Here is a 57,671-nt window from a genome sequence, read left to right as displayed (position 1 = left end):
TATTGGCAACCGCCCAAAATGATACAACAGGAGCTATAACCGTTAAACCGATGAAGGCATGAAAGAGATAAAGAATTGTCCTTCTACATTGGCGATAGGATACGGTACATACAGTCCGACAGCACTGAAACGTGTTTTCAACAAACAAAAAGTTTCGCATATACTTCCTTATGAATCTATAGAGAAGAATGAAGATGATGCCAAACTCTTTATGGATAATAAGAAACGAATATCCATATCGGGAGTTCAAAGCAAATATTCGATGATTATTAATAAGGAGAAGTTAAATCTAACACCCGAAGGAGAACAAGGACATTATATTTTAAAACCCAAACCTGCGGAAATAAAAAATCCATTGGAGTGTTCTGCCAATGAAAATCTGACCATGCAGATAGCGGAACAGGTCTTTAAAATAGAAACTGCTCCCAATGCTTTGTGCTTTTTCCAAAGTGGGGAAACAGCATACATTACAAAACGCTTTGACATGGCGACTGATGGAAGCAAATACAGGGTTGAGGATTTTGCTTCGTTGGCAGGAATAACTTCTGAAAATGCAGGGGTTAATTTCAAGTATGATTACAGTTATGAGGAAGTCGCAGAACTGATAAAGAAATATCTTCCCGCATGGCAAGTGGAATTGCTGAAATTTTATCGACTGATTTTGTTCAACTTCCTTTTCTCAAATGGAGATGCTCACTTGAAGAACTTTTCCGTGATTGATATGGGAGGAAATGATTTTCGTCTTACTCCTGCATATGATTTGCTAAATACAAGAATTCATGTCGATGATACGGATTTTGCGTTGGATAAGGGATTATTCAAGACCGATAGACCTGAATTCTATAAGGGGGGGAAAGCAAACGGTGTATCTTTCAGGGAGTTTGGCTCGTTAATAGGATTACCTGAAAAAATGGTTGATAAAGAGTTATCGACTTTTACAGCCAAATATCCGTTGATTGATGAGCTAATAAACAATTCTTTTTTGTCGGATAAAATAAAACATCAATACCGAATGCTCTATCAAACCAAACGGAACAGGCTGGAAGATATGAAACGCTGATTTGGAAAGTATTTCTATTAAAATAATCTCATAAATTTCCAAATTATGACGATTCCTGGTGGCCCCCCCAAATAAAGCGTTCAAGACAATGATTTTAGGCGCTTTTCGCATGCTTTAGTATCTATTAATGGCAACCGGATTTATCGCCCATCCTATATCAGTTTGCACACGGCATTGTCGTTCTACGGGATGATACCGGAAGCAGTGGAGCAGATTACCAATGTGACGACACTGAAAATAGCATCATTCGTTAATACTTTGGCGAATCCTCATGTAAAAAATTAAAGATAATTGTTCATATCGGTTCATTCCCCAATAGAGAATAGCAGGAAACATCAAAACCCTATACAACGACAACAGATTCGGTACTGTGCAAATATTCATTCTTATATTCATAACTCCATCCGGAACGGTCCATAATAAAACTATCTCACAAACAGTTCATCAACAGCGGATTGCGAGAACTACATCCGACGTTGTATTTGTGTGATTTACGTGCGATAAGGAGCTCAAATATTAATGCCAAAGATACAGCAATAATTCGAGACCGGCCTTCACCGATCAGGAAATAATAACCATCTGTGACCGGAGCGTATCCCTTGCCGATATCTTCCCGATAGTTTTGACTGTTGATGGGAGCACACAAAGTTGCAATAAACGGCCTTGTTTTATTATAAAATTTCATAAGATTATTTTAGGGGACATCCAATATCTCCAAAATAAAATCATCTGTTCACTCCAACCAAAACACAGAAAGACTATCTTTGTCAAGTATTTCTTTTCTGTTTAGATGCCGGATCAGAAATATGATAGCAGATTACCCATATTTTCACTCAATGCCGATAAAATAAATAAGATAAAATCATTATGCAGAAATTAATAGCATATCCTCTTTCCATCATTTACTATCTCTTATTTGGAACTACGTTAGTCATCTTTGAAGTGATCCAATGGGTATGCTTCAACCTGTTTGGATATAGTGCACACAAGAAGAGTGTAGATGCACTTTGTTTCTTTCTTGTGCTAAACACCTACGTGTTAGGCACAAGATATAAGATTACGGGAAGAGAGAAACTTCCGGCGAACACCCCCCTGATCATCGCCTCCAACCACCAGAGCTGGTATGATATCACCACGATTGGATGGTTCTTACGAAAAATTCACCCCAAGTATGTCAGCAAGATTGAATTAGGAAGGGGAATTCCCAGCATATCCTACAACCTGAGGCATGGCGGATCGGCACTAATCGACCGGAAAGACGGCAAACAGGCATTAGATGCCATCCGGCAATTAGCGGAGTATATAGAAACGCACAAACGTTCCGCGGTTATATTTCCCGAAGGAACACGGAGCAAAACAGGCAAACCACGTCACTTTGCAGAGAACGGACTGAAAATCCTTTGCAAGTATGCCTCTTCTGCCTTCGTAGTTCCTATTACTATCAATAACACATGGAAAATGACCAGGTGGGGTTCTTTCCCGTTGGGTGTCGGGAATAAGATCGAGCTTACCATTCACGATCTTATTCCCGTAAAAGACACTCCATTTCCTCTGCTTTTTGAAAAAACAGAACAGGTAATTACCCAGACGATCCATTGAATGGATTTCTGCTCTCAACAACTATCGTTTCAACTCAATCCTCACATCATCGAAGCCATGACGATGTGATTTACCGTCTTCGGATACTCCTAAATTAGGTCCTGCTAAAAATCTAATTTGAGTTTCACTTGTTGCACCAGTCACCACAAAACTGCGTTGTGCAATTTCCGGAGCCAAGAAATCGTAGTTTTCACCGAACCAGAGCGCTCTACTTGGTCCATCAGTATTCGCCAAATTGCCTAATATAAACAAAGCACCTCCTGCGGTCAATTCTCCACTGCTTTCTTGTACACTCGACAATAGCTCTGCACCTTTTTCCGGCACGGCTTGTGAACCCACTTTTAGAATCTCCGTAATTGTACCCGGTCCAATCACCTCAACGTTAAGAATCTGCCCATCAATTGTTCCTCCTGCCGAAACATATACACAAGCGCCAAATGAGACTATTATATCTTGGGTACCATCAATCGCTTCGAGTTTTGGGGTAATCAAATCGCCATTTACACGGGTTTTCCCAAATTTAGCATATCCCAATCGGCTATATACCCATTGTGTAAGGCCAGTACCTTCGTCTGCAGTGATTGTACTTGTCCAACCATTATAGGTACCGTATGCAGTTCCCCAAGCATCAAATCTTTTTTCATTTGTTCCAGTATAAATGGGCTTAAATGCACCTTCACCAAGCCAATCAAAATTATCAAAGAAAATAAGTCCGGAATATTGCTCCACTATCACTGTTTGCCAAATATCATCAGGATATTCCACTGAATAAATAGTCAGCTCGGTCAAATTATTCTCTGAACTTTCATTAGGCCTTGCACTTAATTTGACACCCTCATTGGTTTTCTCTACTGTCAACCAATCCCCTTCATAACTATAATCCCACGCATCTATATTTGTATTGACTCCTACAAAGGCTTCTCCCCCACCGGATGGAAGAGCAACATAATCTGATTCAACTTCTAAAACAATACCACTTAGCTGTTCAATCTTGATTTCTTTGTCATACAATGGAAACTTTTCGGAAGTTATATACAAAATAGCCTCACGGGTTCGAGGGGTGTTATTGGCATTGACTTTTAACAGTAAACCCTCTTCATTCTTGACGACATCCATCCAAGAACCATTTTCTATTGTATATATCCAATCATCGATAGAGGTTTTAATTTTTACTACCACATCAGACTTATCACCTGAAAGACTTATCATATCTGTACTCATTTCCAAATAGGTGGAGCTTTGTATAATAGATATGGTTTTATTCACTTTAGGGTATTTTATTGAGCCTATCATAAACAGAGCATGTCTCTCTTCACCTTCATTTGGAGACACTTCAAATTTTAATTCCGAACCGGTTTTCTCAACTGAAATCCAATCTCCGTCCTCTATCTCCCAAATCAAATTATCTACATTGGTTGAAACAGAAGCTGTTACTGCTCCTCCATCATTATCTACCTGAATTAATTCATCAGGGGTGATGTTTAGATAAACATTGTCTTCTTTGTCCTCACAAGAAATAAAAAGTGAGGCGAAAAAAACAAACAATACACTTTTTTGTATTAAACTCATTCTCATAATAATTATCTCATATTAGTTATTAAATCTTTTGGGCGCGTCATTGTTTCAGTATAAGTTCTACCAAATCGGTCAACAACCTGTATATCAAGGCTTGAAGTAGCGCTCGAAGCCTTTACTTTAAACATATGTGATGTATTGGACGTTGTAAATGTTGCGGAAGGGGTTGCATTACGATTTAACCTGGCCACTTCATACGAAATTACATGAAGAGGGTCTTTTGCACTAACCCTGGTAACGGGCAAAGTCTTTCCACCTTCCTTTACCGTAATTTCCCATTCTTTATCATATCCCCATATATTAATGAGCACTTCGTTTTTATCACTTTTTTTTGCATAATCCCCTGCATATTCCGGCACTTGAGCAGCATAAGTAGCATTGGCATATGGAGCATATTTGTCGGCTGTTATTTCAATAGTATTCAAGTCGTAAGTTCTAAACTGATAATCATGATCATACCCCATACTTTTATAATGCCATTTTGCTGATTTATCGCTCATATCCCATACTCCATAACCACCCACAGAACCGTCTTTGCAAATATGATTACTTGCGTATCCGCTATAACCCGTCCACCACCAAGTGGCACAAACAGCTGCTGTGTTATGCTCCATTAATTTTTCCGAGTGCTCATAATTCCAATTGATATGTGTATGACCAGATACAATATGTACATTATCAAATTGCGATAAAAGATTGTGAAATTCAGCATTAGCAATCCGATAGTTAGAAACGTTATTTATATTTGGTTGGGAAAATACGGGAATATGCAAAGCAACTATTAATGGTGCGCTTTTATCTTCAACCTTCTCCAAATCTTTTCTTAACCAATTTATTTGTTCACTTGTAAATCCGGCATCATAGTTTCTTTGTCCCATCACACCGTCTGATCCACCATTATTATGATAAAGAATGTCATCAAGCACTACATAATGAACATTTCCGAGATTAAATGAATAGTAGTTCGGTCCAATTATATCGCAGTAATATTGTGCAGCACCCCAATCACCGGTAACATACGGATTATTATCATGATTGCCCATAGTATTAAAAACGGGAGTATTAATTTTATTCATATAAAGAACATAATCCTTTATAGTAAAATTGTTAGCGTACCAATATGTATCCCACGAAAGATCTCCAAGGGTTAAACCATATACTTTCTTTCCTGAAGACTCGTACTGAGCAATTGTTTCATTAATATCCTCTATAAACAACTCAAACTGAACAAGATCATCAACACGTTTTGCAAGATGAATGTCAGCCATGGTCAATACCACATGATCATTATTATCGACTGCTGTTAATTCAAAATCATGGCGCTCTACAACATCCACACCTTCTCTGATTTTCTTAAAAAACTGTGGAGCTCTTCCTTCATAAGGAACTTCATAGTTCCCGGGCACTGATATAAATACATATTTTTCCTGTTTCCCGGAAGCTAAATAATAAACGCCGTTCTCATCTGAAACGGTTACTTCATGTCCGTCGGATACAACAACACCAGGTATCCCTACACCCTCACAAGAAACCCATCCTTTCAGATTCATTCCCCGTTTATTAGGTAAAGTTCCCTCTTGCATTATTTCAATGACAAACGCATCAAATCCTTCTGCGGAAACTACGATGAACGCTTCACGAGCAGTAACGCCATTGTTTTTATCAACGGTTATTCGTAAATTACGTTTAGAGGCACTCAGGATTTCCGGCCTACACCATTCTTCATTAGATTCAGCAGTAAAAGTCACATTAGTTTTAACTTCCAGCAAACGAGACTCAGCGTCAAAATCAAATTCTTGTATTAACGATTCAGCGTCAATACTAAATACAGCGTCTATCCCGACTTGTAATACATCAATCTGAATACTTTCTGCCCCATCGCCAGATACAGTAATAGTAGCTGTCCTGCTATTTCTATCAGGATTTTCTGTTACACTTATTTTCAACTGACTACCCGATCGAGTAACTCTACACCAATCTTGAGAAGGAATAGCTTTAAAATCTATATTGCTACTTACAGAAACTGTTTCTTCTGAAGAAATAGAAAGAAAGGTAATGCTTGTTCTATCTACTTGTAAAAACAGCTCATCCTGTTCTGCCTTACAAAAAACAAATAAAATCAAACAACTAAAAGAAATCAATAATTTCCTCATATAAACTATATATATTTTAATTGGAAGTCAAAAATTTTGACTTCCAATTAGTTAAGTTAAATTTTAGTCATCTACGTATTGAAGTCTCAGCTCTTCTTTTATCTCTACAAAGTCATCCTCCCCCTCGGGTCTAAAAGAATATGCCAAGAAAAACACTTTAAACCTTCTGCCCCAGTCATCCTCTTCCGTCAAAAATATATTCGGAAAGTCAGGGTCTCCATCATTTTGAATCACCTCTATATCTTTATAGGCTGAAATCACAACAGAATTATCAGATTGCACTTCAACAAGAAGTGCATTTTTCGCAATATACTCTTCTTCAGCAAGAAAAGAGACATTACCAGGCATCATTCGTACTGTATTCTTATCAATAGGCTGCATTTCTTTTGAAGCTTGCATAACAGCGCCATCTCTATATCCACGCATAGTATAATACGTATATCCATCCGGTTGTTGTTGCGCATAAAAATTCTTAATTAATAAACGGTAAAGCATTGTGCTTTTTTCATAATTAACTTCATAAGCAGACATTGCTGAAATAGAAAGAGGTATAAAATATACCGAATCCGGAGAAAGTCCATCAGGCCTCACCTTAATATCAAGCCTACCGGTTCTTTCACCTTTCGGAATAACCACTTGATAATCTTCAATACTGTAATGACTTTTGGGTAAAAGTTTCGCATATTGAGAAACATCTGTGTCATACATACCCACATTATAAGTATTAAAAGGACCTTCACTTTCTATTATCGACACTCGAATATCCGTTTCAGGAGCGCCTGTTCCACCACAAGATAAACCTATGAAGGTAGAATTCTCTTCACCTGTCAACTCCTGTACATCCTCCAGGACATTGTAGTTGTCGCTACAGATAAATGCGACAACTTTCTTATAGAGTTCTTTTTCATACACATCATTTGTGTCGCAGGCTATTAAACCCGGTACTACAAACGCTATTATCCATATATATTTTTTCATATATTTACTTTATATTAATTAGTTATTCCCATCCGGGGTTTTGGTCAAAAGAAGGCAGGCGACGAATCTCACTACGTGGAACTGGAACAAACATTAGTTTTCTATGAATTACACGTCCATGAATAGCAGCAGAACCCGGCATTACACGCTGATAGAAAGCATCTTTATCGGATGCATCCGCATTCATTCCCATAATAGGCTCACGCTCTGTCTGTTCATAAATCCCCCAACGCCTGACATCATAATATCTTCTATTCTCATGCATAAATTCAACCATACGTTCCTGTTCTATAAGCTTTTGAATTTTTCCGGGGTCATTGAGTTCAGCATCGGTCAAACCCGGCAAGCCGGCACGATAACGAATCTGATTGAAAGCCCATCTTATTTCCGATAAATCACGACTGAAAGTTTTAGTTTCACCATCAATTTCAACAGTATGCGTGGTAGTCAAATTATTTAAAGCCTCTGCATAGTTCAACAAGATTTCTGCATAACGAATTATCGGGAATACCTTATCCATTACACGTGCTGAAGCTCCTTTTAAGGCATCCATCGGATGATAATATTTACGAAGGACATAACCCGTCATAGCGTAATTCAGCGGTTCATTGGCAGTTCCACGTCCATCTTCATCATAAGCATAATACTTTGCGGTATGTTCGCGTGCTGAAACATCTGTGGTTGACAAACAAGGCCAGAAAGCTTCATTAAATCCTACACTTGCATAAAAACGCATTTCTCTATTTACATACATATTATATACACCCGCATTAAGACGATATCCGGAAAACATTTTAACCGCACCCGTATATCCTGACTCGGAATAATACCCATCAGCCATTGCCTCATCAATAGTACGACCATCGTCCATACGATACGCATCCACCATTTTTTGTGTTACAGAGAATCGCCCCCAACCACCCAGTGAAATTGGATGAGGCCCTCTAATCAAATATTTTGTTTGCTCGGATTTACGTGCCCAAATAAACTCTTTTACCGTAGGTGCCGCACACTCCCCACTAAAAAGCTCGTCATACGAACGATAATGATCGATTCCTGCTGCTCCATTCGGCCACTCCGATGTATAATTAGGATCATTTATTGGGGAAGCCGGTAATGGAGGAGTATTATCATCGGCCGGAACGGTATATAATTCGTACTTAAAGCCGGATTCAGAAGGTTCATCAATAACACGCTTAGCATTGGCTGCAGCCAAAGCCCAACGAGACTCATCCGGTGTTTGAGACACATAGTGAACTCCATCTGTCGAACGTTTCCAATCGCTGAAATATCTACGGGCGATTTGCCCGCCATTAAACAATGGACTTGCATGTATCAATCTTAGTCGGGAAGCCAAAGCATACGCTGCTCCGCGGGCAGGTCGTCCAAAATCCATGGTAGCAACTGAAGCCGGCATACCTTTTGCGGCTAATTCAAATTCATTACATATATACTCTACAGCCTCGTCATAAGTGCTGCGGGTTCTATCATAATATTCAAGCGATTCATTATTTGCCACCACTTCGTCGCCGAGTAAAATTGGAGGGCCAAAATCGATTAATATATTATAATATGCATATGCCCGCCAGAACCGCGTATAACCCTCAATATAACGACGATTAACAGGGGTCATGTCAGACGCTTCATCCATACGGTTTAAAATAGTATTACATTTACGAATTACTTTATAATAGGTACCCCACATATTTAAATTTCCTAAATTATCAGGTGTAATAAATCCTTGGGCAAAGTTGGTCCCTTCATATATATTATTACCTTCTCTAAAATTATTGGTACCCTCATCGGTGGCATAAGGTCCCGGTGTATAATTCGATCTTAGAATAAAACCCTCATCTGTGAATAATGATGCGGCACCCCACATATACGCCTCGATATAACGAACTTGTGTAAATGTTGAATCCATTTTAAATTCATCATCAAAATAATTATCAACATTCAGAAAGTCCGAACAGGAACTAGCCCCCACCAACGCCATGATGACGATGCTAAAGAACAGCACTTTTATGGGACAATTACGATCTAAAAATATTTTTTTCATCTTCATTTTTTTTTATATGTTAATATACAACTGTAAAGAGTAAACCGATGGAATAGGATAAACTCGTCCGTTATATCTGGCTTGATCCGGATCAAATATTTTTTGTTTAGACCATACATAGATGTTTGTACCTATCAACTGAATATCCACCGATGAAATTCCTATCTTTTGTAATTTACTTAGCTTCAAATTATAATTCAGTGTGATTTCTTGTAAACGAAGACTTCGACCATCTCCATGCCAGAAGTCTGATTTTTGTGAGTTATTATTGTTCTTACCATATTGAAGGCGAGGAAAGATCGCATTCGGATTTTCTGCCAATGAAGGGTCAATACCATTCTTTATAGCATAGTCCATAGGTATCCAACGATTTTTGGGATCGTTAGCCATTTTCAGGACGTTTCCCGAAACGCCTCCAAAAAATGGAACATACCCCATACCGTTTGTATAAGTCAGATCATTATGCTTTACAGTTTGACCTACACTATAATAATCAGTTCTTCCTGTTCCTTTTAATAATACCCCTAATCTTAGGTTTTTATATTTAATCTCCCCCCCAAAACCATACATTAACATTGGATAAGTGCTACGCGAGAGAGGGACCATATCTGATGCATCAATTTTTCCATCGCCATTCACATCTTTATATTTTATATCGCCCGGCATATAGGAGCCAAAAGTTTGAATGGGGCTATTCTTGATATCCTCTTCGTCTTTAAATAATCCTAAAGATTGATATCCTCTATGTGAACCATTTGGAAAGCCTGCATGAAAAAGATAAGGATACTCTAAATAGGATTGTTCCCAATTCTGAACTTTAGTATCTGCTAAAGTGTAGTTTCCACGTAATGTAAAATGCAAATCTTTATTTATTATTTGTGTATATGAAATATTACCGTCCGAACCAAAACTCTTCATTTTCCCCACATTGCCATATGGCATATTTGTTAAACCAACATATTCAGGAACCTGCGCACGAGGCTGGAAAATACCATCACGTTGATCTTTAAAGAAGTCAACAACAAACGATAATCTTTCGCCAAAAAAGCTTCCTTCAATTCCCAGGTCTGTTTTAATAGATTTTTCCCACTTCAAGTTATCTGCACCAACACGTGATTCAGTTAGTACTTCAACACTACTTATAGATTCATAAATAGACTGGCTGCTCAAAGTGGCTTTTGTCATGTAAGGGAATCGTGTGGTACCCGCTAAACGGTCGTTACCTACCGAGCCATATGATAATCTTATTTTAAACATATTCACCCAGGTCCAGTTGTCCTTGACCCACTGATAGCTTGATGGTACCCACCCAACAGCAGCAGAGGGAAAAAAACCATACTGTCTGCCCGGTTGGAAGTTTTCCGACCCTGTAAGACCGAAGTTACCATCTATCATATAGGTATCTTTATAGCTATAGGTAAAACGACTGGACACACCTTGATAGCGAACAGGAATTGCTGTCATATTATTAGTGGCGTCCTTTGTATATTTTTCATCGCTTAAGTAGTAATAAACAAGTCCTGAAACTCTGTGATCTTCATTAAATATGTTTTCATAGTTGAGTGTAGACTCAAAGTGGTATTTCCTATATTGATTACTCGTTTTTGAATAAGATGCCGGAGTTGGCTTTACCATCTCACGCATCACCAAGGAACCATCTGTCCTTCGTTCTAAAGCCATATAAAGGGCAGGCTGTATATAACGTCTCTCAGTAAAATAGTTATGCACATCATAAGCCCCTTGCGCTCTAATTTTCAGACCATCCAATAAAAATGATAAATCCTGATTAATTGCCAATGTTGCTTTCCCTTTGTAAGTCTCATTCTTCCTTTTTCCTGTTTTGTTAATCATTACATAAGGAGATGATGATGATCCTTCACCTGCCGCAGGAAACATTCCATTTGAATAGACTGTAGGTAAATACAAAGGATTTAACTCCGATTGAGCCATCCAGATATGATCTGTATTGGCGGTGCCCGGTTGATTATTAATAGCCAAATGACCATCACTGCCAAAATACACAGTCGTAAATTTCGTTAAATTAATATCTAGGTTGGTCCTGAAATTATAGGAGTTATATCCAACATTCGAGGCATATGGACTTTTCTTATCAAATTTATAGGCAGCTGTTTCGCTATTACCCCCTAAACTGAGGAAATATCTCGCTAAACTTCCTCCCCCTCTACCACTCACATAATATGACTGCTTAAAAGAAGTGTCTTTTAATACCTCATCTTGCCAACTCACATCAGGATACATATCCGGATCCAAATGATTTTTGATGATTGCCAACTCCATAGGGCGATAAAGTGGATTCTCTCCGCGTACCTCCATCGCTTCATTTGCCAAAAGAGCGTAGTCATAAGCGCCTAAATACTCAGGGACTTTTCCTATATGGGATAATGAGAAGTTGGTGCGTACTGTCAAGTTTAATTTTCCTTCTTGTCCACGTTTAGTAGTAATAAGAACAACACCATTGGCTCCTCGTACACCATATACTGCCGTGGCGGAAGCATCTTTTAAAACAGAAAAACTTTCAATATCTGCAGGGTCGATTGAGTTAATATTCCCTTCTAATCCATCAATCAACACTAAAGCCCCACTACTTGCGCCAAAAGTACCGATACCACGAACCCAGAATTCGGATATATTCTGACCGGGTTCTCCACTCGTTTGCATTGAAATAACTCCTGCCACCTTACCTCCTAATAAGTTTGCAACGGAAGTAGTGGGAGTCTGCAATTCAGCTACATCTAAAGAAGAAACTGCGGCCACTGAAGATATCTTTCGTTGTACAGTTCCTAATCCCACCGTAACAAACTCATCAAGCATGACCGCAGATGATGTAAATGTGATTTTTAAATTTTTATCTTCTTTAGTCACCAGATATTCAACTTCTTCATATCCAATATAAGAAAACACAAGCATGTCTCCTCGGGATGCTTTGATACGGAACTTCCCGTCTGCATCAGAAGAGGTTCCAACACCCACCTCGTTTTTAAGATAAATTGTAGCGCCAGGCAAAGTCTCGCCCGTTTCATCATATACAACACCGGCCATTTCAAAAGCTTTTTGTGCAAAAATTGAAATTCCTGTTAAAAAAAATATTATTAATAATAAATTCCTTTTCATAAGAGATTATTTTAAATAGTGTGTTATTCAATAGAGAGTTTTCGAACTCTATTATTTCCCCGGTCTGCTATATATATAGTTCCGTCCACTCCTATTCCTATAGCAGTACAAGAATGGAACATAGCCTCTTCCTTCCCACCATCTCGCATTCCACTTTGACCCGGAATTCCCAATACAGTCTCGACCATCCCGGTTGATGGATCATATTTTCTGATACAATAATTCTTATAATCCGATATGTACATAATTCCATCCGGATCAAACCTTAAGCCATATATTGTGTTAAATAATGCCCCTTCAATAGGTCCGTCACGATGTCCCGCACCTGTATTAATATTAAGTCTTACCCAAGAATTCTCCGGGTCATTAAGATCAAGCCTGTATATTCCGTGCGCTATTGTTCCGGAGTATCCTCCTATATATAGCATGTTTGGATTTGTTGGATCTATATCTATCCCAATACTGGTGCCTGTTTCCGGAGACTTGAAAATAATATCTGCTTTCCCGGTTTCGGGATTTATTTTAGCTATTTCACCTCCGCTATAACGTGAGTACATATGTTTATCTACAGAACTATATCCCATATAGTTACCGTTTGTTGTTGGAATAGGATATTTCCCCCCGGTATTGAAAGATATAGTTCTATATCTTGGTATCCATCCTTCTGCGGGGTCAATGATTGCATACTCTAATGTCCCTGTTCTCACAGCCGTATAAAACACCCCCGTCTCTTTATCGCAGTTAAGCCCTTCAAATCGACTGTTGGCAACATTTGGGAACTTATTCACCAATTCCATTGTATTTTCTTCTTCATTAATCCGCACAAGTCCATCACTCGAATAACTTGCCGCACCACTTGCTGTATTGTCGGTTCCAACAAATATATTCCCAAACTGATCCACATCCAACTGGAAAGGTTTCAATTGCGATTGCTCAAGGGCACCCGGTCTAATAGAAGCAGTACCATCGCCGGCTATTGTAGTTACAGATATGGTAACTTTATACTTAAACAAGTCATCATACACAAGAGAGTCGTTACCTATCACAACCGAAATAGTGCTTAATGAATCAATAACACGAGGAACTATAACATACATGTTCTTACCGTTTGAACCAACAACGGATGCTCTCTTCTTATTAAAGTAAACTTTAATCTTGTCTGGATCTGAGCCAAAGTTTTCCCCTTCAAGAATCACTTTTTCTCTTATCCGCCCATGATCCGGAAAAAAAGAGGTCAGTTTAATAGGCTTAGAAGGATCATGATCCTCCTTAATTTGCCCTTCATTGCTATCCTTACAGCCTAAAAAAGCCATAAAGAATAGAAAAAGAATAACATAAATCTTTTCTTTTTTCATACTTTTAACAGTTTAACGATTATACTTTTCACAATTTCAATACATTCCAACTGATAATTCGAACTTGATAACTAGATTATTTAATAATTACAGATAATATAGGAGAATCACCCCTACAAAAACAACCAACAAGTATGGCTGCAATGATACCGAGCATCAATACTTCCGAATTATTAAGAATATCATTAGATTTTCTTTCATTTGCTTAGATTGACAACATACTTTAAATTCAATAATATATTTCCTGATTATGAAGATTTATTTTAACCTGGTTATCTGTGTTCCATCAATAAAACCTTGTTCGGTTACAGAAAATTGAGCTTTGTCTGCCCGTTCCAGACGAGATGCTGCAGCCCGAAGAGAACTTGCTTTGATAATTTTAGAAGATATTATCACAGTTTCTCCTACCTTGATTGCCATCAACGTGGCAGGTATCGATATTTTAGTAACGGGCTTTATGGTATTTACCTCTTTATTCATATCTTTACGGGATATTTAGATTTATTGCATTGTAGCAAGCGATACATTGACAATGCAAATATAGTATTAAATATCAGTAAATGCAAAATAAAACACCTATAAATATCACTAAAATAATTTAATTTATACTTTAACAGATATACAAGACTCTAAAATACAATACAAAAACAGAAAAATCAGAAAAGAACATCAGATCAATACAAACAAGTGATACATATCAGTATGGATACAAAGGACAGATTAAAATTATTCGTAAAGGAAAAAGGGTACGGAAGGAATAAATTCGAAGAATTAATTGGAATTTCAATTGGATATTTGTCCACAAAAAATGAGACAATCAATTCGGATGTTATTGAAAAAACAAAAACATTTTTCCCTGACCTTAACCTTGATTGGCTTATTACGGGAAAAGGAGAAATGGTATTTTCTTCCATCAAATCAAATCCGGCCGAACAAAGCATCGATGTTGTGGAAGAAGAGGCTGTCGAATATAAAAACAAATATCTTGAGGTTCTGGAAGAGAATAGATTATTGCGAATCGAAATAGAAAAGCTCCGCAAAATCATAAAAATAAAAGAGGAAAAATAATCATTGGAGATCGTATTAAGACAGCTTCAAGGGGCACCAACAATCCAATGCTTTTATTTTATCATTGGATATTTTACGCGCTTTATTCCTTTTTCTATCCTTTTCAGTTTATTTCGCAACAATTACCTCCTTGAAGCACTTAGCCGGTCGATATACAATATTCCCAAAATATGATCATATTCATACTGTAAGACACGGGCAGTATAACCTGAGAATACAGGTACCTGTTCTCGGAATTGCCTGTCATGGTATTTTATCGTAATTCTCCACGATCTGTTTACCGCCTCCCAAAGATCGGGTATACTTAAACAGCCTTCACCATCCGCAACCTCCTCACCTCCATACTCGGTGATTTCCGCATTGATAAATGTTTCTTCTATTCCGGTATCTCCTTCAAAATACGACTGTCGCGCTTGGGTACCCATATTCAAATAGGTATCACAGCTATTCACAACAAATAGTTGCAAGAGCCGGTTGACCTGCGGTGCAGCCAAACCGCATCCGTCTGCGGCATTCAACGTTTCCCTCATATCCTTAATTAGATTCATGATCATCGGGTCATCCGGAAAAACAGCGTCACAATGCTTCCTTAATATATTATGCCTGTAACAAACAATTGGCAATATCATTACTTCAAATTTATATTTTTACACAAAGATATGCTGCTCCAACCTTCCGTCTTTGTATATTATTAAAGAAACGCCTGTCACGAATAATCTCAAAAAGATTACATCATCGGAATCCCTTATTGGCCTTATAGATTATTTCTATTTGATGAGCCGTGATATTACATCCGCTGAGCTCCTTTTCAATGCAGACTATTTATTCATTATCCGTTTTAATCCGACCCGTTTCTATGCCCTCTTTGAAATTGATACCAGGATATTCCCCTTTTGAGTGAAGCCATCAATTTTATCAAAGTACAAAAAGGAAGAACATCCATCAAGGATGTCAGCCATAAAATCGGGGTAAACTATAAATGCTTGAACGTAAATTTTCGAGTTACATAGGACTAACCCTAAGGAATATGCCAACTTGCTGATTCTTGCTTTTTATTAGGCTTTTATAAAAAACTTTTTTCCCCGATCCATTGTTAATAACCCATATTAAAATATGTAACATTATGAGAAAGACCATTATTTTATTTATGACACTTTTATTGTCATTCATTTTCTTATCTACAGTAGGTATCGCCCAAAACGTAAAAACAATCGAAAGAGGGAATGTCAAGATACATGTACTCACTTCGGACCCTATTATTTTTGAAGTAGCTTCGGTTCTCCTCGAAGGCAAGGATGAAGTAGTCCTGGTCGATGCGCAGTTCAGCAAGAACAATGCGCAAAGCTTGGTGGACTTAATAAAAAAAACAGGCAAACCCCTAACAACGATCTTTATCAGTTACCCAGACCCTGATTTCTATTTTGGACTGGCTCACATTGCTAAAAACTTTCCGGATGCAAAAATCTATTCGACAGCCCAGACAGCTTATTTAATCGATGTGACAAAAGATGAGAAAGTATCCATATGGGGGCCGCAACTTGGAGTAAATGCACCGGAACATATCCTTGTGCCCACTCCCATCGTTCAACATTATTTTATGCTTGGTGATACGAAAGTTGAAATCATCCAGCCACAAAATGACGAGCAACACTCATATTTATGGATACCGTCATTAAGTGTCATACTTGGAGGTATTTATATCAATGAAGGGTCACACCTTTGGGTAGCCGACTCGCAAACAGCCGATTCCCGCCGGAAATGGGTCGCTGCGTTGGATGCCATGGAAGCATTAAAACCGGAATATGTTATCCCTGCACATTTCTCAGTGGCAACCGGTACGGTTAAAGGGACTTCCGCAATAAAATCAACAAGGCAATACTTACTTGATCTTGAAGAGGCACTCAGTGCTTCTGTCAACAGCCAGCAGGTTATTGATAAAATGAAAGCTTTATATCCGGATTTAGAAGGTGAATCAAATCTTGAAATGACAGCAAAGGTGCTTACCGGTGAGATGTCTTGGACTTCGGTTGATGCCTATCCGCTAATCGGCAGGAAAGCGCAAGTCGACTTTGGCGGTGATTTTGTCTTTGAGCTAAACTTTATCGATAATACACATATGACATTCCAAGGAGTAAAAGGGACGCAGAAAGTCGTCACTGATGATGTCATTTACACAGCTGTTGAGGTCGCCCCGAAAGTTTATATGGTATACTGGACAGAACCGTCAACAAACACGCATGTCGTTCATGTGCAGGACTTCAACAAGGAAATCGTATACACCAATATCAGCAGTCCTGATGGAACATTTACAAACTTAAAGGGCTCAATCCGGCTTATTTAAACGCCCAATTCCAAAAATACTCCCGAAGTGGTAAAAAAGGACACGAAATGAAACAGATTGGGTAGGCTCAATTCAACATTGCCAAACAGATAAGTTATGTTGATGGTAGTTTTAGATTAATATATATATCAACTATGATCCAAAATGCAGCAATAGACCAGCGGCTTCAGGAATTGGCTGAGACCGATTATAAAGTTTTCAATGAGAGGTTGATCCCTACCAACTATGAAATACGGGGCATTCGTATGCCGGCATTAAAGAAACTGGCGAAAGAACTTTCCAAAGAGCCGGAAATTGAAAGTTATTTGAAAAATGCGGAATTCACCACCTACGAACATGTGCTACTCTATGGATTAGTACTGGGCAATTTATCCAAACTCCCAATGGAAACGGTATTCGGCTATACAGACCGGTTGATCCTGCGATTTGACAATTGGGCACACGTGGACACGATTACCTCCTCTTTCAAGATTTTCAAGAAATATCCGGAGGAGGTATTAAAACATTTTCTGCCTCTGAAAGCCGACAATGAAGAATTCTCCAAACGTTTTTTCGTAATTTTGCTATTGTGCAATTATATGGACGAGGAATACATAGACAGTACATTGCAACATCTGTCCGAAGTTCCACAAGGACAATATTACGTGGATATGGCCATTGCCTGGACTCTCAGCGTGGGGCTTGTCAAATTCTACGATAAGACTCTACCCTACCTCGAACAAAAGAACTATTCTAAATTCGTGCATAACAAAGCCATCCAGAAAGCTTGCGAAAGTTACCGGATAACACCTGATATCAAAGAGCTGTTGAAAGGAATGAAGATCAAATAAAACTCAGATATTTTCGGGAATACTGAAATCTTTATCGGCAAAAAGTGCCGCCAGGCCAGAAATCTGTTTAAACCGGAGCAGTTCATCTTTGTCCATCCCTATATTTTTCATGATCCAGGCATCGCTCATTCCGGCTTTTCGTAACTCTGCCACAATATTGGTCATCAGTTCAATGCTATGGGTGCCGCGGGCACGGTTGTGCCTGATGGTGGATGCCATACGGTTGGAGAGATCTTTGTCGATCACCGTCACCGGTAAACAGCCCTTTTCCCGTTCATAGACGCGTTTCGATGTCTTCATTATCAGGTAGCGGTGAAACCCATCCACCAGTTCATACTTATCCTCTTCGGGAAGGTAGTAACATACACAGGGCATGGTATAACCATCTTCCCATATCGACAATTCAAGGAGATCCATCTCCGGAGGAGCCACAACATTGGGATTATATGCATTGGCCTCTATCTTCTCTAACGGCACAGCTTTTACGGCATATACCGGGCTCATATATTTCTGTTCGTCTTTCATCAGCTATAAATTCCTTGGTAAAAATCCATCACTTTATTACGGAGATCCAACTCTCTCTTCGTCAAGGCAAATCCCATATATTTGCAAAGATGATCATTCCTGAGTATGCAGATACACATCCGCTTGAAGGTAGGGAGATACTTGAACCCGGGTACATTGAGATCGTCATGGTACTCCATCCTGACCGGGCGTTTATCCGTTTTATAATTTGTATGATCCAATACCTCTATATTAATCCCTATATTCTGCAATTGCTCTATTGTTTTTTCCGGAAGACATCCACCCCGTTTCCTCCAGAAATTGATACTTACCGAGAGTTTGTTGAGATAATTCTGCCGTATCTCTTCCGGCAGGGTAGCCAAAAGAAAGTGCATGTAACTTTCCCAGGTATGTCCTTCCGGAAGATTGATCTTTTTCTGTGCCACGGCGGTTGTATGTCCATAAAGGGACGTGAAGTTGATACCGTTCACGCGGCATATCATTTTCCCCCACATATCGGGGTCGATGGCCCGGTAAAGATGCAGGCTCTCCTGTGCCGCCAGAAGGAAAGGGCTGGCAACGCGTTGTTTGTCCAACGGCACCCCGGCCTGATAATACAAGTCATATAACCGGTTATAATCCCACCCGAAGCGACCGTTGGCCGTCCACACATCCGTTGTCAGCCAGTCATGGATCACATAGGCATTGTAAATATTTTTTGAGAGCTGTTTTGTCCATTTCAGGTTACGAAAAACATGATGCTTCCGCTTGCCATAGATCGTTCGCCAACGGTGTGAACTTTCCTGGGTGCGGATCCCGACCATGCAGCAGGTCTTCCCTGCATTCTTCTGCAGATGATACCATTGGGCAAAAAGGATATAAAATTCGGAGTCCCACATACCGGGATGATAGAACGGAAAATCTTCTTTCTGATAACTGCCCGGCGGCATATCCCTCACCCAGAAATCCTTACAATCCTCATCCCAGGGACGCCAGTAAGTCTGGTGCATGGAGGTACAGGTGGTCACCTTGAAGGGTACACATACACGGTACACTTCCAGGATATCGGCATTTTCTTTCAGCACCCTGTCGACATATGCGATAGTCTCGTTATACTGTATTTCATAATCCATAAAAAACAGGCCGATCTTCCTGTCGAGATTGTTCTCCCTTATATATTGTATACAAAGGTTCAACATCACGCCGCTGTCCTTGCCTCCTGAAAAAGAGACGTAGATATTATCGAATTCATTGAATAATATCTTTATACGCAGCAAGGCCAGTTCATATACGTTTTTCCTCATCACTGAATATCCTCATTTTCACATACCTTTTCCAACAGAGCACTACCGAAAATCCATTTTTCTCAAATTCAGGGACATGCCGTACCTGTGTAACTGACTCAATCTCAAAGCCAGAGGGAACAACCTTGGTAATCTCTTTCAACAATGCAGAAAAAACGATCCTATCATCTTCCGCCACATAATAATTATTGATCGTAGCCTTGCCTCCTTCCAGTTTAACCGGTATAAAACCAAGGGTGGTACCGTTGTTATCTGTAGCCACAAACCACTCATAATCGGGAGAGGTCTTATAGGGGTAATTCAAATTGTAACGAATCACCTCCTCGTCCATTACAAGGTGTGCCACCAGCGAATAAAGCTGCTTATCGTTTCCTTTTAAGCGAATAATATCCATATCTGATTGTTTGTCGATTGCTTAAAACATATTTTGTAATGCCGCCCTGTCCCTGATAAATATTTCGCGCCGATCCACCTCAATTATGCCTTCTGCCGCCATCTCCATCATCACCTTTACCAGGGCGGGACGGGAAACACTGAAAAGACGGGCAATCTCTTCTTTGGAAGACTCCAAACGAAACGATTGCTCACCGGCCGACTCTTTCAACAGGTAATAGGCCAGTTTTGCACGAATTGTACGTAGGGAAACAAGTCTTAACTTCTCGGAAAGGGACGATACTTTATTAGAGATATAGGAAAGAAAAGCCAACATAAATGATTCGTACTTTCTCATCAGTAAATAGACATTTTCTTTAGGGATAACCACAGCTGTGCAAACTCCCTTGCATATAGCAGAAACGGGCGACCGGTTGTTAGTGGCAAACAGGAAACCCGGTGCCAACGGATTAGGAGCACTGATGTGTGCCACCTTCATGAAATCACCTTTTTCATCCGCCATCTCTGTCACCACTTCTCCACTGATTAGAATATAGAGCGACTCATAAAGAGCTCCCTGGGTAACGATCACATCGTCTTTCCGGTAATTTTTTATTGAAAAGCGTACATCCCGTATAAAATCTTCACGCTGGTCCTCAGGCACAGAACTGCATAAGGGACATTGAAAAATCATTCCGGTATGATGGTTATCAAAATGTTGTCTTTCCATATTAATGTGATTAGACCCCGAATATAGTTTTTTTTCTTCAATTGTCATAATTATTACACTTTTTTCGTTTTTTTCTTTATTACTTTGTTTTTGAATATCTTTAATAAGTGGGACCATGGGCAAATTTCAAAATATCTGGAATGAAATACGGCCGCGGGGAGGATGGAGATACCCGGCTTTCATTATCAGTGGTGCCTTTGTAGGGCTCTTTATCTATACTTTCTTCGCATCACGGGCTTATAGTTATCTATCTAACGATCCTGCCACGTGCGTGAATTGCCATATCATGGGACCTTATTACGCCACTTGGGTGCATAGTTCCCACGGACGAAATGCTACCTGCAACGATTGCCATGTGCCGCAGGACAATAAAATAAAAGGATACTATTTCAAGGCTGTAGACGGATTACGTCATTCGGCTATATTCACTATACGGGGTGAACACCAGGCCATACAAGCCATTGAAGCGAGTTCCCAGGTGATTATGGATAATTGTATCCGTTGCCATACACAGCTCAATACCGAGTTTATAAAAACAGGGCGAATGGGGTTCAAAGATACGAAGGAGATGGGAGGAAGCGCTTGCTGGGATTGTCACAGGGATGTTCCGCATACCCGCAGCCGTTCGCTTTCATCTACGCCCAACGCACGGATACCAATGCCCAAAAGCAATGTGCCGGATTGGCTGCAGAAAATGATTGACTGAACCCGATAACTTGTCCCGATTTATCGGGAAATCGGCACAACTTGTCCCGACTTTCAGAAAGTAGTGCCAATCGAAGTGCGGTGGAAATCCCGGCTTGACGGGATGTAGATAATAAAGATGTAAAAATGTAAATAATTAATTGGTAACTGATTATTGGTAATTTCATATATTTATGAAGAACAAAAACGATAACAAAATGAAACCCTGGGTAGGGTGGCTACTATTTTTCTTTACCCTGGGAGTGGTATTCCTACTGGGAATGCTGGCGGCTTCCATCACCCAGCGACGGGCCGAGATTGCAAGTGTGATGAATAACAAGAAAGTGGAAATCAAAGGTATTGAATCGAGAAACGAACTATTCGCGGTGAATTACCCCCGTGAATATGAAACATGGGAACAAACCGCCGATACCACTTTCCAAAGCGAGTTTAACGGAAGCAGCGCAGTGGATGTACTGGCTCAACGTCCCGAAATGGTGATCCTCTGGGCAGGTTATGCTTTCGCCAAAGATTACAGTACACCACGTGGGCATAAGCATGCTGTTGAAGATGTACGCAATACGCTTCGGACAGGGGCGCCCATGACATCCGAGGAAGGCCCGCAGCCGGCCACCTGCTGGACCTGTAAAAGTCCCGATGTACCCCGGTTGATGGATTCGGTGGGAATTGCGGAATTCTACAAGCAACCCTGGGCACACTGGGGGCACGAAGTGGTCAATCCGATCGGTTGCGCCGATTGCCATGATGCCGAGACAATGGATCTGAAAATCAGCCGCCCGGGTTTAATCGAAGGATTTCACAATATGGGAATGGATATCAGGGAAGCCTCCCACCAGGATATGCGTTCGCTGGCCTGCGCGCAATGCCACGTGGAATACTATTTTACACCTGAAGGGAAATACCTCACCTTCCCATGGCATAACGGCCTCACGATGGAGGGGGCGGAACAGTATTACGACAGTATCGGGTTTGCCGATTACACGCACGCGTTGAGCAAAGCACCTATCATCAAGGCTCAACATCCCGACTACGAAATATTTAAAACGGGAATACATGCGCAACGGGGTGTTTCGTGTGCCGATTGCCATATGCCTTATATTTCCGAAGGAGGTATAAAATATAGTGATCACCATATCATCAGCCCCCTTGCCAACATCAGCAACACCTGCCAGGTATGCCACCGGGAATCGGAAGAGGATCTCAGGAATGCCGTCTATGAACGGCAACGCAGTGCGAACCAGATCCGTAATCTGGTAGAAGAGGAACTCTCGAAAGCACACCTCGAAGCCCAATTTGCCTGGGAAAAGGGAGCCTCTGAAAAGCAAATGCACAATGCCCTCCAATTGATCCGACAGGCACAATGGCGGTGGGATTACGCAGTGGCTTCCCACGGGGGATCGTTCCACTCTCCTGTGGAATTCCAGCGCATCCTTTCCATGGGACTCGACCGTGCCCACAAGGCCCGCTTCGAGATCTCCAAAGTATTGGCTGATCTCGGCTTTACCGGGAATGTACCCCTGCCCGATATCTCCACGAAAGAGAAGGCACAAGCTTATATCGGACTCGATATGAATAAGGAAAGGGCCAACAAGCAGAAATTCCAGGAGACCATCGTTCCACAATGGCTTGAAACGGCAAGAGCCAATAATCGGCTCGTCAGTCTGAATTGATGAAGAAGATTTGGGAACACCCATGGGGGTATGCGGAAGGTTTTATCGTTGCGGCGGGCGTTTTGTTGGCGGGGATACTCCTGCAGCTTGCCGCCGGGAATATCGAGACGGCCCTGTTTGCTTCACCCTTCAACACGATCATCGGAGCCCTGTTCATCGCAGTACTTTTCGTCATCCATTTCCTCGCAGGAAAAAAACGGGTGGTCAGATGGCTGTCCAGCGTATATGCCACCATTCCGGCATTGGCAACCCTCCTCCTGCTCGCCATGATCCTGGGGCTAATTCCCCAGTTTACTGCCGGCCCCCCGCGGAACAGCTGCCGTCCCACCCCTTCACCTCCCTCGGCTGGTACCGGATGACCACTTCATGGCCGTTCGTCCTGCTTTGTTTTTACAACCTCACTATCCTGGGACTGACCATACTGAAGAGGAGCACCAGGAAGCAGACTTGGCGTGATATCGGCTTTTACCTGAACCACCTGGGCCTGTTCATCGCCCTTTTAGGAGGAATATTAGGCAGCGCCGATATGGAACGGCTCACCATGACCATACAGAAAGGACAGGTAGAATGGCGCGGAAGCCTGCAAACGGGGGAAATAAAGGAATTACCGCTGGCCATCCAATTGGATACCTTTATGATAGAGGAATATGAACCCAAACTGGTTATCATCGAAAATGAAACCGGGAAGATGTTGCCCGCTTCGCGACCCGAAAGCTATATGTTTGAAGGAGTAGGAAAAACCACCCAATTAGCGGGAGTGGCCCTCACAATTACTGATTATCTTCCACATGCTGCCATCTTCAGGGACTCCACTTTCATGAACGTCGTGCCCATGATGATGGAAGGAGCCACCACCGCCCTCAAAGTGAAAGCAAGCAAACCGGGACTCGCACAACCTGTGGAAGGATGGGTCAGTAACGGGAGTTACCTCTTCCCCCCTATCTTTCTGCAGATTGATGACGAAACCAGTGTCGCCATGCCAATGCAGGAGATAAAGAAATACAGTTCGCATGTAACCACCTTTACCGAAAACGGAAAAACAAAAGAGGCGGTGATCGAAGTCAATAAACCGATTCAGGTGGAAGACTGGATGATCTACCAATACAGCTACGACGACACGAAAGGCAAATATTCCGACACCTCCGTCTTCGAACTGGTACGTGACCCCTGGTTAAAGGTGGTCTACACAGGCATTTTCATGTTATTGGCCGGAGCGCTCTTCCTGTTTATCGCCGGACCTAAAAAGAAAGCATCATGACCTGGGATTCGTTTATATATTTCGCCATCATCTCCGTGCTCCTTTGGGGAAGCGGTGCTGCACTTGCTTATGTAAGCAAACACAAGCGATGGCCGGCATTGCTGACCGTTGCCGGTTTAATCGTTTTTTCCATCTTTATCGCCGGATTATGGATATCATTAGAACGCCCGCCTCTGCGCACCATGGGCGAAACAAGGCTCTGGTACTCCTTCTTTCTCCCGGTGGCAGGTCTGCTTACCTACCTGCGGTGGAATTACAAATGGATACTCTCTTTTACCACCATACTCTCCACTGTTTTTATCATTGTCAATATCGTAAAACCCGATATCCATAACAAGGCACTCATGCCGGCACTGCAAAGTCCCTGGTTCGCTCCCCATGTGATCATTTATATGTTCTCCTATGCCATCCTGGGTGCTGCCACACTGGTCGCCATCTATTATCTGGTCAGGGAAAAGAAGATCAACAACAAAGCCAAACTGATGGAGATGACCGACAGCCTGGTCTACGCCGGTATTGCCTGTATCACGCTGGGCATGCTGATGGGGGCAATCTGGGCGAAAGTCGCCTGGGGACATTATTGGAGCTGGGACCCGAAAGAGACCTGGGCCGCCGCCACCTGGATAGGCTACCTGCTTTATATCCACTACCGGTTAAAGAAAAGTTCATCGGACAAAACCTCGATGATCCTCCTGATCATCGCATTCATCCTGTTACAGATCTGCTGGTACGGCGTCAACTACCTCCCATCCGCACAACAAAGCATCCACACCTATTCTTCGTAGGATAAGCCCCGCTCACCAGGTTCCTCATATTCCATTGTTTGTTGATAAGATAGTCCAACCAGACATCTTTACGGCTTACATGGAGGTACAGGTTATCGGGTTGTCCATACCGGTCCGAGTCCGCCACTCTCTCTATTGATTTCGCCCTTTCAATGGGATCGAGCAACCCATAAATCCGCTTCAGCTCCTCGTCCAATGCCGCAAACGCGTTGACCTCGTCATAGAATAGGTTCTTGGCTTTTTTAGCATCATTGAAAGGATTATTATAATTCTCGGGATCGAGTTTATAATCCTTTACTAAATGATGGTAGGATTGGGCAGGAAACAACAGTGAGAGCTAAAGCGTGTCTATCTTATTAAGGTGCTCAGCCGTAAGCATTCGGTTCCCTCCGTATAGAAGGCTTACTATTCAACTTGGATTTCTAAATGGGATAATGTCAATTAAACCAGAGGCTGCCTCCCTTCAGGGAGGCAGCCTCTTTTCAGTATTTATAATCTATTGCACCGCGATCCTGCGAATACGGTGGTTATTATTATCGGCAATGTACAATGCCCCATCAGGGCCGAATTTACAACCAAATGGCTTATTAAACTTGGCGATAGATGCTTCACCATTCACGAATCCGGCACTCTTTCCTGTACCGGCATACGTGGTCACAGTCCCGTCCGGTGTCACCTTACGGATGCAATGATTATCAGCATCAGCCACATAGATATTATCTTCGTCATCAATATCTATTTGTTGCGGATTATTGAAGCGTGCCTGGTCACCCTTGGCGTCTACATAGCCTGTTTGATTTACGGCATTACCAGGTACAGTAACAGCCGGTCCCGCCAATGTCCTCAAATTAGAAAAAGTATCGCTATCTTTATCGTAATCGGCAACCAGAATACTATGCCCTCTCCAAGCTATTGATATATATAACTTCTCTCCATCCTTACTGAATATCATATCTGTCAGCGTTCCATTCGCACTCAAAATATCCATCTTGAGGTCCAGTGAACCATTCTCATATTTCATGATAGCGGCGGAATTGTATCTCCCTATAAAAATATCTCCGGTAACCGGATGAACAGCGGCAGTAAGCGTGGTTTCTGAAGCATTATCAATAAGCGCCGTCATACTGGAAAAATTGTCCATGATGGAAAGCATGCCCAACCCCATTGTTCCGTTAGCATCCTTATCATTGGTGACATACAACGTGTTGTAGTCATTGGAGAACACTATCGTACGCATCTTTTCCGCCTCGGTTGAGCCCAAGCCAGTAAACAGCGTTTCGAGTTCATCATTCACCAATCTTCGCACTGCGGAGTAATTGGTGGGCGTACTGGGTGATCCGCCTTCTTCAAGAATAAACAAGCCACCGGCATTGTCCCAGTTCACACGATAGGGACCTTTCAACCGGGCTGTTTCCCGTGGCCCATCGACATCTTCTTTCGTCCCATCACCCAGGTAGGTGGAAACCAATGTTTGAAATCCATATTCAAATTCATGAGGAAAAGTAAACTCTTTGGTTTCATTGTCATTATCCACATATACCTTCACTGCTCCCGAACCCGTATCTTTTTGTATGATTGCCGTTACAATACGACCATTTGAACTTGTAACTTCCGCTTCTTTATTGTTTATCGTCACGCGTATTTTGGATAGATCAGTAGGGAGATTACTACCATAGAATGATATTTCAGTCTCAAATCCCCCTTTCAAAGGCGAAAAAATATTTACTTCGGGAATCCCTCCTCCGGTAGGTATCATCACTTCCTTGGACGGGTTATCATCACAGGAAATTATTCCGATACCCACTATGGCCATGAATAAAATTAGGCACCTATTAATCAGGATATTATATATAATTTTCATCTTTTCAAATTTAATTATTTAAACATACATGTCGCGTATACAGGAAAATGATCTGATTCGGTATACGCTTTATAGTAAGAATTATATTGTTTCGATACAAAATCGCCATTAGAATACAATATAAAGTCTATGGCTCCATCAGGCTGAGGTACCGTCATCGTGGGAGGACAGTAATCATAGAGGCAGCCAATGGTGAATCGGTCTTGCAGCATCCTTACCGGCTCGCTCACTTCATCCCCGTTAAAGTCACCACACAGGATGACAGGCCCATCAAGTGCCTCCGTATACCCAAGTATCTGCTCTACATGGTATATCCGATTAATAGCCTGGGAATGGTCTATATGCGTAGTGGCAAAATAAAATTCCTTATCTTCCTTGCTCGTTTTCACGATGCCAATGGAACGGATATACGCTTCAATCTTGTAATCGAGTTTATGGCTCTCGGAGTGGGTAAACGGTGTTTTTGACAAGATCAGGTTTCCATAAGGAACGCCATTATTCTGTAATGCCTCCGCAAAAAATGAATAGGGCATACCCGTAATTTCCTTCAATCTCTCTTCCACGTTTACCCCGTTTATGATATAGGACACTTCCTGTAACCCCACAATATCGGGATCAATATCCTTGATAACCTTTCCAATGGCATCGATTCCTTTCATATCCCCGGATTTTATATTGTAGGTCATACTTTTCACCTTAACGCCACTATCATCGGGAGGAGCTACTGTATTATCATCATCGGAGTTGCAAGCAGAAAAACATACAACAGTGAGCATGAATATGCTATAAAATATATTCTTAATCTTCATAATCTTAAGCGCTTAAATATTTAATTTATCGTAAGTTCAATCACCTTGCTATAATTCGTATTGGACATGGAAGCCACTTCAGTGGTAGCAGAGACCCGGACATATATCTTGTTTTTGTTCGACACAATCTTGTAATGGTTTTCCACGAACTCTCTGTCATTCAGCAATTCAAATAGATGAGAGCCCGATGCGGCACTTCCCTTCGTGGCAATGTTGGCATGATTGGCATTATTTATGTCTACACCCGGAGCATAATTCCACATTACCTGCACATTTTTCAAAACAAACGAAGGATCTAAAGTCTCCACTTCATAATTGACCGTAATCTCATTATCAGCAGATATAGAAGCATTCGCCGAGATTCGCGAAAAAGGTAACGCGAGAATGTCGAATTCGGTTTGTCCTTTTATCTCCACATATTCTTCTGCTATGCCCACTACAGGACAACTTCCAAAGGAGATACGATAATAACCATTGAAAACTTTTGTATTCCGGTATGTACCATCCTGGTTGGCCCTGAATGTAATCGGAGCCGTTGCCCCTGTTTCTATTTCGGTAAGAGAAACCATCACACCACTTCCCCCCTCTACGGGGAATGGGATTGCCTCTCCTGTCTGTTCATCGATCACAGTACCAAATATCCCCCCATTGGGCATATCATAATTGTCGATATCATTTTCACAAGATGCCATAAAAAACACAAAGGCAACTAATAAACATATATAATATATCTTTTTCATATTGTCCTATTTAAGATTTTGTTTAGTAAGCATAACCCGGATTTTGTATCAGCAACGGGTTGGGTGTAACATCTTCCGTTCCAAAACGGTTATAATAGTTTCTCTCAAGGAATAACCGTGTCTGTTTGGGTGGTTTTTCTCCAATTTCAAACACATATTTACCTGTCCGCACATCCAACCAGGGATACAAAGCTTTCCCCCTGAACCCTGTAAGTCCGCCCTGGGCTACCGGCAGATGGGCAATCCGCCATCGTTTCATGTCCCAGTAGCGATGGTTCTCGAAAGCGAGTTCAACCTTGCGTTCATGCCGTACTTTTTCTATGGTGAGCTCATCCTGGGTAATTTCCCTGATGCCTGCCCGGTCACGTATTTCATTGACAGCCCAAAGGGCTTCGCTTGTTTTGGGAGAACTCATTTCCAGGCATGCTTCTGCATAGTTAAGATAAATCTCACCTAAACGGAACATCACAAAAGGAGTAGAAGATTTCCTGTCATCAATATTGGCCAGGTCATCCAGTGTTTCATCCATAAACTTGCGTTGGTAAAACCCGGTTTTCGAGGCATCCCCTGCATCCGCCCCTCCATCCTTACCCGACAAGATACCGGAGTAACCGGGGAGAGTGACCGCAACCTCATCACTTGGTTGTTTCGATGCCACATACTTCGTCCCATTTTGATCAATTATTCCTCTACGCCATTCCATCACGCTCCCCCTTAAAGGATACCCGGGAACATACACAGTGGCAAACAGACGAGGGTCTTTGTCCTTGAACAAGTCTAAAAGATTATCGTATTGAATAGGTGTAGCACCGTTTGCAATTCTCAACTCACCAGGTGTTCCGTCTATATATTCAAAAGCCTCTATCATTTCTAACACAGGAGAAACCCCGCATCCCCAACCACCTTGGCGGTAAGAGAACGGAATATTCATTTTATCCCACATGTGGCCTCTCCCTCCTGCCACGTTATATTGTTTTTGGAGGATATACTCGCCGCTGTTACCATTCGTTGTAGCAGAAAAGATATGATAAAAATTATCGACCCTTGCTTCGGTTGTATTCGCGGTAGACCTTGGCAAGCTATAATTAGACATATCATGCAACAGCTCGTAAGAGGCATCATGTGAAGACTTAAAAAAGCGTTCAGCCTCGGTTTCCGGAATACATACATATCCCCTGGCTACAGCAGTACCGGAGAGTGAAAGTGTCTTTGAATATTTGGCAATCGTACCGGCATATAATCCGGCACGGGAACAAAGGGCCAATGCCGCACCTTTCGTAACACGATATTTCGATGCATCGGGACGGGTTTGGGGAAGTATATCCTTTATAGCATTACATTCATTGATAATGAAATCATATATTTCTGCCTCTGTATTCCGAGCAGCATACATCGAAGAGGGGTCAGCCGGATTGTACTGTTGGGGTTCAGTCAACAATGGCACTCCACCATAACGTTTCACCAATCCAAAATACTGATATGCACGAATCCATCGTGCTTCCGCATCGAGTTGCTCTTTTTGGGCATCATTCAGGACATCCGACTCTGCCACTTTTTCAATAAAGTCATTCGTATTACGGATATAGACATATCTCGTACTGAGCGGGTCATTCAAAATCCAATCATTATAAGTATATACGGCATCTGCATTACTAAACAACGGATTTTTCTGGTATGAACCTTGTGCCTCATCAGACATGGTAGTCGGGTTACGCAGGTCAGACTTGCTGCCATAATCCCAATAATCGAAGTCCTCGTGCTTAATACCGGCATCATACATGTTGACAAGCACTGCTTCTATGGCTTTGGGATTAGTCCAAACCAAGTCGGGGGTAATTATACCACTGATATCTTCCCGGTTGAGGTAGTCATTGCATCCCACCATTGAAAATGCAATAATACCAATAAGAGTTATTATTTTATATTTATTACGTTTCATAACGACTTCATTTTAAAAAGTTATGTTAGCACCAATATTGTAAGATTTTTGTTGGGGATAATAACGCAATCCGCTATTATTACTTTCCGGATCAACATACTTCATCAATCCATCTCTACTTGTAAATGTCAACAGATTGTTTCCACTCACATAAAAACGAAACTGGTCTATGTTCCACTTCGACAGGAAGCTTTTAGGCAATGTATATCCTACTTCTAACGTTTTTAACCTTAGATAATCTGCTTTGTGCAAAGACCACGAATTATTGCTCCTGTTGTCTTCAAACCCGGCCACCCTTGCCGCCGGCATCATTCCTGCAATCCAGTTACTGTAAGGGTTTGTAGGGTCTTCCCGGTGCCAGCGGTCTGTCATAACAGCCAAACCATTCCCAAGCCCTTGCTGTACAAACGTATCCAGGATATCACCCGCCACATAAATATCGTGTCCGGCAGCTCCCTGGAAAAACAAAGTAAGATCAAAGTTCTTATACGCTCCACTCATATTCAAACCGTAATACATCCGTGGCGTGGCACCGTGTCCGATAAGTTGTTCGTCATTCAGGTCAATGATACCGTCTCCATTAAAGTCTTCAAACTTCAAATCCCCCGGAAGAAGCGACTTATTCCCATTTCCATCCTGAATGGGGGAGTTCAGGATTTCTTCGAAAGATTGGAATTGTCCTATAACCTTCCTACCCCAACGGATATCTTTGTACCTTCCATTGGTATTATTCCGCCAGTCATCATACATATTCGTAGAGGCCGATCGCTCTACATAATCATTCTTAATACGGGTAACCGAGAAATTGGCACTTATATCATAATAGAAATCCTGGATATTATTCCGGTGTCCGATCTTTAACTCAAAACCGGTATTGATATCAGAATTGAGGTTTTCTTCCGGCATCGTTTCTCCAAAAGTCGAAGGCAGTGAATCCGTCCGTCTGGCCGGAAGTCCTGTGCGGTGGCGAAGGAACCAGTCAAATTCAGCAGATAACAAACCCTGCTTATACGATGCCTCAAATCCAATATTCGAGATTTTCGATTTATACCATGTCAGCCATGGATTAGCCATTCCCCGGCTGATCATACCGGAGGTCAGTCCCCCTGTTCCCATGACGTAACTTCCTTGATATTTATAACCATCAAGATACTGGAAAGCTTCATAATTTCCTTCGTCTCCCAATTCGGCAAAAGATCCCCTTATCTTGATATTGTCGAACGGTGTATTCAAATCTTTAAAGAATGGTTCTTCCGACAAACGCCATCCGGCCAATACACCGGGAAAGAATCCCCAGCGGTCACCGGCCCTGTATTTATAAGTACCATCATACCGGAAATTGAATTCTACAAGATAGCGATTGTCAAACGCATAATTGAGACGCCCGACAAGTCCTGCATGAGCCGTCTCCAGGCTTCTACCTCCATTGGACATATTCTCTATGTCGCCATAGTCCATATCATCAACAAGTCCTATCGCGAAGAATCTGCTGGCCATTACGTCCGTTGTCCGGTCATCATACATTTCCCATAAGAGCAGTGCCCCCACGTCATGTTTTTCTGCAAACTTACGGTTGTAATTGAGTGAATACTGGTAGGTAGGCTTATAATAATTCTCCTGCTTGGATTCAAGATTCGAGTTGTTACGGATAGCAATCGGAGTATAGAAATCGGTATTAGCATCATAGATATAGTTGTATGCCTCTTTTCCCCAGCTTTTCCACTCTTTGTTCGAATAATCATAGGCAATCATCGCCTTTGCCATCAACCCTTCTACCCAGGGTATCTGCCAATTGAAGGTCAACGAGCTGTTGAATTCCCTACGCATACGGTTTTCATAACCGGCATTGTCGATATAGGAGGTCTGAATAACATTCGGAGAGTTTCCTGTTGCCTGCCAATACAGCGGATCGTCATTTGCATATTGGGAATAGGTAGGAATTGCCTGTTGGGCCGATGCAAATAATTTGTCTGCCTCAAAAGGCCGTTTCCTTTTATCGTATCTTCCACCGATGCGGAGTTCTACATCAAAGCCTTTGGCAACCTCCACTTTTACATTTGAACGCAAATTATACCGGTTATAATTCCAGTCTTTCGATTTCAATATCCCTTCTTGCTCCATAATACCTGCAGACAGGAAGTAAGAAACCTTGTCCGTTCCACCCGATATGCTCAAATTGTGGCTGGATTGAGGGGCCGAATCACGGATTGTCCCATTCCACCAATCCGTCCCGGCACCGGCTTTATATCTCGCCAATTCATCATTGCTATAGGCAGGCTGCCCTCTCCAAGGATTTACATTATAAATAGCCTCATTATAAAGTGCGGCATATTCGTATGAATTCATCCAATCGGGATAGCGTGTATTTTGTTGCCAGCCATAATAGAACCCGTAATCGATTTTCGACTCGCCCTTGGATCCCTGTTTGGTAGTCACCAACAATACCCCATTTGCCCCTTTAAAACCATACACGGCAGCTGCACCGTCTTTCAAGATAGAGACCGATTCAATATCATTGGGGTTAACCTGGGTATAATCACGCTCTACACCATCTACAATGACAAGCATACTCCCATAACCGCGGATATCCACCGAGGCATTGTCATCCCCCGGAGCACCACTGCGTTGTACGGCACGCAACCCGGGTAATCTGCCGGCCAGCATATTGGAAACATTGGGTGTCTTTACACTGACCAGCTCTTTTCCTTGTACTGCCGCCACAGCACCGGTCACGGAAACTTTTCTCTGTACGCCATATCCTACAACCACCAGTTCATCCAAAAGGGCTGCATTTTCTGTCATGACCACTTGCATATTATCTTGTCCATTCACGTCTTTCACGATAGACGTGAAGCCGACATACGAGAACTCGAGTTTCGAGTTCGGGGGGACAACCAGCGTAAAAACGCCATCAATATCGGTCATTGTCCCAACAGTTGGATTACCCTGGAGGGTAACGGTCACGCCAATAAGCGGCAACAGATCTTCATCCACAACAGTTCCTTTTACACTTATGGACTGCTCTGAAGATACAATTTGTGCTTTCAAAAGAAAAGTGTCCAAAAACAGCGGATTTAATGTTAATAGTACGACCATGGTGAAAGATAATATCCACCGTGGTTTACAAGCCTTGATGGGCTTTTGCTCCAGTCTCTTTTTCATGTTCAACATATTTTAGAGTTTACAATCTGATTATTGATTATTTCTATCATTGTAAGTAGCGACACCTACAAATGAATCTGCACATCCGTAATAGAGGTAATATTTTCCTTCAAGGTAAGCAAGTCCTTCTGTAAACACTGTTCCGGAAGGATATTGTCCACTCTTTTCAAAATCAGCATCCGGCCAGAAAAACGGTTTGTCCAGGCGATCCAACACCTTAAAAGGATCATTCCTATCGAATAGGAATTGTCCCGCGGCATATGTTCCCGCCGGATAATTCGGATCTCGTTCTTCTTCATATCCGTTCTTACCATTATAAATAAGTATTATTCCATCTTCTGTCATCAATGCCGGAGGTCCACATTCAGTCAGCCTGCTATCGAAATATCCATTCCGGGGCTTGACGATTTCCAATAAGTTATTGTTTTCGTCCAAAACCGGATCCCAATTGATCAAGTCATCTGATACAGCCGCGCAGACAGCCCTCTCTCCCCAATACATCACATACTTTCCATCGATTTTCTGAATGACGATCTTGCCATCTTTGAGGGTGGTTATAATGGATGCCGATTTGGAGTCCAGATCTTTAAAACGTCCATTATAGGCATTGCCGAAAGCCAGGCCATGTTTCTCCCAATGAATAAGATCGGTGGACGTAGCGACACACAACCGTGGATTCTTTTTGGCTCCTTCTGGATTATCCCTGTTCCAACCGGTATACAGCATTACATATAAACCCTCTTCTGTCATCGCAACACGGGGATCTTCACAACCACCTTTCCATTCCATCGCTTTAAAGTCGTCGTCATCAGGATATAGCACAGGGGTACTTCTCTTCTCCATGTGTATGCCATCTGTCGCTTCAGCATACCCTATCCGCGATGTACGAGACCCAATACCTGTAAAGGTATTGTCTTCGGCCCGGTATAGTACTACGATCTTGCCATCCTTCACCGTGGCAGCCGGATTAAAGGCATCACTTTCTTCCCATTTTATATTCATCTGTTGCATGGGACAGAAAAATTCCGTACTCTCTTGAGGTGAAATAACAGGGTTATCCTGTGCCCTGACAAAGGGTCCTAATGCCCAAGCGGGAAGATCCGAATTGGGCGAGGAAACACTCTCTTTATTCTTCTTTCTGGAGTCACAACCATGAAGAAAAACAAGTAGAATCAATGACAGGGAATAGAGAATTAGTTTATTCATTTTATTTAATATTATTAAATTGTTACACATGATTGATTTACACAAACTTACCTTACCCTCCCTTTACTATTTTCACACTGCTTGCTATTATATTCTTTGCAAGAGGATATGCCAGTAATTGTATCGAAGCAACAATTACCAAGGCATATTTAAGTGCAAAATCCTGAGAAATATAATAAGCAAGGCAAAGGAAAAGTATCAAACCCGATGCCCTACCGAGAAATAATCCCCATTCATGACTGAATATATACGTATATTCGTTGCGGTTTTCGATCTTCTTCGCGGTATCAGCAGCCTGCATCATGATTGGATTATAAGCAAGGTCAAACAACGGTTGAAAAATCGTTTTACACAATACAAACAATAGAACCCCGGTAGCGGAGAAAAGTATGCCATTAAACAAGGTACCGATAAAAAATATGAGCAACCCCGATCCGAATATTTTCAACCGGTCTTCCGGTTTGGCCATCCGCCCGAGAATATACACCAAAACAGCCGTGAGTGCCCCACTAATACTTTGTATCAAACCTAACGCACCTTCGTCTCCAACCAGTTTGAGAACAAGTATTGCCGGTGCGGTAACAAGAAATCCCTGTACCATCCCTTTCAGAGAAGATAACAAAAGCATTTTACGCCAGAGAGCGCAAAAACGCAAATAGATAAAATCCTTTTGGATAGGATTTTTAAATTTACCTCTCCAAAGAACGCTAACAGTATATAGAGTGATGATATTAACTCCCAATGTCACCAGTAGATATGCTTGGTTGATATGTATGGTATAACTTAAAATAGTAGTACCTTCGAGAAAGCTGAGAAAAGCGCCGATAACAAGCGGCACTGTAATGGATGTTATGGAAAAGAAGAAAGACTCCATTCCAAAAAAATAATTCCGGTTACCATCCTTTGTATTGTTCAATGTCAGCAAATAACGGTTTGTCCAGAAAAAACCGGATGCGGCTCCCAGCGAAAAACCGGTAATGCCGAGTTCGAGTATACCCAACGATTTCACCAACATCATGGCAAACATAGAAACTCCACTGAGCAAAATACCGGCAGCATACAATGTCTTCACACTCATATATTTCAATAGGAAACCATTCACGAGTGAGGTTGAAAGTACTCCTATATACATGAAAAGTTGATAGAAAGCAACCATCATAGGGTCACTCGTGTTACGCATGACATACGCCCCCACGAATATCTCCACCACGGGCAAGACAAGTGCATAAAGTAGATTCGTCTTCAATAAAGTACGCACATTCAATTCCTGCTCTTTAAAGAAGAGATATTCTTTCTGTAATCGGTTCATTTTGGATAGTCGGTAATAGATTTATTTCAGTGTAGATATGATTTCTTTAATTGACAGTTGTGCTCCACATATTACCTCATCGCTTGCACCGTAGTAGAGAGTTATTGTATCACCCTCTACCAACTGTCCATTTGTAAATACCACATTACCGAAGAAACCCGTCTGTTCATATTCAGCCATAGGTTCCATGATGGGCTCTACACTCCGCGCGATCACCCTGTAAGGATCTTCCAAATCTAACAACAAGGCACCCAGGCAATAACGGTGATTATCATCGGCCCCATGATAAATCTCTAACCAGCCATCGGCCGTTTTTATAGGAGCTGCCCCTGCTCCAACCCGGGCACAGTCCCACATACCTTTTCGTGATGTAGCTATGCATTGATGATTTCCCCAATGCAATCTATCGGGCGATTCCGCCAACCAGATGTAATTTCCTCCCAAGACAGGACTACTCGGTCGGTGCAAGGCATAATATTTCCCGTTGATCTTTTCTTCAAAAATGGCACAATCTTTATTATGAGGAGGAAATATCATTCCATGGTGATCAAAACTCTTCCAGTCGGATGTATGCATAAGTCCCACTCCCACCGCTACCGGGGATACTTCAGTAAATGTAAGCCAGAAACCATCTTCCATGGAGGCTACACGGCAATCCTCGATGCCAAACGATTCGAGCTTCCCTTTCCCGAATATAGGCGGAAAGCGCGGTTCATCCTTAAAAGTCACACCATCTGTACTTGAGACCAAACGTAGATAGGACATTGTTGTGAGATAATCTTCTCCTTTATACCCGATGACGCGCGGGTCACTTGCATCTAAATTCGGGTCATCTATGTCGAAAGACAATACTTCTATTTCTCCCTGCTGATTGTATACAGGAAAACTGATAATACCCTCTTTTTGGATGGGTCGCTCAGCAACACGTAATAAGAGCCAGATTTTATTGTCATAACGGAATACACCCGGGTTCAACAAACAAGCTATTTCCATCCCGGATATCGCAGGATTCAAATCTGAAGGTCTCAGTAGTGGATTTTGAGGAAATCTTTTTGTAATGTCCATAACATTTACCAGTCATTAATTAATCTATAGTGAAAGTAGCCACCACCGGAAAATGATCCGAGGCTCCTTCGGCGTCATAGTATACCTTATATTCTTTTAGCTGAAAAGCCTTGTCCGGACCATATAATACATAATCAATGGTAGTTTCGGCGGGGCCGGGCGCCGGGACGGTGGGTCTCATATCAGGGAAACAGGGCATATTAAACCATCCGTGAAGCGTCGTCATTGGTTTTTGTGTCGGTTGTGCATTCATATCACCTCCCAATATTACCGGCGCATCCAACTCTTTTACAATGCCCAAGATTTCATGCACCATCTTCATCCGGGAAGCATCATTGCCCTTGTGGTCGAGGTGGGTAGCCGCAAAATAAAATTCTTTACTCCCTTTCTGCACTTTTATATACCCGAAAGAACGCACATAGTCCGTTTCTTCCACGCCATACAATTTATACGTTGCAGCATCCAATATAGGATATTTAGACAAAATTGCATTTCCATAATCACCCCCACTCTCTATATCAAGGGCATGAATAAAATAGTGATATTTCATGCCGGTCAATTCCGAAAGTGTGGCCGGAACATCCGAAGGATTGATATCAGTAAACCGCTCAACCTCCTGAAGAGAGACTAGATCAGGGTTGATGTCTCTGATTACTTCAGCGATCTTGCCTATAGAGGAATTGCGGGTACTATAGATATTATACGTGACCGCCTTTATTGTATCCTCATTTTCGTCAGCCTTCCCCGGTGAGCAAGAGAGCAGGATGAGACCTATCACACATGATAATAGCGGGCGGAAATGCACAGGTAAAATATTCATCTACAAAAATAGTTATGTATTCATTCATCAAGCAGCAGCAAAAGTAAACCTCTCGTTCCAGAAAAATATATACTATAATGCCAAAATACTATATAGACTATTCACAGGGTTGTTTAACCCTGTATTTGGAATACAGATTTATCCTTTTTGTATATATTTGTAACCCGACTCCCGAAAATTTCCACTTGAAATTTTCAATGTTTGAAAATCAATGGGACCTCTAAAATATGAATTATGACCCATCTTCTTTCGAGATTGTTTTTTATACTTTTCTTCCTTTTGATCATTCCGGAATTTTTTGCTAAAAATATCGTAAGAAACATTACGAATATGGATGGTCTCTCCAATAACTCGGTAAATTGTTTTTTGGAAGACTCGCACAATATGTTATGGATTGGTACATGGGATGGGCTGAATTCATTCAACGGACGCGACTTTGTCTCCTACCGTTACACGTTGGAAGATGAATTCTCCATAAGCAACAATATAATAAGGAATATCATTGAACCTGACACTGCCTCTATCTGGATAGCCACGGACCACGGACTTAACAGATGGGACCGTGCAAGTGAAAAATTCCACAGGTATTTCGTTGAGTCCAATTCAGATAGCCATAAAGGGAATAATTTCTTATTGGTTTCTTCCACTTCTACAGGAACTGTCATATGTTATGTGCAATCGGTGGGGTTTTGCTTCTTTGATAAGGCAGAAGATAAATTTGTAAAAATTAAAGGTGCACAAAAAAAAGATATTACCAACTTCATCATAGACGCTGCTGACAACATCCATATATTATATAATGACGGTAGACTCTATAACTATGAACTTGATTACGAACGTCAATCATTTATTTCCGGAAAAAACTATCTTTCAGAGAAACCGATCAAGCAAATTTTCCATACCGGCAATATGCTCATAGCCGAGTATGTGGATTATGTGAAAATTATTGATGCTGATATGGATGAAAAACATGTAATACCTACTCCTCCGAATAAAAAAGTATCGCAAATAACCAGTTTCAAGGAGCAGCTAGTGATTGCATTTATTGAAGGAAACTGCCTATACTACGATCTTCATACCGGAACCAGCAGAAATATGGAGGAATTACCCGAAAAAGTTTCCATCTTCACATTGTATACGGGCACACAAGATATTTTATGGATAGGCACAGATGGAAAAGGGATTATACAACTTTATCAGGATTATTCATCTTTCAGTCGTGTAAAAACAGATTTCCCAGTACGCTCTTTTAACAAAGATGAGAATGGGGAAATGCTCATCGGCACGAAAGGAGAAGGCATATTAAAGCTGGAGATAGGAACAAATAAAGCCATTGAGTATGCTTCTACATCAGAGGGTCTTATTTCCAATCTTATTTATTCTATGGCCAAAAACAAGGATGGAGACATTTTCGTGGGCACAGAAGAATACGGGATCAATATTATCCGAAAAGATGGACAAGTCCAGACATTGGTGATGCCGACAGGTAGTATCAATTTCAGGGCTATCTATACCATGTTCCTCACTGAGAATGACAAAGTACTGTGGCTGGGAACAGCTGGTTACGGATTAATCCGCATCTCCATCAAAAAGGAGAATGGCCTGTATGTAGCCACCAACGTAAGACAATATATTCCGGACAGTTCCGATATGTCTATCACCAATAATATTATTTATTCCATTATCAGAGGAAAGTCAGACAATGAATTATGGATAGGAACTAGAAGAGGGGGGATATATCTATTCGATATCAATAAGGAAATATTTGTAAACCTGGAGGATATAAATGCTTCGTTGGTCTTATCAAACTATGATGTACTTACACTCCTCGGCAATAGAAGTGGCAGTATTTGGATAGGGACAAGTTACGGTCTAAACCATCTATCAATGGATAGTATTCCTGTATTAAAAAAATATGGCTCACCTGAAGGACTTATTAATAATACGATACATGGAATCATAGAAGATGGTAAGAACAATATATGGATTAGTACGAACCAAGGGATCGCATCCATAGACCCCACAACTACTACTGTCAACAACTATTCTATCCGTGACGGTCTTCATAATAATGAGTTTGCCGATGGAGCTTACTATTACGACAATGGTACCATATTCTTCGGAGGTGTAAATGGATTGACATATTTCAATCCTGATCATATTCATTTCAGGGATTATAAACCCCGGATAAGCCTAAGCAAGCTCCGGATATATAATGACGATCAAAAGATTCAAGACCGAATAAAAAACAACACGTTGGAACTTTCATATAATGAGCCTTATGTATCATTGACATTTATCGCGCATGAGTTCATCAACAATAAAAACTGTGAATATAGGTACCGCATCCACAATCTGCATAATAAGGATGTATGGATATACAATGGAAATAACCCGAACATCATTATGACAAAATTACCCTCCGGGAAATATATACTGGAAGTGGAATGTACAAACGGAGACCGGGTATGGAATGATATGAGCTATTCTTTAACCCTTTCCGTGGGATATCCATGGTGGTTAAGTATTTGGGCTTTCATTGGGTATTTCCTGCTTCTTGCCACGATTACCATGGTTACCATATCATTTATAAGAAACAGGATCCGGCTTAACAGGCAACTGATGATAGAACAAATAGAAAAGGAACATAAACAAAAGACACATGAAGCCAAGCTGGATTTTTTCACCAATGTGGCACATGAATTTTTCACCCCTCTCACACTCATCTTCGGCCCGGTGCAACATCTTCTGGACAATGCCGATCTCGACAGCTATGCCAAGCATTATATCTATATCATCAAAAATAATGCAGAAAGGATGCAGAAATTAATCAGCGAGTTGATTGAATTCCGTAAAGCCGAGTCAGGACAACCCAAACTGAAACCGGAAAAAGTGGATATACATGCATTAATTGAGTATACTACTGATAGTTTCCGGGAAATGGCTATAGAAAATAAAATTGATTTAAATCTGAATATAGAGGTTGACGCTCCCTTTATTACGGACGGCAGTGCATTGGAAAAGGTGATATTCAATCTTGTATCGAACGCGTTTAAATATACTCCGGTGGGTGGCCGTATCAATATTGATGCATTTCTCGAGAATGACCACAGGTTCACCCTCAAAATAAGAAATACCGGCAGGGGATTGAGTGAAAAGCAGATGAATGAAATATTCGATAGATACAGAATGTTCGACACCCCAAAAATGAGAAATAGCGTCAGTTCCGGAATAGGGCTGAATATGACAAAGCAACTGGTTAATTTACTCGGGGGCAACATCTTTGTGGAGAGCGTGCAACATGAATACACACAGTTTTCTATCGAACTGTATGCTATGCACACAGGAGAACTCGGGCTGACAGGGAGAGTATCCGATATGGAACATCCTATCAATGAGAATAGGGAAATTGGCAGGAAGAAAGATATCTCCATCCTGGTTGTAGAAGATGAAAAGGATATCAGAACATTATTAAAGGATATACTTGCTCCAAACTATAATGTCATTGAAGCCGAAAATGGAGAAGAAGCACTGAGGATAATAGAAAAAAATATTCCGGATATCATACTGACAGATATGCTTATGCCATTATTAGACGGTATGGGTTTTATTGACAAGGTCAAATCCAATGGACTAACGTCACATATCCCCATTATCAGTATTACAGCCAGAACCTCTATCGAAGACAACATAAAGGCTTTGGAGCATGGAGCTGATCTATATATCACCAAACCTTTTCATCCGGCCCATATACAAAGCGCTGTAAAAAACATTCTTAACCGTAATCTGCAAATGAAAAGGTACTATTCTTCCAGTCAATCTTCCATCACCGTAAAAGGAGGGGAATTCCTTCACAAAGACGATGAGGTATGGCTAAAGAAAATAATGCAATTCATAGAAAAGAATATAGAAGATGAGTCTCTAAGTATTGATAGTATTTCCGATCACATGGGTATAAGTAGGACCAGTTTGTATCGTCGTTTAAAGGATATAATAGATAAAACACCCAGTGAGTTCATCAAGGACATTCGTCTTGAACATGCTGCATTGTTATTAAAGACAACGAAATTAACGGTCAACGAAATTATTTTTAAATCCGGATTTTCCAATAATTCCCATTTTTATAAGGAATTTAAAAAAAAGTACAACTTGTCTCCTTCTAAAATAAGGAAGGATAACTGATAAAAGAATTTACGCTCAGTCTCAGGTGAAAATATACGAAACCGTTAAGCATCTTTATACCCCCAATGGCAAGTATCGTGTGATGATTCGGATCAATCTCTTGTTGCGAAAAATATATCCCGGAAACTTGAATGGATTTGAATTTGCAAGCATAGCACAATCTTACCGGAATGCGATTATTAAAATACGATTATTATATTTTGGTAATTAAAAAATAATATGTTTCTTTGTATACATTTTTAATAGAAAAACATGAAGAATCCTTTTTTAGTGAGCGGCTATATTTCGCAGGAATATTTTTGCGACAGGAAAGAAGAAAGTAATACGTTGATAAAACTGGTTACCAACGGTAATAATATCATACTTGTCTCTCCTCGAAGGATGGGAAAAACAGGACTTATTGAACATTGTTTTCACGATCAAAAAATTGCAGACGATTATTATACTTTTTTTGTAGATATTTATGCGACAAGCAATTTAGCGGAATTTGTCTATAAACTAGGAAAAGAAATTTATGAGCGGTTAAAACCCAAAGGAAAGTCGTTCATCGATAACTTTTTCGCCGTAATAACCTCTTTACGTGCAGGATTCAAGTTAGATCAACTGACAGGGTTTCCCATTTTTGACATCGGAATTGGTGAAATAAAATCACCCGAATTTACTTTAGAGGAGATTTTTACATATCTCAATACTGCAGATAAACCTTGCATTATTGCCATAGACGAATTTCAACAAATTGCAAAATACCCTGAAAAAAATATAGAAGCTATTCTCCGCACACATATACAAAAAACGATAAAGTCCAATTTTATTTTTTCGGGTAGCCAGCGCCATATTTTACACGAAATGTTTTTCTCCCCCTCAAAACCTTTTTATCAAAGCGCAGTACTTCTGTCGCTGGATGTGATTGACAAAGAAGAATACATACAATTTGCTTCAAAACTCTTCAAAAAAGGGAAAAAAGATGTGGATGACGCTTACATCGAAAAAGCATATACTATTTTCGAGGGACATACATTTTATGTACAATCTGTATTGAATCAATTATTTTCAGAACTTAACGAAGATGAAAAATGTACCCATGAAATTTTTGAAAAAGCGGTGTTAAACCGAATCTATTCTTATGAAACCTTGTTCTCCGAAATTCTAAATCTATTGTCCGACCGGCAAAAAGAATGTCTCCATGCAATCGCCAAAGAAGGTAAGGCAAGAAGCATCACAGGAGGTAACTTCATAAAAAAGCACTCTTTGCACTCTGCTTCTTCCGTCCAAACAGCATCACGGCAACTGCTCGACAAAGAAATTCTAACTAAAAATCGTAATACGTATGCAGTTTACGACAGATTCTTTGCATTTTGGCTACAAGCATACTTTGGCCCGAGGTCGTCATTAAAATTTGATTACTAATAAATTAACAACACCATGCCTGTAAGAGCAACTTATATGAAACAACATATATGAAACCGTCAGTTCCGAAATGCATTGAACATGATTATCTTAATATCCAATTCATCAATTGCAGATATCTGAAATTGAATAACTCCATCTATTCCCCCAAGAGAATTTCCTAAAAAACAGCCATTTCATTTTCAAAATGGTTACTTTTGCTATGAATTTCCATCATTCAATATAAAACGGAATTCAAAACAGCATCTTTTGTGCATTTTTGATACTAAAAACATAGTAAAACAATCATAAGGTTATTTTTTATCGAAAAATATAACTTTTTTACCGTTTTTATTTGGATTGTCAAACAAATTGATTATTTTTGCAGCATATTTATTTCACAACAATAAAATCAGGGGGATAAAAGAGCCCCGGTTATCAAACTTTCATTGATTATGTCAACATTACGTTTTAAAGCAGTAGAAGAAGCATCGAAGAGAACGCCCGTGGAAGTGGCTCCACCGACACACCTTCCTTCGGAGTATTATGGCAAGTATGTGTTCAACCGGACACAAATGGCCAAATATCTCTCCAAGGAAACAATGAATATCGTGTTGGAAGCGATCGACCGGGGTATTACGCTGCACCGGGGCATTGCCGACCATGTGGCGGCCGGCATGAAGATGTGGGCCATGGAGATGGGTGCCACCCATTACACCCACTGGTTCCAACCGCTCACCGAAGGGACTGCCGAGAAACATGACTCTTTTATCGACTATATCAACGGACCCGACGGGGGGATCATCGAACGGTTTTCCGGCAAACTGCTGGCACAACAGGAACCCGACGCGTCGAGTTTCCCCAGCGGCGGTATCCGCAATACCTTCGAAGCGAGGGGATATACCGCGTGGGATCCTTCTTCACCCGCTTTTATCATCGACGATACGTTGTGTATCCCTACCGTTTTTATTTCCTATACGGGAGAAGCGCTGGATTACAAGACACCATTGTTGAAATCGCTTTCGGCGGTGGACAAGGCGGCCGTGGAGGTTTGTAAACTGTTTACCCCCGATGTGAAAAAGGTCTATTCGTACCTCGGATGGGAACAGGAATATTTCCTGGTGGACCAGGCGTTATACGCTGCCCGTCCCGACCTGAGCTTGACGGAGCGCACCCTTATGGGACATGAAAGCGCCAAGAACCAGCAGCTGGAGGACCATTACTTCGGGGCAATTCCCCCGCGTGTGGCATCCTTTATGCGGGAGGTGGAGCTGGAAGCCTATAAATACGGCATTCCCTTAAAGACCCGCCACAACGAGGTGGCGCCCAACCAGTTCGAACTGGCACCCATTTATGGAGAGACCAACCTGGCAGTCGACCAGAACCTGCTCATCATGACGCTGATGCACAGGATTGCTGCCAAACATCATTTTAAATTGCTGTTGCACGAGAAACCATTTGCCGGCATAAACGGATCGGGCAAACACAACAACTGGTCGCTGGGTACGGATACCGGTATCGGACTGTTCACTCCGGGCAAAACCGCCAATGAAAACCTGTTGTTCGTCACTTTTTTAGTGAACACACTGAAGGCGGTCTACAAGCATAACGGATTACTGAAAGCCTCCATCATGTCGGCCAGCAACGCGCACCGTCTGGGTGCCAACGAAGCGCCTCCCGCCATCATCTCCATCTTCCTGGGAACAGAGATCACGGCCGTGCTCGACAAACTCGAACAGAGTTCCGAAGATGACGATATCACCGTGGATGAACTGAAGCAGATGAAATTGGGTATCGCCCATATTCCCGAAGTACTGATAGACAACACCGACAGAAACCGCACATCACCATTCGCTTTCACCGGCAACCGGTTCGAATACAGGGCCGTGGGGTCATTGGCCAACTGCTCATCGGCAATGACCGCACTGAACTCCGTGATGGCAGCCCAACTGATCGACTTCAAGAAGGAGATCGACGCGAAAATGAAAAAGGGGATGAAGAAAGAACAGGCCATCTTCGACACGCTCCGCCTCTATATCAAGGAGTCGAAACCCATCCGCTTCAACGGCAACGGCTATAGCGACGAATGGAAGGAAGAGGCCAAAAGACGCGGATTAGACTGCGAGACCAGCGTGCCCGTGATCTTCGACCGGTACACGTCGAAAGAATCGGTGGAGATGTTCGAAAGCATCGGCGTACTGAACGAGAAGGAACTCCATGCACGCAATGAGGTGAAATGGGAGACCTATACCAAGAAGATCCAGATAGAAGCTCGGGTGCTGGGCGACCTCTGCATGAACCATATCATCCCGGTCGCCACGGAATACCAGTCGATGCTACTCGACAATATTTATAAAATGCATGCCGTCTTCGACAAGGAAAAGGCCGACAGGCTGTCGAAGGAAGATGCCGCGCTCATCGAGGAGATCGCGGATCATATCTCGGCGATAAAAACCAATGTGGACGATATGGTGGAAGCCCGGAAAGCGGCCAATAAATTAGAGGATGCCCGCGAGAAAGCCGTCGCTTACCACGACAAGGTGGAGGTCTATTTCAATGTGATCCGCTATCATGTGGACAAACTGGAACTGATCGTGGATAACCAGATGTGGACCCTGCCGAAATATAGAGAACTGTTATTCATAAGTTAAGCCTCACAACTTCAAATGTAATTTTCACATTTATTTGAATAGCAGGTAAGTGATTATCTGCTATTTTTTTGGCTCAAAACTTAGGCTAAAATTAAAAAAAAGACGCAAAATGGGACAGGAAAATACATTCAGGAACCTCCGGAAATTCGAAAAAGAGTCGCTCTACTCTTTTCAGAACGAGCACGATGCCTGCGGTGTCGGCCTGGCAATGACATTGACGGGCGAAAAATCGCACGACATTGTGGAGAAGGGACTGCAAGTGCTGGAGAATATGGTGCACCGGGGCGCGGAAAGTGCCGACAACATCACCGGCGATGGTGCGGGAATACTGGTACAGATACCGCATGAGTTCATCCTTTTGCAGGGGATTGCGGTGCCGGCGGAAGGGCGGTACGGTACGGGAATCGTATTCCTGCCGCGGGAAGAGGAGAAAAGGGAGTATTGCCTTTCCCTCATCAAGGAGAAAGCCTATGAAGAGGATCTTTCGCTCTTCCATGTCCGTGATGTGCCGGTCAACAGCGGTTGCCTGGGCGAGATCGCACTCGCCAACGAACCGGTAATCAAGCAATTGTTCGTTACCGGCCACTTCCCCCCCGATGAACTGGAAAGGAAACTCTATATCCTGCGGAAAAAGGTGGAAAAGAGCATCTATGGTTCCGAAATAGCGGAAGAGCGCAGTTTTTATATAGTAAGCCTCTCCACCCGGCAGATGATCTACAAAGGGATGTTGTCGTCGATACAACTCCGCCAATATTTCCCGGATCTCACCAACCCCAATTTTACCAGCCGTGTGGCGCTAGTGCATTCCCGGTTCAGCACCAACACCTTCCCTACATGGGATCTGGCGCAACCGTTCCGGATGCTGGCGCACAACGGTGAAATCAACACCATCCGCGGTAACCGCCAATGGATGCAAAGCCGGGAGAGCGTATTGCAGTCGGATTTTTTTCCTGATATTACAGCACTCTATCCTGTGGTCCAGCCCGACATGAGCGACAGCGCCTCCGTCGATAACGTGTTGGAATTCCTGGTAATGTCGGGCAAGACACTCCCGCATGCCATGGCGATGCTGGTTCCCGAAAGCTTCAATGAGAAGAACCCCATTCCCGACGGTGTGAAAGCGTTCTACGAGTACCACAGTATGCTGATGGAACCGTGGGACGGCCCGGCCACGCTGATCTTCAGCGACGGGCGTTATGCGGGTGGCATGCTCGACCGCAACGGATTGCGACCGGCACGGTACACCATCACCCACAGCGGCATGATGATCATGGCATCGGAGACGGGAACCCTCGCCTTCAAACCGTCCGACATCAAACAGATGGGACGCCTCAAACCGGGAAAAATGATGATGGTCGACACGCTGACCGGCACCATCTATTCTGATGCGGAATTAAAAGACACGCTGGCAAAAGCATTCCCATACCGTGATTGGTTGAGCAGGAACTGCCTGAAACTGGATGACATCTCTTCGGGACGAAGCGTGAACAACGATGTAGCCCACTATGAAACCCTGCTGAAAGCATTCGGCTATTCGGTGGAGGATATCAACGTACTGATCAAACCGATGGCATTGGAAGGGAAGGAACCCGTTTCGTCCATGGGGAACGATGTGACGCTGGCGGCGCTGTCCGACAAGCCGCAACGCCTGTTCAACTATTTCCGACAGCAATTCGCTCAGGTAACCAATCCCCCTATCGACCCGATCCGGGAAGAACTGGTAATGTCTTTGACTGGTTATTTAGGTGCCGTGCACCAAAATCTCCTCAAAGACATTCCTACTTTATCGGGTATCGTGAAAGTCAAAAGCCCGATCCTGACCAACACACAGTTCGACATCCTGCTGAACCTGCGGTACAAAGGATTCTCCTCCGCCATCATCCCCATGCTGTTCGACCCGGAAAGCGGCGCCGAAGGGATGCGGAGAGCGCTGGAACAGATGTGCGCTTCCGTGGAGAAAGCGATCGACGACGGTAAAAATTACATTGTATTGAGCGATAGGGGCGTGGATGCGGAACATGCACCTATCCCCTCCTTATTGGCCACTTCGGCCGTACACCACTATCTGGTGGAAAAACGCAAAAGGATGCAGATTGATATCGTGGTGGAGAGCGCGGAGCCGCGGGAAGTGATGCATTTCGCCCTGTTATTCGGCTTTGGCGCCAACGCCATCAACCCTTACATGGTCTTTGCGATCCTTGCGGAGAAGATAAAATCGGGAGAGATCGCACTCGACCTCGCCACGGCAAAGAAAAACTATATCAAATCAGTCAACAAGGGATTACTGAAAGTGCTTTCTAAAATGGGTAACTCCACCCTGAGGAGTTACAGAGGCGCGCATATCTTCGAAGCCATCGGCATCTCATCCTCCCTTTTGGACAGTTACTTCAAAGGTACTTCTTCAAAAATCGAAGGGATCGATATGGAAGATGTCGCCCAGGAAGTGCTGCAACCGTTTTTCGAAGCATTTTACAACGACGGTAGTGAACCGTTCCATCTCCGGAACCTGGGGAATTATGCCTACAGGAACGACGGGGTGTACCACGCCTGGAACCCGGAAACTATCGCCCGGCTGCAAATAGCCACCCGCACGAACAATTATGCGGTATTCAAGGAATATACCGCGTTGGTAGACAACAAGGAAAAACCGGCTTTTATCCGTGACCTGCTGGATTATAAGCGCAACCCTATCGATATCTCCGAAGTGGAACCGGCAGAAAACATCATGAAACGGTTCTGTACCGGCGCCATGTCCTACGGCTCCATCAGCAAGGAGGCGCATGAAGCGATGGCCATCGCGATGAACATCATCGGCGGACGCAGCAATACCGGTGAAGGAGGCGAGGACCCGGAACGGTTCCACCCGCAGGCGGACGGACTGTCACGACGGAGCGCCATCAAACAGATCGCTTCCGGCCGGTTCGGGGTCACCACTGAATACCTCGTCAATGCCGATGAACTGCAAATTAAAATCGCACAGGGGGCAAAACCGGGTGAAGGGGGACAGTTACCCGGATTCAAAGTAGATGAGATCATTGCCCGTACGCGACACTCCATCCCGGGCATCACCCTGATCTCTCCCCCGCCCCATCACGATATTTACTCCATTGAAGACCTGGCGCAGCTTATCTTCGACCTCAAGAACGTGAACCCCAACGCCAAGATCAGCGTGAAATTGGTGTCGGAGAGCGGTGTCGGCACCATCGCCGCCGGCGTGGCCAAAGCCAAAGCCGACCTGATCGTGATCAGCGGTGCCGAAGGAGGTACCGGAGCGAGTCCTTCCAGTTCTATCAAACATGCGGGACTGCCGTTGGAGATAGGCCTGGCGGAAACGCAACAGACACTGGTGGCGAATAACCTGCGTGGGGTGGTCACCTTGCAGACCGACGGCCAACTGAAAACCGGCCGCGACATTGTAATGGCAGCACTGCTCGGTGCCGAAGAGTTCGGCTTTGCCACCAGCGCGCTGATCGTACTGGGATGCGTGATGATGCGCAAATGCCACCTCAACACCTGCCCGGTGGGTGTCGCTACCCAAAACGAAGAATTGCGGCGCCGGTTCGTGGGTCGCCATGAATACCTCGTAAATTTCTTCCGTTTCCTGGCAGAGGATACACGCGAAAAACTCGCGGAAATGGGATTCAGGTCGCTCGATGAAGTGACCGGACGGGCTGATTTGCTCAATCGCAAACATTATCCGGAACTGCCTAAGACCGAAAAAGTGGACCTGGCAAAGATCACCTATTTCCCGAAAGAAGCCGGCATACTTCCTCTGAGGAGGATAACTACCCAGCACCACAAGATCGATGACGTGCTGGACCGCATGTTGATTTCCGAAGCCCTTCCGGCCATCGAGCACCAAAAGTCGGTCGGCATCAAGGCAGCCATAAAAAATACCGACAGGGCAGTGGGCGCCATGCTTTCGGGCGCCATTGCGACGCGGTACGGGCAAAAAGGACTGCCGGAACACACCATCTCGGCCTATTTTGAAGGATCGGCCGGACAGAGTTTCGGCGCATTCCTGGCCGGCGGGGTTACTTTCTACCTCCATGGCGACTGTAACGATTACTTGGGCAAAGGATTGTCCGGGGGACGTGTCATCGTCGCACCGGCCAAAGGCAGCAACTTCAAGTCGGAAGAAAACATCATCTGTGGCAACACATCGCTTTACGGAGCCACCTCGGGTGAGGTATTTATCAGCGGTATCGCAGGTGAGCGTTTCTGCGTAAGGAACTCGGGCGCCACTGCGGTGGTGGAAGGCGCCGGCGACCATTGCTGCGAATACATGACCGGCGGATGTACGGTCGTTTTGGGCAGCACCGGAAGGAATTTCGCGGCCGGGATGAGCGGCGGCGTGGCCTATGTGCTGGACGAGAAAGGCGATTTCGATTTTTACTGCAATATGGAAATGGTGGAACTGACGCTGCTGGAAGAGATGTCCGACGTCAGGGAATTGAAAAACCTCATCTCCAAACACGCTCAATACACCAATAGCGAGATAGCCAAACGGATCCTCGACAATTGGGATTTTTATGTGACGCATTTTATCAAAGTAGTGCCTATTGAATACAAGAAAGTGCTACAAGAGAGGAAGATGGCGGCGTTGAACGAAAAGATCGCCGTGGTCGAGAGAGATTATTGATTTTTTTCATTTACATCCGGCGAGGATTTAGTATAGCCGGTGAGGATTTACAATTGAAGCAGGAACCTTTAGGTATTTTGTGGAGACCCATAGCTCGCAATGAGTAAAAAAAGAGTAGTTGTTTGAGCGAAGCGAGTTTTTACTCTTTTTACTCATAAGAGCTAACATGGGTCACAAAATATCGGCAGTGGATGCTTCAATGGCAAATCCGGGAACTTTTGACAATCAAATTATCAAACAAAAATCAAAATGGGAAATCCAAAAGCATTCATGACGATACCCCGGAAAGATGCCGGCTATCGTCCCGTAAGCGACAGAATATATGACTACAGCGAGGTAGAACAGACACTCAACAGGGAGGACCGCAAGTTGCAGGCATCACGGTGCATGGACTGCGGCATCCCCTTCTGCCACTGGTCATGCCCGTTGGGTAACAAAATGCCCGAATGGCAGGATCATATCTACAAAGGCGAATGGAAAAAAGGCGTCGATGTATTGATGGAGACCAATAACTTCCCCGAATTCACCGGACGCGTCTGCCCCGCCCCCTGCGAAAAATCGTGTGTGCTGGCACTGCACGAAGCACCGGTCACCATCCGGGAGAACGAGGCATCGGTCACCGAAGTAGCGTTCAGGGAAGGGATGATCAAAGCCCATCCCCCGAAGCGAAGGACAGGCAAGAAAGTCGCCGTTATCGGCTCCGGGCCGGCAGGACTGGCGGCCGCCCAGCAGTTGAACCGGAAAGGACATTCTGTCACCGTCTTCGAGAAAGACCACACCCCCGGCGGACTGCTTCGCTACGGCATCCCGAACTTCAAACTGGCCAAACAGGTGATTGACCGGCGACTGGCGCTGTTAATTGAAGAAGGAATAGAATTCAGGACCCATACAACGGTAGGAAAAGATATCTCCGGAGCGCAGATCATGGGAGAATTCGACGCTATCTGCCTGGCAGTCGGTGCCGGAAAACCGAGGGATATCACCCCGGAAGGACGTGACCTGAAAGGAATCCACTTTGCCATGGATTTCCTTTCTCAACAGATCCGTATCCTGCAGAAGGAAGAACCCGAAACCGCATCCACAATATCGGCAAGAGGAAAGCATGTGCTGGTGATCGGTGGAGGCGATACCGGTTCCGATTGCGTGGGTACATCGATACGGCAAGGCGCCTTGAGCGTGACGCAGATCGAGATCATGCCCAAACCGCCCAAAGGACATAATCCCGCTACTCCATGGCCAAGCCCCTACCCGCAGGTGTTAAAAACCTCATCATCCCACGAAGAGGGTTGCGAACGCCGATGGTTGCTGAATACATTGAAATTCAGCGGAAAAAACGGACAGGTGAAAGAGGCGCTGGTGGAAGAGGTGAGTTGGGAAAAAGACGGGAACGGCCGTTTCAGCATGGTATCCACAGGGAAGAGAGAGGTGCTGAAAGCCGATCTCGTACTGCTGGCACTTGGCTTCGTCCATCCCGTACAGGAAGGATTACTGAATGAATTGGGTGTCAATTACGATGTCCGGGGCAATGTGGCGGTCGACAAACAGCACCGGAGCTCTGTGAATAAAGTTTTTGCCACCGGCGACGCCGTCATGGGAGCCAGCCTTGTGGTGAAAGCCATCGCCTCGGGCAGGAAAACAGCGGAAAATATTCATAAAATGCTTACGCCTCAGGAGAACGGTCTCGTATATGCCCCAATGGCATCATCCCTTTTATCAAAATAAAAACAGAGAACGAATATGTGTGGAATAGTGTGTACATTCAATATAAAGAGACCCGAAGAGCAATTACGTCCCCAACTACTGAAAATGTCGCGGAAATTACGTCATCGCGGTCCCGACTGGTCGGGTGTCTTTTCCTCCGACAAAGCAGTCATGGCGCATGAACGCCTCTCCATCATCGATCCCGCATCGGGACAACAACCGCTTTACAGTAAAGATGGCAAATTGGTGCTGGCGGTGAACGGCGAAATATACAACCACCGGGAGATCCGGAAGCAACAGGAGGGAAAGTATGATTTCCTTACCCAATCCGATTGTGAAGTGATCCTGGCGTTGTATCGCGACAAAGGAACCGGTTTCCTGGATGACCTGAACGGGATCTTTGCCTTTGCGCTGTACGACACCGAAAAAGATGTCTTCCTCATCGGACGGGATCATATCGGCATCATCCCCCTCTATCAGGGATGGGACCAGGATGGCGCTTACTATGTAGCCTCGGAACTAAAAGCACTGGAAGGTTATTGCAACACCATTGAGGAGTTTCCTCCGGGGCATTACTATTATAGCGAGGATGACCAGCCTCGACAATGGTATTCCCGTGATTGGACCGAGTATGATAACGTGAAAGAAAATGTGTCGGACGCGCAACTGCTTAAGCAAGCGCTGGAAGATGCCGTACAGCGCCAGATGATGAGCGACGTGCCTTACGGGGTATTGCTTTCAGGCGGACTGGACTCTTCCATCATCTCCGCCGTTGCCAAGAAATTCGCCGCCAAACGGGTGGAGACCGACAACAGCGAGGATGCCTGGTGGCCGCAACTCCACTCCTTCGCCATCGGCCTGGAAGGATCGCCCGACCTGGCGGCTGCCAGAAAAGTAGCGAACCATATCGGATCGGTGCACCACGAAATCCATTACACCATCCAGGAAGGGATAGACGCCATCCGTGACGTAATCTACCATATTGAGACATACGACGTAACGACAGTTCGTGCAAGCACGCCTATGTATCTTATTGCCCGTTTTATCAAGTCGATGGGAGTGAAGATGGTTCTTTCCGGCGAAGGTGCCGATGAGATCTTCGGGGGATACCTCTATTTCCACAAAGCCCCCAATGCTGAAGAGTTCCATAAAGAAACAGTCAGGAAACTGAGTAAACTACATCAATATGACTGCCTGCGGGCCAACAAATCGCTGGCATCGTGGGGAGTGGAAGGGCGTGTACCTTTCCTCGACAAAGAATTCTTAGATGTCGCCATGCGCCTCAATCCAAAGGACAAGATGGCGGGAAACGGAAAGATCGAAAAATATATCCTGCGGCAGGCATTTGCGGACTACCTTCCCGAAGAAGTGGCATGGCGGCAGAAAGAACAGTTCTCCGACGGCGTGGGATATGGCTGGATCGATACTTTAAAAGATATAGCTGCACACGAAGTAACAGACGAACAGATGGCCAACGTACATCATCGTTTTCCCATCAATCCGCCATTGTCAAAAGAAGAATATATGTACCGCTGCATCTACTCCGACCTGTTCCCGTCGGATAGTGCCGCCCGGTGTGTGCCGTCCGTCCCGTCGGTAGCATGCAGTACACCGGTCGCCCTCGAATGGGACGAGCAATTCAAGAAAAATGCCGACCCCTCAGGAAGAGCAGTCGGCCAGGTACATGAGCACGGGTATCAGTAGGTGTGTGGGAGTCAAATATATTCGTCCCCGTAACGGAATTTCACATCCGTGACGAAATGTTTGATCCGCTGTTCTTCGCTCTTTTTGCAGATCATCAGCACATTATCCGACTCAGCCACAATATAGTCATCAAGACCTTGCAAGACAACCAGTTTATCTTCACTCATAGCCACCACATTATCGGTACTCTCGACGAACAAGGTTTTGCAATGCAGGCTGGCATTGCCTTCCCCATCCCTGTCAGAAATTTCATGCAGGGCACCCCAGGTTCCCAAGTCGCTCCAGCCAAAATTGGAAATATTCACATAGACATTATCAGCTTTCTCCAAAATACCGTAGTCGATGGAAATATTGGGGCAGAAGGGGAAACTGGCATCAACAAATTTTTTCTCGTCCGGCGTGTTGAACAGATCTTTTCCTTCGCTGAATTTCTGGTTGATATCCGGAAGGTGCTTTTTGAAAGCATCCAGGATAGTCTTCACATTCCAGAGGAATATTCCCGAATTCCATACAAACTCGCCACTCTCCACAAATTTCCGGGCTAACTCTAAATTGGGTTTCTCGGTAAATGCTTTCACCTTATGGATCCCATTATCCTCTTCGTCATTCACCTGGATATACCCATAGCCTGTTTCGGGACGACTGGGTTTAATACCGAGCGTCAACAAGACAGACTTACGGTTCACAAAATCCAATCCTTTCTGGATATCCGCTACAAACTCGCCCGGATTCATGATCAGGTGGTCCGAAGGGGCGACAACAATATTCGCATCGGGGTCGATCGCGTTGATTCTGAAAGAAGCGTAAGCAATGGCAGGAGCGGTATTCCTCCTGATTGGCTCCAGCAAGAGCTGGTCATCCCTCAGTTCGGGTAACTGCTGCTTCGTCATCTCCGCATATGCATCGTTCGTCACAATGTATATGTTCTCTGCCGGAACAATCTGTTTAAACCGGTCGAAGGTACTTTGCAGCAACGACCGTCCTGTTCCAAAGAAATCAAGAAACTGTTTGGGTTTTTCCTCCTTGCTGAAGGGCCAGAAGCGGCTTCCTACTCCACCGCTCATGATAACACAATAATTATGATTGTTTCTCATTACTAAGATTATATATATTTTTTAAATATGAATTTCGGGGTTCTATATCTATTGTCATTGTTCAGCATTTTATTTAATTCAATAACGCCCTTTATCGACAATTTGTTTATAGTCTTCTATAATTTATCCTTAAAGGTACAAAACAAAACTGAAATAGCATCGGGAAACTGTCGGAAACAGCAGTATAAAACCGCAAACCTTTTACGACTCTTTCCCTATACTAAAGAAAAATAGAAGGAAACCGCACAAAATCTGAAAAAAGAAGAGTGACTTATTTCAAAATACCAAAAATATGTGTACTTTTGCATTCTCTTTTTGGAGATGCCCAGATGGCGGAATTGGTAGACGCGCTGGTCTCAAACACCAGTGGATTCACTTCCATGCCGGTTCGATCCCGGCTCTGGGTACAATTAAATTAAAATCCTAATTGATTTGCAATCAGTTAGGATTTTTTCTTTAAGAGCTTGTTCCCAAATTGTTCCCAAATAGACATGGATATCCTCCGCATTTTTCCCACGAAGGAGTGTTAGGGGCTTTATGTTATGACAACTCTCATTCCTTAACTCTAAAAAAAGACTTCAACGAACTACAAAACTTTTTCGTCTTGGGTATTTTAGTAATAACAGTATCTTCTTCCATAATCGTAACATTTATGCTACTACAAGGATCCTCTTTGACAAATAGCTCAATAGCTTCTGCAAAACGCTTCAATTCTCGTTTGAAAATAGCTTGATAATCGGGTTGATTTTTACTCTGTTCATTTGGAAGAAGAGCTAATACAGCATGATGAATGCCTGCAGTAATAGTCGGGAAGTCTATTATTTTTAATTTTTTTGTTGTTGATGCCACATCAACAACAATCCCTCTATGCCTTCCCAGATATTCAATTGACTCAGTCCTTGTTTGAAACTTCTGCCGTAATTCTTCAGATTGTTTGTTTACATCATTCGTTATTGTTGAAGGCAAAATGATAACGATCTCACATTCCTTATAACTTCTTTTGTCTGTAATAACCGTATGACTATTATTTAGATAATGATTAAAAATAGGTTGAATAAAATTCACAAAATACGCAGATGCTAAAGAAACAGATGGAAATAAATTTATATCTCTTTTTGAATATGAATTGAAATGTTCCTTTATCTGACTAACTGATTTAGGGATTGAGTTACTTATATCTTCTTTATCAAACATAACAACGGTCACACCCAGATAGTCACTCATAATATCACTCTTATTATCTACCAAATAGACACAATCTTTTCTTCCAAGCATTCCCAAAAAGAGCCCAAATTCAAAAACGACATTATCTCTATGTTTAGTTTTAGTACCCCTTTTTCCTTCCTTATCTGTTACGTAATCATCTCCTGTTCCAATAAAAATAGCTCTGTCTACTTTTATTGCATTCTCAATGAGAGAATCAAGTGTGCTCATATTGAGAGAAAAGGATTTATCCCAACGAAGAATCTCATATTCATCACAGAGTTGTTTTTCTACTTCATCAAGGATAGATTTAGCTTCTGTGGAAGATCCTATAAAAATTTTCTTTTTCATAATAATATAGATAAATGTTTCATTACGTTATTTTCTCCAATCTGTTGTAGCTTCTGAAAAACAACGCTATGGCATTTCTTCATTTTCATGCCACTACCACAAATACATGGTTCATTTCTTCCTGTTTTTAGTTTTTCAACACCAAAAGCATACTTTGCATATTGCATCCACTTATTCTGATCTTGAGTTAGCATTAACTCTTTATAATAGACTATGAGTCCCTCTTTACCATGAGGAAATTCATCCTTATACCTCCCAGTAAGTTTTTTATAACATTGATTTGCCAGATAAGGAATAACATTTTTGTTAATAAATTGGGTTACTGTTATCCCGTTTTTGCATTGTAATATTTCATCAGGCAATACAGT

The 57,671-nt window shown here is 42.8% G+C and carries 42 protein-coding genes and 1 tRNA gene (1 of these 43 running past the window's edge); 17 read left to right on the top strand and 26 right to left on the bottom strand.

The genetic code is table 11. The annotated features are described in order from the left end of the window. The 3 genes from B4G81_RS07175 to B4G81_RS07165 all read left to right on the top strand — a co-directional run. On the top strand, positions 1-62 hold the 3' end of the coding sequence (locus tag B4G81_RS07175) for a HipA N-terminal domain-containing protein (RefSeq protein WP_294081311.1). The gene continues 265 nt to the left of window position 1, outside the view; 62 of the gene's 327 nt are visible here — the last part of the coding sequence; the start codon falls outside the window, past its left edge; the stop codon is at positions 60-62. Then, a complete protein-coding gene (locus tag B4G81_RS07170) occupies positions 59-1,060 on the top strand; it encodes a type II toxin-antitoxin system HipA family toxin (protein WP_294081310.1) in 1,002 nt (333 codons plus the stop codon). The genes B4G81_RS07175 and B4G81_RS07170 overlap by 4 nt, the downstream gene beginning before the upstream one ends. 867 nt (positions 1,061-1,927) lie before the next feature. Further along, on the top strand, positions 1,928-2,659 hold the full coding sequence (locus B4G81_RS07165) for a lysophospholipid acyltransferase family protein (RefSeq protein WP_294081309.1): 732 nt from the start codon (positions 1,928-1,930) through the stop codon (positions 2,657-2,659). A gap of 21 nt (positions 2,660-2,680) precedes the next feature. Here B4G81_RS07165 and B4G81_RS07160 read toward each other — a convergent pair whose 3' ends face one another. From B4G81_RS07160 to B4G81_RS07130, 7 genes are all read right to left on the bottom strand, one after another. Next, entirely contained in the window at positions 2,681-4,228 is a 1,548-nt protein-coding gene (locus B4G81_RS07160) for a BACON domain-containing protein (RefSeq protein WP_294081308.1), read from the bottom strand. 11 nt (positions 4,229-4,239) lie between these two features. Then, positions 4,240-6,387 carry a calcineurin-like phosphoesterase C-terminal domain-containing protein gene (locus B4G81_RS07155; RefSeq protein WP_294081307.1) on the bottom strand — a complete coding sequence of 716 codons (2,148 nt, stop codon included), beginning with the start codon at positions 6,385-6,387 and terminating at the stop codon, positions 4,240-4,242. A gap of 63 nt (positions 6,388-6,450) precedes the next feature. Then, positions 6,451-7,365, bottom strand: a complete 915-nt coding sequence (locus B4G81_RS07150; protein WP_294081306.1) for a BT_3044 domain-containing protein — start codon at positions 7,363-7,365, stop codon at positions 6,451-6,453. 22 nt (positions 7,366-7,387) lie between these two features. After that, positions 7,388-9,430, bottom strand: a complete 2,043-nt coding sequence (locus tag B4G81_RS07145; protein WP_294081305.1) for a RagB/SusD family nutrient uptake outer membrane protein — start codon at positions 9,428-9,430, stop codon at positions 7,388-7,390. A gap of 6 nt (positions 9,431-9,436) precedes the next feature. Next, a complete protein-coding gene (locus tag B4G81_RS07140; protein WP_294081304.1) occupies positions 9,437-12,556 on the bottom strand; it encodes a SusC/RagA family TonB-linked outer membrane protein in 3,120 nt (1,039 codons plus the stop codon). Between the two features lie 23 nt (positions 12,557-12,579). Beyond that, positions 12,580-13,911, bottom strand: a complete 1,332-nt coding sequence (locus B4G81_RS07135) for an IPT/TIG domain-containing protein (RefSeq protein ID WP_294081303.1) — start codon at positions 13,909-13,911, stop codon at positions 12,580-12,582. 258 nt (positions 13,912-14,169) lie between these two features. Continuing rightward, complete coding sequence (locus B4G81_RS07130) at positions 14,170-14,391, bottom strand: hypothetical protein (RefSeq protein ID WP_294081302.1); 222 nt, start codon at positions 14,389-14,391, stop codon at positions 14,170-14,172. Between the two features lie 222 nt (positions 14,392-14,613). Between B4G81_RS07130 and B4G81_RS07125 the strand changes: the two genes are divergently transcribed. Beyond that, positions 14,614-14,979 carry a hypothetical protein gene (locus B4G81_RS07125; protein ID WP_294081301.1) on the top strand — a complete coding sequence of 122 codons (366 nt, stop codon included), beginning with the start codon at positions 14,614-14,616 and terminating at the stop codon, positions 14,977-14,979. Between the two features lie 122 nt (positions 14,980-15,101). On the opposite strand, the gene B4G81_RS07120 is transcribed toward B4G81_RS07125, so the two are convergent. Then, positions 15,102-15,608, bottom strand: coding sequence for a peptide deformylase (locus tag B4G81_RS07120; protein WP_294081300.1), 507 nt, complete (start codon positions 15,606-15,608; stop codon positions 15,102-15,104). A gap of 494 nt (positions 15,609-16,102) precedes the next feature. Here B4G81_RS07120 and B4G81_RS07115 point away from each other — a divergent pair, with 494 nt between their 5' ends. Together B4G81_RS07115 and B4G81_RS07110 are read left to right on the top strand one after the other, a co-directional pair. Further along, positions 16,103-17,320, top strand: a complete 1,218-nt coding sequence (locus B4G81_RS07115; protein WP_294081299.1) for a MoaF-related domain-containing protein — start codon at positions 16,103-16,105, stop codon at positions 17,318-17,320. Between the two features lie 134 nt (positions 17,321-17,454). Next, complete coding sequence (locus B4G81_RS07110) at positions 17,455-18,150, top strand: DNA alkylation repair protein (RefSeq protein WP_294081298.1); 696 nt, start codon at positions 17,455-17,457, stop codon at positions 18,148-18,150. A gap of 3 nt (positions 18,151-18,153) precedes the next feature. On the opposite strand, the gene B4G81_RS07105 is transcribed toward B4G81_RS07110, so the two are convergent. The 4 genes from B4G81_RS07105 to B4G81_RS07090 are packed head-to-tail and all read right to left on the bottom strand — an operon-like array spanning position 18,154 to position 21,060. Then, positions 18,154-18,675: an IbrB-like domain-containing protein gene (locus B4G81_RS07105; protein ID WP_294081297.1), complete on the bottom strand. Its 522-nt coding sequence runs from the start codon at positions 18,673-18,675 to the stop codon at positions 18,154-18,156. Continuing rightward, entirely contained in the window at positions 18,675-19,958 is a 1,284-nt protein-coding gene (locus B4G81_RS07100) for a DUF3440 domain-containing protein (RefSeq protein WP_294081296.1), read from the bottom strand. Before B4G81_RS07100 ends, B4G81_RS07105 begins: the two co-directional genes overlap by 1 nt. Then, on the bottom strand, positions 19,939-20,352 hold the full coding sequence (locus B4G81_RS07095; RefSeq protein WP_294081295.1) for a hypothetical protein: 414 nt from the start codon (positions 20,350-20,352) through the stop codon (positions 19,939-19,941). Before B4G81_RS07095 ends, B4G81_RS07100 begins: the two co-directional genes overlap by 20 nt. Before the next feature lie 21 nt (positions 20,353-20,373). Beyond that, positions 20,374-21,060, bottom strand: a complete 687-nt coding sequence (locus B4G81_RS07090; protein ID WP_294081294.1) for a Crp/Fnr family transcriptional regulator — start codon at positions 21,058-21,060, stop codon at positions 20,374-20,376. A gap of 115 nt (positions 21,061-21,175) precedes the next feature. Between B4G81_RS07090 and nrfH the strand changes: the two genes are divergently transcribed. Both nrfH and nrfA read left to right on the top strand, forming a co-directional pair. Then, entirely contained in the window at positions 21,176-21,766 is a 591-nt protein-coding gene (gene nrfH, locus B4G81_RS07085) for a cytochrome c nitrite reductase small subunit (RefSeq protein ID WP_294081293.1), read from the top strand. A gap of 172 nt (positions 21,767-21,938) precedes the next feature. After that, positions 21,939-23,435 carry an ammonia-forming cytochrome c nitrite reductase gene (gene nrfA, locus B4G81_RS07080; protein ID WP_294081292.1) on the top strand — a complete coding sequence of 499 codons (1,497 nt, stop codon included), beginning with the start codon at positions 21,939-21,941 and terminating at the stop codon, positions 23,433-23,435. Here nrfA and B4G81_RS07075 read toward each other — a convergent pair. Further along, positions 23,422-23,763: a hypothetical protein gene (locus B4G81_RS07075; protein ID WP_294081291.1), complete on the bottom strand. Its 342-nt coding sequence runs from the start codon at positions 23,761-23,763 to the stop codon at positions 23,422-23,424. The genes nrfA and B4G81_RS07075 overlap by 14 nt on opposite strands. Before the next feature lie 27 nt (positions 23,764-23,790). Here B4G81_RS07075 and B4G81_RS07070 point away from each other — a divergent pair, with 27 nt between their 5' ends. Together B4G81_RS07070 and ccsA are read left to right on the top strand one after the other, a co-directional pair. Beyond that, positions 23,791-24,693: a cytochrome c biogenesis protein ResB gene (locus B4G81_RS07070; RefSeq protein WP_294081290.1), complete on the top strand. Its 903-nt coding sequence runs from the start codon at positions 23,791-23,793 to the stop codon at positions 24,691-24,693. Continuing rightward, complete coding sequence (gene ccsA / locus B4G81_RS07065) at positions 24,690-25,478, top strand: cytochrome c biogenesis protein CcsA (RefSeq protein ID WP_294081289.1); 789 nt, start codon at positions 24,690-24,692, stop codon at positions 25,476-25,478. The genes B4G81_RS07070 and ccsA overlap by 4 nt, the downstream gene beginning before the upstream one ends. On the opposite strand, the gene B4G81_RS07060 is transcribed toward ccsA, so the two are convergent. The 10 genes from B4G81_RS07060 to B4G81_RS07015 all read right to left on the bottom strand — a co-directional run bounded on the left by B4G81_RS07060 (position 25,429) and on the right by B4G81_RS07015 (position 38,389). Then, complete coding sequence (locus B4G81_RS07060) at positions 25,429-25,806, bottom strand: hypothetical protein (protein ID WP_294081288.1); 378 nt, start codon at positions 25,804-25,806, stop codon at positions 25,429-25,431. The genes ccsA and B4G81_RS07060 overlap by 50 nt on opposite strands. Positions 25,807-25,974: 168 nt before the next feature. Then, complete coding sequence (locus B4G81_RS07055) at positions 25,975-27,339, bottom strand: IPT/TIG domain-containing protein (RefSeq protein WP_294081287.1); 1,365 nt, start codon at positions 27,337-27,339, stop codon at positions 25,975-25,977. A 14-nt stretch (positions 27,340-27,353) separates the two neighbouring features. Beyond that, positions 27,354-28,148, bottom strand: coding sequence for an endonuclease/exonuclease/phosphatase family protein (locus tag B4G81_RS07050; RefSeq protein WP_294081286.1), 795 nt, complete (start codon positions 28,146-28,148; stop codon positions 27,354-27,356). 20 nt (positions 28,149-28,168) lie between these two features. After that, a complete protein-coding gene (locus tag B4G81_RS07045; RefSeq protein ID WP_294081285.1) occupies positions 28,169-28,888 on the bottom strand; it encodes a DUF3823 domain-containing protein in 720 nt (239 codons plus the stop codon). 22 nt (positions 28,889-28,910) lie between these two features. Then, positions 28,911-30,827: a RagB/SusD family nutrient uptake outer membrane protein gene (locus tag B4G81_RS07040; RefSeq protein ID WP_294081284.1), complete on the bottom strand. Its 1,917-nt coding sequence runs from the start codon at positions 30,825-30,827 to the stop codon at positions 28,911-28,913. A 12-nt stretch (positions 30,828-30,839) separates the two neighbouring features. Continuing rightward, entirely contained in the window at positions 30,840-33,989 is a 3,150-nt protein-coding gene (locus B4G81_RS07035; protein WP_294081283.1) for a SusC/RagA family TonB-linked outer membrane protein, read from the bottom strand. A 30-nt stretch (positions 33,990-34,019) separates the two neighbouring features. Further along, positions 34,020-35,195 (bottom strand): glycoside hydrolase family 130 protein, encoded by a 1,176-nt coding sequence (locus B4G81_RS07030; protein WP_294081282.1) that lies wholly within the window; start codon positions 35,193-35,195, stop codon positions 34,020-34,022. A 52-nt stretch (positions 35,196-35,247) separates the two neighbouring features. Continuing rightward, positions 35,248-36,504, bottom strand: coding sequence for an MFS transporter (locus B4G81_RS07025; protein WP_294081281.1), 1,257 nt, complete (start codon positions 36,502-36,504; stop codon positions 35,248-35,250). 21 nt (positions 36,505-36,525) lie between these two features. After that, positions 36,526-37,569 carry a glycoside hydrolase family 130 protein gene (locus tag B4G81_RS07020; protein WP_294081280.1) on the bottom strand — a complete coding sequence of 348 codons (1,044 nt, stop codon included), beginning with the start codon at positions 37,567-37,569 and terminating at the stop codon, positions 36,526-36,528. A gap of 19 nt (positions 37,570-37,588) precedes the next feature. Beyond that, on the bottom strand, positions 37,589-38,389 hold the full coding sequence (locus B4G81_RS07015) for an endonuclease/exonuclease/phosphatase family protein (RefSeq protein ID WP_294081279.1): 801 nt from the start codon (positions 38,387-38,389) through the stop codon (positions 37,589-37,591). 234 nt (positions 38,390-38,623) lie between these two features. On the opposite strand from B4G81_RS07015, the gene B4G81_RS07010 reads away from it, so the two are divergent. From B4G81_RS07010 to asnB, 6 genes are all read left to right on the top strand, one after another. Further along, entirely contained in the window at positions 38,624-42,571 is a 3,948-nt protein-coding gene (locus B4G81_RS07010; RefSeq protein WP_294081278.1) for a hybrid sensor histidine kinase/response regulator transcription factor, read from the top strand. Positions 42,572-42,823: 252 nt separating this feature from the next. After that, entirely contained in the window at positions 42,824-43,978 is a 1,155-nt protein-coding gene (locus B4G81_RS07005) for an AAA family ATPase (RefSeq protein ID WP_294081277.1), read from the top strand. Positions 43,979-44,412: 434 nt separating this feature from the next. Next, the gene (locus tag B4G81_RS07000) at positions 44,413-46,608 is read left to right on the top strand and encodes a glutamine synthetase III (protein ID WP_294081276.1); all 2,196 of its coding nucleotides are present in this window, start codon (positions 44,413-44,415) and stop codon (positions 46,606-46,608) included. A 109-nt stretch (positions 46,609-46,717) separates the two neighbouring features. Then, positions 46,718-51,250, top strand: a complete 4,533-nt coding sequence (gene gltB, locus B4G81_RS06995; protein ID WP_294081275.1) for a glutamate synthase large subunit — start codon at positions 46,718-46,720, stop codon at positions 51,248-51,250. A 249-nt stretch (positions 51,251-51,499) separates the two neighbouring features. Next, entirely contained in the window at positions 51,500-52,972 is a 1,473-nt protein-coding gene (locus B4G81_RS06990) for a glutamate synthase subunit beta (RefSeq protein WP_294081274.1), read from the top strand. Between the two features lie 15 nt (positions 52,973-52,987). Then, positions 52,988-54,655, top strand: a complete 1,668-nt coding sequence (gene asnB / locus B4G81_RS06985) for an asparagine synthase B (RefSeq protein WP_294081273.1) — start codon at positions 52,988-52,990, stop codon at positions 54,653-54,655. Between the two features lie 11 nt (positions 54,656-54,666). On the opposite strand, the gene B4G81_RS06980 is transcribed toward asnB, so the two are convergent. Further along, positions 54,667-55,749, bottom strand: coding sequence for a mannose-1-phosphate guanylyltransferase (locus B4G81_RS06980; RefSeq protein WP_294081272.1), 1,083 nt, complete (start codon positions 55,747-55,749; stop codon positions 54,667-54,669). 323 nt (positions 55,750-56,072) lie between these two features. On the opposite strand from B4G81_RS06980, the gene B4G81_RS06975 reads away from it, so the two are divergent. Further along, positions 56,073-56,156, top strand: a tRNA-Leu gene (locus tag B4G81_RS06975). A gap of 145 nt (positions 56,157-56,301) precedes the next feature. On the opposite strand, the gene B4G81_RS06970 is transcribed toward B4G81_RS06975, so the two are convergent. Both B4G81_RS06970 and B4G81_RS06965 read right to left on the bottom strand, forming a co-directional pair. Next, the gene (locus B4G81_RS06970; protein ID WP_294081271.1) at positions 56,302-57,303 is read right to left on the bottom strand and encodes an STING domain-containing protein; all 1,002 of its coding nucleotides are present in this window, start codon (positions 57,301-57,303) and stop codon (positions 56,302-56,304) included. Next, positions 57,300-57,671: SEC-C metal-binding domain-containing protein (locus B4G81_RS06965; RefSeq protein ID WP_294081270.1), on the bottom strand; the 372-nt coding region annotated here is incomplete at its 5' end. The genes B4G81_RS06970 and B4G81_RS06965, both read right to left, overlap by 4 nt.

Origin of the sequence: Proteiniphilum sp. UBA5384 (assembly GCF_002410825.1) — a bacterium.
GTDB lineage: Bacteria > Bacteroidota > Bacteroidia > Bacteroidales > Dysgonomonadaceae > Proteiniphilum.
The sequence above is the reverse complement of the archived record's forward strand: the minus strand, read 5'-3'. Positions and strand labels throughout refer to the sequence as shown.

What these genes read in the sequence shown, in the direction of transcription:
- B4G81_RS07070 (WP_294081290.1), top strand. Translation starts at nt 23,791, where the DNA reads ATGACCACTTCATGGCCGTTCGTCCTGCTTTGTTTTTACAACCTCACT.
- B4G81_RS07095 (WP_294081295.1), bottom strand. Translation starts at nt 20,352, where the DNA reads ATGGATATTATTCGCTTAAAAGGAAACGATAAGCAGCTTTATTCGCTG.
- B4G81_RS07055 (WP_294081287.1), bottom strand. Translation starts at nt 27,339, where the DNA reads ATGAAAATTATATATAATATCCTGATTAATAGGTGCCTAATTTTATTC.
- ccsA (WP_294081289.1), top strand. Translation starts at nt 24,690, where the DNA reads ATGACCTGGGATTCGTTTATATATTTCGCCATCATCTCCGTGCTCCTT.
- B4G81_RS07090 (WP_294081294.1), bottom strand. Translation starts at nt 21,060, where the DNA reads ATGGAAAGACAACATTTTGATAACCATCATACCGGAATGATTTTTCAA.
- B4G81_RS07040 (WP_294081284.1), bottom strand. Translation starts at nt 30,827, where the DNA reads ATGAAACGTAATAAATATAAAATAATAACTCTTATTGGTATTATTGCA.
- B4G81_RS07005 (WP_294081277.1), top strand. Translation starts at nt 42,824, where the DNA reads ATGAAGAATCCTTTTTTAGTGAGCGGCTATATTTCGCAGGAATATTTT.
- nrfH (WP_294081293.1), top strand. Translation starts at nt 21,176, where the DNA reads ATGGGCAAATTTCAAAATATCTGGAATGAAATACGGCCGCGGGGAGGA.
- B4G81_RS07145 (WP_294081305.1), bottom strand. Translation starts at nt 9,430, where the DNA reads ATGAAGATGAAAAAAATATTTTTAGATCGTAATTGTCCCATAAAAGTG.
- B4G81_RS07160 (WP_294081308.1), bottom strand. Translation starts at nt 4,228, where the DNA reads ATGAGTTTAATACAAAAAAGTGTATTGTTTGTTTTTTTCGCCTCACTT.
- B4G81_RS07120 (WP_294081300.1), bottom strand. Translation starts at nt 15,608, where the DNA reads ATGATATTGCCAATTGTTTGTTACAGGCATAATATATTAAGGAAGCAT.
- B4G81_RS07130 (WP_294081302.1), bottom strand. Translation starts at nt 14,391, where the DNA reads ATGAATAAAGAGGTAAATACCATAAAGCCCGTTACTAAAATATCGATA.
- B4G81_RS06970 (WP_294081271.1), bottom strand. Translation starts at nt 57,303, where the DNA reads ATGAAAAAGAAAATTTTTATAGGATCTTCCACAGAAGCTAAATCTATC.
- B4G81_RS07035 (WP_294081283.1), bottom strand. Translation starts at nt 33,989, where the DNA reads ATGAAAAAGAGACTGGAGCAAAAGCCCATCAAGGCTTGTAAACCACGG.
- B4G81_RS07150 (WP_294081306.1), bottom strand. Translation starts at nt 7,365, where the DNA reads ATGAAAAAATATATATGGATAATAGCGTTTGTAGTACCGGGTTTAATA.
- B4G81_RS07170 (WP_294081310.1), top strand. Translation starts at nt 59, where the DNA reads ATGAAAGAGATAAAGAATTGTCCTTCTACATTGGCGATAGGATACGGT.
- B4G81_RS07045 (WP_294081285.1), bottom strand. Translation starts at nt 28,888, where the DNA reads ATGAAAAAGATATATTATATATGTTTATTAGTTGCCTTTGTGTTTTTT.
- B4G81_RS07155 (WP_294081307.1), bottom strand. Translation starts at nt 6,387, where the DNA reads ATGAGGAAATTATTGATTTCTTTTAGTTGTTTGATTTTATTTGTTTTT.
- B4G81_RS07135 (WP_294081303.1), bottom strand. Translation starts at nt 13,911, where the DNA reads ATGAAAAAAGAAAAGATTTATGTTATTCTTTTTCTATTCTTTATGGCT.
- B4G81_RS07125 (WP_294081301.1), top strand. Translation starts at nt 14,614, where the DNA reads ATGGATACAAAGGACAGATTAAAATTATTCGTAAAGGAAAAAGGGTAC.
- B4G81_RS07000 (WP_294081276.1), top strand. Translation starts at nt 44,413, where the DNA reads ATGTCAACATTACGTTTTAAAGCAGTAGAAGAAGCATCGAAGAGAACG.
- B4G81_RS07100 (WP_294081296.1), bottom strand. Translation starts at nt 19,958, where the DNA reads ATGAGGAAAAACGTATATGAACTGGCCTTGCTGCGTATAAAGATATTA.
- B4G81_RS07105 (WP_294081297.1), bottom strand. Translation starts at nt 18,675, where the DNA reads ATGAAAGACGAACAGAAATATATGAGCCCGGTATATGCCGTAAAAGCT.
- B4G81_RS07140 (WP_294081304.1), bottom strand. Translation starts at nt 12,556, where the DNA reads ATGAAAAGGAATTTATTATTAATAATATTTTTTTTAACAGGAATTTCA.
- nrfA (WP_294081292.1), top strand. Translation starts at nt 21,939, where the DNA reads ATGAAGAACAAAAACGATAACAAAATGAAACCCTGGGTAGGGTGGCTA.
- B4G81_RS06990 (WP_294081274.1), top strand. Translation starts at nt 51,500, where the DNA reads ATGGGAAATCCAAAAGCATTCATGACGATACCCCGGAAAGATGCCGGC.
- B4G81_RS07025 (WP_294081281.1), bottom strand. Translation starts at nt 36,504, where the DNA reads ATGAACCGATTACAGAAAGAATATCTCTTCTTTAAAGAGCAGGAATTG.
- B4G81_RS07030 (WP_294081282.1), bottom strand. Translation starts at nt 35,195, where the DNA reads ATGAATAAACTAATTCTCTATTCCCTGTCATTGATTCTACTTGTTTTT.
- B4G81_RS07115 (WP_294081299.1), top strand. Translation starts at nt 16,103, where the DNA reads ATGAGAAAGACCATTATTTTATTTATGACACTTTTATTGTCATTCATT.
- B4G81_RS07165 (WP_294081309.1), top strand. Translation starts at nt 1,928, where the DNA reads ATGCAGAAATTAATAGCATATCCTCTTTCCATCATTTACTATCTCTTA.
- B4G81_RS07020 (WP_294081280.1), bottom strand. Translation starts at nt 37,569, where the DNA reads ATGGACATTACAAAAAGATTTCCTCAAAATCCACTACTGAGACCTTCA.
- B4G81_RS06980 (WP_294081272.1), bottom strand. Translation starts at nt 55,749, where the DNA reads ATGAGAAACAATCATAATTATTGTGTTATCATGAGCGGTGGAGTAGGA.
- B4G81_RS07110 (WP_294081298.1), top strand. Translation starts at nt 17,455, where the DNA reads ATGATCCAAAATGCAGCAATAGACCAGCGGCTTCAGGAATTGGCTGAG.
- asnB (WP_294081273.1), top strand. Translation starts at nt 52,988, where the DNA reads ATGTGTGGAATAGTGTGTACATTCAATATAAAGAGACCCGAAGAGCAA.
- B4G81_RS07050 (WP_294081286.1), bottom strand. Translation starts at nt 28,148, where the DNA reads ATGAAGATTAAGAATATATTTTATAGCATATTCATGCTCACTGTTGTA.
- B4G81_RS07010 (WP_294081278.1), top strand. Translation starts at nt 38,624, where the DNA reads ATGACCCATCTTCTTTCGAGATTGTTTTTTATACTTTTCTTCCTTTTG.
- B4G81_RS07015 (WP_294081279.1), bottom strand. Translation starts at nt 38,389, where the DNA reads ATGAATATTTTACCTGTGCATTTCCGCCCGCTATTATCATGTGTGATA.
- gltB (WP_294081275.1), top strand. Translation starts at nt 46,718, where the DNA reads ATGGGACAGGAAAATACATTCAGGAACCTCCGGAAATTCGAAAAAGAG.